The following is a 57,671-nucleotide window of genomic DNA, read 5'->3' as shown; positions in this document are numbered from 1 at the left end:
GTACACGTACACGGTCGGCTGACCCCCTGAGCCGGGCCGGCCCTCTCGGCCGGCCCGGCCCGCTCCCGGGTCTGCGGACCCTCAGGGGGCGTACACGATGTTCGGCCGGGGCGGGGCGCTCATGCCCGCGCCGAGGAAGTAGTCGACGTGATGGGACTGCATGTAGCCCTTGAACGTCATGGCGTTCCGGTAGGCCGGGTTGTGGGCGAGGGTGTACAGACGGGTGGTGGTGGGCTGGTTCGTGGTGAAGACGATCAGCTCGTCGTAGGCGGCGTTCGTGTACACCGCCTCCTCCCGCCAGTCGCCGAGGATGTCGCCGACGAGGAGCGGGTTGATGCCCTGGGAGGCGTCGACGGCTCCGTAGTTCCAGGTGCTGACCAGGCGGGGGAGGCTGCCCGTGGTGGTCGGGGCGAGCGGGTTCCACTTCTCGATCTTGCCGTCGTTGAGGAGTTCGGCGGTGAGGTCGCCGTCCCACCACAGGCCGAGCTGCGGCCAGGGGCGCTTCGATGCATCCGGTTCCGTGAGGGTGTTCGTGCGCGCGTTGTACAGGCCGGAGAAGGACCAGACCTCCATGCCGGGGTGGCGTGAGTCGATGTCGGCGGCCATCCCGCGTCCGACATCGGCGGGTCCGCCGTAGTGCTGCCAGATCAGGGCGCCGGTGGCGGCGTCGTAGTAGTACTCCAGGAGTCCGCTCGGGTTGTCCTGCTGGACGCCGTACCCCTCCAGACCGGGGCGGCCCGGGTCCATGTCGGCGAGGTGGAAGCGGTCGCCGTGGACGATGCCGCGCGGGCCCATCGAGTAGCGCAGGGTGCCGTCGCCGTTCAGGACGAACCCGATCTCGGCGATCTCGTCGGTGCCGTTTCCGTCGACGTCGATCGCCCGGGTGTTGTGGCCGTCCGGGGCGTTCTGGCCGTCACGCTGCCAGGTCCACCGGCGTTCCAGGGAGCCGCCGTCGTACTTCCAGGCGCCGATCATCAGGTTGAACGCGCCGCCGTCCTGCCGGTTCTTCATGAAGGCGACCAGGCTGGGGGTGGTGCCGTCGAGATAGGCGACGCCGAGGCGGGCGGCCATCGGGCCGTCGGCCAGATAGGTGGCCGGGATCGACGAGTAGCGGCTCAGCGCGCCGGTGCGGCCGTCGAGGACCGCCAGCCACTGGCGTGCGTCGTCGGCGTGCGTCCAGGTCGTGCCGTCGCCGAAGGTGACCCCGTCGGCGATCTTCACGGCGACCTCGGCGTCCCCGTCGCTGTCGAGGTCGTAGACCGTGACGCCGTCCCAGTTGCCGACGTCCACGGTCGAGGAGCCCGGCTCGATGTTGTCCTGGTTCAGGCTGTTGGGCCCCAGGTTCACCTGCCAGAGGAAGGTGCCGTCACTCCGGTACGCCTCCAGTGTCTGGGGGGAGGTCTGGCGGTCGATGACGTAGTCGTAGGCGCCGTCCCCGTCGAGATCGCCGACCCAGGCGAACTTCACCGGGCCGCCCGGGCGCAGGGGGATGCGGACGACCGGCTCCGTGGCGTGGTTCGCCGTCAACGTGAAGGCGTCGCTGGGGGGTTGCTCCTGGCCGCCGGTCACGGGGGTCACGCGGTAGCTGTTGGACTTCGTCAAGTCGGCCGTGGTGTCGGTGTAGTTGGTGCCCGCCGTGAGGGGGTTCGCGGTGAGCCTCGTGTACGCGCCGCCCGCCGTGGAGCGGTACACGTGGAAGCCGATGCCGGCCGGGTCGAGGCCCAGCAGCCGCCAGGACACGAGGACTTGGGCCGGGCCGCTGCGGACCGCGACGACTCCCCGGCCGAGGTTCTCCATCACCCGTGCGGCCCGGAGCGTCGTGCCGGCGGCGGAGGGTTCTGTGGGGCCGACGATCCCGGCGGCGAGCAGTGCCGAGACGGCGACGGCCCCTCCGCGAAGCTTTAGTGACCAGTGCATGACAACCCCTCCTCGGGGGTGAAGGGTGTCGGGCGGTTAAAACGTTTTCATGGGGGATGGAAGCACCGGGGTGAAGGCCCGTCAAGGCTGACGGGGCTTACGGGAGAAGGCGGTTCACGGGAGCGGGACGGACACCGTCCGCGTCTGTCCGGCGTGGATGTTCGGCCATTGCTGGAAACGCTTGCAGCCGATACCGCCCCGTCGGTCAGAGCAGCGGCTGCGGCAGGGTGGCGGCGAGCGCGGCGCGTGAGCGGACCCCGGCCTTGCGGAAGATGCGCGTGAGGTGGGCCTCGATCGTCTTGGGGGAGACGACGAGGGTGCGGGCGATGTCGTTGTTGGACAGACCGAGGGCGACCATGCGGGTGATCTCCAGCTCGCGTTCGGACATGTCCGGCAGCGGAGTCCGCGCGGCCGTGCGGGGGCGGCGCGCGCCCAGCCGGCGCTGCACGTCGACCGCCTCCCGGTAGAGGTGGTGCGCCCCGAAGGCGTCCGCGAGGGACTTCGCCCGGTTGACGTGCTCCAGCGCCTGCTCCCACGCGAGCCCCGATGCTTGTTCCCGCGCGGGCCCCCACACCTGTTCCCGCGCGGGCTCCCGCGTCCGCCCCCGCCCCTGTCGCCCCGCCGGCCCACCCCGCCCGGGCAGGGTCAGCGCGTCCGCGAGGAGCAGTCTCGCCCGGCACTCCATGAGGACCAGCCCGGCGGTACGGAACCCGGCCACCGCCTCCTCCAGCGGGCCGACCGGGTCCGGGACGCTGTGCGCGCGGGCCAGCGCGGCGTGCCCGCGCTGACCCGGCAGATCCAGCGACTCCGCGTCCCGCGCCGCCTTCCGCGCCCACTCGGCCGCCTCCGCGCGGTCCCCCAGAGCCGCCGCGGCCCGCGCCCCCAGCGCCCACCACATCGGCCGCACGCACCGCGCCGTCCCGGGATGCCGGTCGTGCTCCATCGCCGACCGCGTCAGCGCCAGACACTCCACGGCCCGCCCCTGCCCCAGCCGCACCCCCGCCAGCACCCCGGCGGTCACGCCCCACAGCCTGCCGCCCGCCCCCACCTCCTGCACCGCCCGCTCCGCGACCGCCGCCGCCGCGTCGGGCCCGTCCACCGGCGAGGCCGCCCATGCCCGTAGCGCCAGCGCGAACCCCAGGAGCGCCGGCCGCTCCATCCGCCGCGCGTCCTCCTCCGCCTCCTCGGCCGACCGCGCCGCGTCGGTGAGCCGCCCGACACTCACACTCGCGTAGGCGTGCGCGAGCCGCAGATACGGCAGGACGAACAACTGCCCCGACCCCTGCGCGAGCCGGATACCGCGCGCCGTGTGCCGCAGCGCGTCGTGATGCCGCTCGGCGAGCGTCTCCGCCCACCCGAGCTGCGCGACCGTGTCCAACTGCGCGAGGAGGTCGGTGTCCCGCGTCGAGTCCACCAGCGCGCCCGCCTCCCGCCCCCGGCCCAGCAGCGGGGTGACGTCCCCCGCGAAGGCCCCGCAGTGCGTGAGCCGGACGGCGGCAGCCGTCCGCAGCGCCCGGTGCCGTCCGGCCCGCGCCTCCCGCAACACCCCCTCGGCCAGCTCCCGCGCACGGGAGAACTCCGTGCGCAGAAGACTCACCGTGGCCAGTTCCAGCCGCAGCGGGCCGCTCGACTCCAGGCGGTCGGCGGTGCCCTGGGGGATACGCCCGAGGCCACTCGTCAACAGGGCCTGCGCGCCCGCGTAGTTCCCGAGATGGCGCTCCACCACGGCCCGGAACACGACGAGTTCGACGTCCGCCCGCGTCACCACCCCCTCGGCCGGCTCCGGAACCCGCCGCAGCAGCTCCCGGCACTCCGTCAGCCGCCCGAGCGCCCCCAGCGCACGGGCCAGCGACGCCGTCAGCCGCACCCGCAGCCCGTCCCCGTCCTCCTCCCGGTTCAGGCTCAGCGCCGTCCGCAGCCAGGACACCGCCGCCTCCGGAGCGCTCGCCCGCACCTCGTCGGCGGCCTCCGCGAGGAGCCGCACGGCGTCCTGGTCGCCCGGCTCCGCGTACCGCGAGACGTGCGGCGCCCGTTGGGCCGCGGGCGCTCCCGACGCCCGCAGGACCAGGTCGGCCCGCAGATGCGCGGTCCGCCGCCGGCCGTGCGGGGCGTGGTGGTACACGACCGTGCGCAGGACGGGATGGCGGAGCCGGCACGTCCGGCCGTCCGCGTGGTCGGCGCGGACCAGGTCCAGGGCGATCAGCCGGTCCAGGGCGCGGGCGGTCACCGCCGGGTCGTGGCCGGTCAGCGCGGGGAGGTGGACGGGGTCGAACGTCTCGCCCAGGACGGCGGCGGCGCGCAGCACCTCGTGTTCCCCGTCGTCCAGGGCGCCGAGTTCGGCGGCCAGCGCGGAGGCCGCCGTCATGAGCGCGTCGTCGGGGAGGACCCAGGGGGTGACACCGCCCGGGGGAGCGAACGGGGCGGGGGCCTGGGAGAGGACGCGCAGGTGGAAGGGGTTGCCCTCGGCGGCGTCGTGCAGGAGGCGCCGGTGCGCGGGGGCGAGCGCGCGGCCGACGAGGTCGTCGACGCCGCCGCGCGGGAGGGGGCCGAGGCGGAGGCGGTCCACGCGGTAGCCCGCGTCGGCGTCCGCGAGGCTCGCGGTGAGCGCGGCGGGGGCCGACCGGGGGCGGTAGGCGCAGACGAGGATCAGCGGGGTGCGGGGGCGGGGGCGGCGCAGGAGGTGGGCCAGCAGGGCGAGGGAGTCGGTGTCGGCCCGGTGGACGTCGTCCAGGCAGAGCGTCAGACGGGTGGCGCTCGCGGCGGCCCACAGGAGGGTGATGATGCTCCGGGACAGGGCGTCCTGGTCGCCTTCGGTGGTCTCGCCGTCCGTGAAGTGCCGCAGGAGGAGGGCGCGTTCCTCCGGTGGGAGGGCCCTCGCCGTGCCCGGGAGATCCAGGGCACGGACGACGGGGGCGCGGAACAGGGCGAAGGGCTGGGCGCCGGGTGCCGTGGGCGCCCGGCCCGAGAGGACGGCCCGTCCGGCGTGCCCGGCCAGGGCGGTCCACTCGGCCAGCAGGCGGGTCTTGCCGATACCGGGGTCTCCCGAGACCTCCACCAGCCAGGGCCCCGGGTGCGTCCCGTCCGTGAGGATCTGCCGCAGCCGCCCGGTCTCCCCCTCCCTCCCGACGAGGGGATCACCGGGGCCGGCTGCCCGTGCGCGGTCCAACGGCGTGCTCCCTCGCGACAGTGGTCGACTGTGACACCGAGGCTTTCATCCGGGTCGGGCCCGGATCTGTCCGGTAAACCACGTAAGCGCGGTACGTAACCGCTTGCCGCCTGTCCCGGCGGACCGGCTGCCCCTCATGGCGCTGCTCGGCGCCGAGGCCGACGGCGGACTCCGGCAGATCATCGACGAGTGGGACATTCCCTGACCTACCTCGGCGAATCGGGGAGCGTGGTGATCTTCTGTATGGTTGCTGTGACAGGGGGGCGATCATGAGCGCTGTGTCCGTACCGGCCGCCGAAGGGGGCCCTTTCGGGCGCGAGGCCGAACTCGCCCTGCTCACCCACGCCGTGGAGGCACTGCGCGAAGGCCGGGGCTCCGTCGTGGAGATCACCGGCGCCCCGGGCATCGGCAAGACCCGGCTGACGACGGCACTCGTCGAACTCGCCGCCCGCCGGGGAGTCCCCGCCGTCCGCGCCCACGCCGTCCGGGGGAACACCCGCCCGCTCCAGGTCCTCCACGACGCCTGGGAGGAACGGCGGCTGTCCCAGCCGTCCGCCGAACTCCCCGACCGGCCCGACCGGTGGGCGGCGGGATGCGTACTGATCCTCGACGACCTCCACTGGTGCGACCCCCGGTCGACGGCGGCCGTCGTCCGCCTCGTCCGCTCCGTGACCCCCGGCCCCTTCCTCCTCGCCCTCGCCCACCGCCCCGCACAGACCCCGTCCGTCCTCCTGGAAGCCCTGGAGGACGGCGTACGGGCCGGCCGCGTCACCCGCCTCGAACCCGGCCCCCTCGACGCCCGGGCCGCAGCCGCCCTCCTCGCCCGCCACGACGCCACCCCGCGCGAACCGGACGACGCCGCCCGCCTGTGCGCCGCCGCCGACGGCAACCCCTTCCACCTGCGCCTCCTCGCCGCCTCCGGCTGGCACCCCGACCACGGACCGGACACCCCCGGCCCCGACACCGCAGCCCTCCTGCGCGAGGCGAAACCGCTCATCGCCGAAGTGGAGGCGCTCACCCCGGCCGCCGTCCTCACCGCCTCGTCGGCCGCCGTCATCGGCAGCCCCTTCCGCCCCGAGGACCTCGCCCACGTCTGCGAACGCGACCTCGACGACACCCTCGACACCCTCGCCGAACTGGAGCGCGCCGACCTCGTCCGCCCCGCCGACCGCAAAGGCGGCCTCGCCTTCCGCCACCCCGTGGTCGGCCACGTCGTCCACGAACGAGCCGGCGTCTCCTTCCGGCTGCGCGCCCACCGCCGCGCCCTGGACCTCCTCACCGCCCGAGGCGGCCGGGCCCGTCAACGCGCCCGGCACGCCGAACACCTCCTCGGCGCTGACGCCGCCCGCGCCGTCCGCGCCCTCGCCGACGGCGCCGCCGACATCGTCGCCCAGGAACCCGGGACCGCCGCGAACTGGCTCAGGCTCGCCCTGGAGGCCCTGCCCGACGCCGCCGCCCGCACCGGCCTGGAACTGGCCCGCTGCCGCGCGCTGATCGCCGCCGGCCGGCTCGACGAGGCCCGCACCCTCGCCCACGACCTGCTGGGCCGCCCCGACACCGCGCTCAGTGCGGGGGAGGCGCTCCAGGCACGGACCGTCTGCGCCCACGCCGAACGGCAGCTCGGCCGCTACCCGGAGGCCGCCGCCATCATCGGCGGCGCCCGCGACCTCCTGCCCAGCCCCCTGCCCAGCCCGCTGCCCGCGGAGGTCGCCGAGGCGATCGTCGAGTACGGGCTCGTCCACGTCCTGCGCGGCACCCACGAACAGGCCCGCGCCCTCATCCGCGAGGCGGTCCGCGCCCAGGACGGCACCGAGGGCGCCGAAGCCGTGCTGCGGGTCCTCGACGTCCTGTGCGCCACCCACGCCGGCGACCTCGACCGGGCGAGCGCCGACGCGGCCCGCTGCGCCGCCCTCGTCGACGCCCTCCCCGACCCGCTCGCCGGGCGCACCCCCGAGACGCTGGCCCTCCTCGGCAGCGCCGAGCTCTACCTCGAACGGTTCACGGACGCCGCCCGCCACCTCAGCCGGGGACTGACCGCCACCCCCTCCGGCGCCCAACGGCCCGTCCTGCTGCACCGGTTGCTCGGCCTCGCCGTCGCCGAACAGTGGACCGGCCGCCTCGACGCCTCCCAGCGGCACGCCCGGCAGGTCGAGGACGTCGCCCACTCCCTGGGTGTCCAGCCCGCCGTCGTCCTCGCCCGCGCCGTCCGCGCCACCACCCTCGTCTGGTCCCGGGGCGCCCGCCGCGCCGAGGAGGCGCTCGCGCTCGCCGAGGAGACGACCGGCACCGCCCCGCTCGACCACAGCTGGTGGACCGCCTCGGCGGCCGGACTCCTCGCCCAGGCCCGCCTCCTCGCCGGGGACCCGGCGGGCTGCCGGCGCACCCTCCTCGCCCACGGCACCGGCGAACGGCTGCCCCGCGTGCGGCCCTTCTCCCGGCCCTTCCTGCTCTCCCTGCTCGTCACCGCCACCCTGGAGTGCGGGGACCGCGAGGAGGCGGGCCGGCTGGTGGCCGACGCCGAGACCGAGGCCGGACGGCTCGGGCTGCCCGTCCAGGAGGCCCACGTCCGCTGCGCCCGCGCCCGGCTCCACGCGGCCGACGGCGAACACGACGCGGCGGCCAAGCTGTTCGCCCTCGCCGCCGACGCGTTCCGGCAGGCCGACATGCCCGTCCAGTACGCCTGGACACTCGTCACCGGCGCCCCCTCCTGCCACGAGGCACACGGCCCCGCCGCCGCCCTCGGCCACCTCGACACCGCCGACACCGTCGCCCGCCGCTGCTCCGCCCTCCTCGTCCAGGAACGGTCGGCGCAGGTCCGCGCCGCGCTCCCCGCCCCCTCCGCCGGCCCCCTCCACCTCCTCAGCGACCGCGAACGCGAGATCGCCGGACTCGCGGCCTCGGGCCTGCGCACCCGGCAGATCGCCGAACGCCTCTTCCTGAGCCCCCGCACGGTCGAGACCCACCTCGCCCGCATCTACCGCAAGCTGGAGGTGTCCTCCCGGATCGCCCTCTCGGACCTGCTGCGGGCCGCGAAGTAGCGGCCGGCGAGGGCACGCCGAACGGGATGCCGGGAGGCGCACCGGGATGCCGTCGCGTGTCCGGATCTGACAGGACACCGTCATTGCCGCCACCGGTCCCGCTCGCCAGGATGGACCCATGCCCACCACCCGCCGCGTCGTCGTCGCGGTCTTCCCCGGCGTCGACCTCCTCGACGTCACCGGCCCCGCCGAGGTCTTCGCGCTGGCCGACCGGGAGACCGGGGGAGCGGCGGGCTACCGGGTCGAACTCGCGGGACGCACCCGGGGTGAGGTGCGGACGTCGGCGGGGCCACGGCTTGTTGCGGACCTGGCCTTCGACGAGGTGGACGGCGTCCTGGACACGCTGCTGATCCCCGGCGCCGTCGAACCGGCCCCCGGGGAGCGGGACGTGAGAGGGAACGACCACGTCGTCGCCTGGATCGCGAAGACCGCCCCGCAGGCCGGCCGGGTCGTGTCGGTGTGCACCGGCGCGCATCTGCTGGCCGCCGCCGGACTCCTCGACGGCAGGACGGTGACGACGCACTGGTCGGCGGCGGAGCGGCTCGCCGCCGACCACCCTGAGGTGACCGTCGACCCGGACCCCGTCTTCGTGCGCTGCGGCAGCGTGTGGACCGGCGCCGGGATCGGCTCCGGCATGGACCTCGCGCTCGCGCTGGTCGCCGAGGACCTGGGCGAGGAGACCGCGCTGACGGTGGCCCGGCAACTGGTCGTGTACGTCAGGCGGCAGGGCGGCCAGAGCCAGGTCTCGGTCCCGCTGAGCCGCCCGCCCGCGGCCCGCCGCGACATCGACGCCCTGCGGATGTTCATCGTCGACCACCTCGACGGCGACCTCTCCGCCGCCGCCCTCGCGTCCCGCATGTGCCTGAGCGAACGGCACTTCGCGCGGGTCTTCCGCCAGGAGACCGGCACCACCGCCGGCGCGTACGTCGAGGCCGTGCGGGTGGAGGCGGCCCGCCGGCTCCTGGAGACCACCGACCAGCCCCTCGACCGGATCGCCGCCGCCTGCGGACTCGGCTCCGTGGAGACCCTCCACCGCGCCCTGCGCAGACAGCTCGGCACGACCCCGGCGGCCTACCGGCGCCGGTTCCGCACGACCGTCTGACCCACCCCTCCCGCTGGCGGCTTCCGGGCGCGGCGGCGCTGACCCCTGCCCGGAAACCCCGTCACCCTCCCCGTACAGAAAGCCCGACCATGCCCTCGTACCCCTCGCTCGCCACCCTGCGGGACCGTCCCTACCGGCTCCTGTGGATCGCGCGCGGCGTCTCCGCCCTGGGCAGCGCCCTGATCCCGGTGACCGTGGTGTTCGCCGTCCTGCGCTCGGGCGGCGGCGCCGGGGACGTCGGCACGGTGCTCACCTGCCACGCGATCGGTCAGGTGGTGACGCTGCCGGTGGGCGGGGTCTGGGCGGACCGGCTGTCCCGCAGGTTCGTGCTGATGGCGACGGACGCCGTCCAGGCGGTCTGCTACGGGCTGCTCGCCGTGATGATCCTCGCGGACCGGGTGTCGGTCCCGGAGTTCGCCGCCGTCTACACGGTCGCCGGCATCGCCTTCGCCTTCTTCACCCCGGCGTCCCGGGCGGTCGTGCCCGAACTCGTCGACGCCGGACGGCTGCAACCCGCCAACGCCCTCCTCGGTCTCACCGACAGCACCGCCAAGGTCCTCGGCCCCGCGCTGGCCGCCCTGCTGCTCGCGGTCTCCGGACCCGGTGCCGCGATGGCCGTCAACGCCGCGAGTTTCCTGCTGAGTCTCGCGCTGGTCTCCCGTATGGAACTGCGCGGGCAGGCACGACGGCCGGGGAAGCAGCGTTTCTTCGCCGATCTGCGGGACGGCTGGCGGGCGGTGGCCGGGCGCCGCTGGTACCTGGCCAACCTGCTGTGCTGGGGGGTGTGGAACTTCTGCCTCGCGTTCTTCTTCGTCCTGGGACCGGTCGTGCTGGACCGGGGCCACGGCGGGGCCATCGCCTGGAGCGCCGTCATGGTCGCCGGCTCGGCCGGCTCGATCGCCGGTGGGCTGGCCGCGCTGCGCTACCGCCCGCGCCGCCCCCTGGTCACCACCAACGCGGCGGCCCTCGCCGGCGTCGCCCCCCTGTCCCTCCTCGCCCCGCCCGCCCCGCTGTACGCCCTCGCGCTCGGTGTCGCCGTCGCCTTCGCGATGACCGCGCTCGTCGGCGAGGTCCTCGCGACGACCCAGCAGCAGCTCTTCCCCGCGGCACTGCTGGCCCGCGTCAGCTCCCTCGACTGGACGATCTCCCTGATCGCCATGCCCGCCGGGTACGCCGCAGCCGCGCCGGCCGCCGAACTCCTCGGCACCCGCACGACGTTGCTGCTGGCGGCGGCCCTCATCGGCACCCCCTGCGCCCTGCTCAACCTGCTCCCCGGCGTCCGCTCAGTCCAGCGCCTCCCCGACGGCACGATCGGCGTCGTGGACAAGGCACCCGGCACGCACGAGCCTGCGGCGGCGGGGGAGCGCGCCGGGTGATCGCCCCCTGGCACGCGCCGACCGGGCCCGCTCCACGCCGACCCACCGCGCGAAGTCCCCGTCAGCCCGCCGACAGCACCCGCACCCCCCGCGCCGTCAACTCGCCCAGCACCGGCCCCTCGGCCGGACAGTCGGTGATCACCCCGCTGACCGCCTCCCAGGGCAGCACCCGGAACCGGGAGGCGGTGCCGATCTTCTCCGAGGAGGCGAGGACGTACGTGTCGGCGGCCCGCGAGGCGAGGGCCCGTTTCATCGCGGCCTCCTCCGCGTCACCGGTGGTCAGGCCCGCCTCGGGGTGGACGCCGGTGACGCCGAGGAGACACACGTCGGCCGAGACGTTCTGGGCGGCCTCCACGGCGGCGGCCCCGCAGGCGACCGCCGAGTGCTTGAAGAGCCGCCCGCCGAGCAGGAACACCTCGGCCAGTGGATGGCCGAGCAGCGCCGACGCGACGGTCGGGCTGTGGGTGATCACCGTGCACCCCAGATCCGCCGGGAGCGCGCGGGCGACGGCGAGCGCGGTGGTCCCGCCGTCCAGGATCAGCGCGCTCCCCGGCCGCACCAGCCCGGCGGCCACCCGGGCGACCTTCCGCTTGCCGTCCGCCGCCACGCTCTGCCGCGCCGCGTAGTCCACGACGGCCGGAGAGACCGGCAGCGCCCCGCCGTAGACCCGCTGGCACAGCCCCTCCGCCGCGAGATCGCGCAGGTCGCGCCGGACGCTGTCCTCGGAGATCCCCAGGCCGGCGGCGACGTCCTTCGCGACGATCTTGCCGTCGCGGGCGAGCAGCCCCAGCAGGTGGTCACGCCGTTCGGCAGCCAGCATCCGCACTCTCTCCTGTTCTTGCACGTTTCTGCATGTATCGTAGCGCGTCATGAACGACAGCCCGACACACCTCCCCGCGACCGGCCCCGGCGTCGACACCCCCGACCACCGAGGGCGCACCGGCCTCGACCGGGCGGGCCACGGCCTCGACCGCAACCCCGACGTCGTCGTCCAGCGGGTCGAACTCACCTCCCAGGGCTGGCACGTCCTGCGCCGCACGACCTTCGACTACCGCCGCCGCGACGGCCGCTGGACCACCCAGCAGCGGGAGACGTACGACCGGGGCAACGGCGCCGTCGTCCTGCCCCACGACACCGGACGCGGCCGGGTCCTGCTCACCCGCCAGTTCCGCTACCCCGCCTACGTCAACGACCACCCGGACGGCATGCTCATCGAGGCCGCCGCCGGACTCCTCGACGACGACACCCCTCTCACCGCCGTCCGCCGCGAGGCCGCCGAGGAACTCGGCGTCACCCTCGGCCCCCTCACGCACGTCCTCGACGCCTACATGAGCCCCGGCTCCGTCACCGAACGCCTCCACTTCTACGCGGCCCCCTACACCGCCGCCGACCTCACCGAGGCGGGCGGCGGACTGGAGGAGGAGGGCGAGGACATCGAGGTCCTCGACCTTCCCTTCACCGAGGCCCTCGCCATGGCCCACGACGGCCGCATCACCGACGGCAAGACCATCCTGCTGCTCCAGTGGGCCGCCCTGAACGGCCCGTTCGCCCGCTAGGCGTCGCGCACCAGGGCCAGCCGGGGTGCGGGGACCGCGTCCCCCAGGGCCAGGAGACGGGTGCGCAGCTCGGCGGCGGCCGTCGGGTCGGTGCGCACCAGGAAGTGCGCGGAGCGCTCCCACACCGTGCGGGCGGCGCCCGGGTCACCGGTCGTCAGATACGTGTCGCCCAGGCGGCACAGGGTGCCCGCCTCCCCGGACCGGTCCCCGGCCTCGCGGTACAGGCGCAGCGCGCACTGGTACGCGGTGATCGCCCGCGCGTGCTCGCCCAGGTGATGCCGGGCCACCCCCAGGCTGTCCCAGGCGCCCGCCTCGGCGTACCGGGTGACCACGGGGAGGCGGGTGAGACCGACCAGGGACTCCTCGAAACAGGCGGCGGCCCTGCGGTGTTCGCCCCGCCGGACGTGCGTGCGGCCCAGCGCGTGCAGGGCGCCCGTCTGCGCCGCCCGGTCGTCCACCTCGCGGTACAGGGCGAGGGCGCGGCCCACCGCGTCGAGCGCCGCGTCGTAGGCGCCGAGCCGGTCCAGGAGCCAGCCGTGACAGCGGTGCGCGTGCGCGAGGCCCAGACGGTCGCCCAGCTCCGTGAACAGGGCGAGGGAGCGCCGGATGTGGGCGCGCGCGTCGTCGTACCGCTCCAGGCGGGCCGAGGCGCGGGCCAGGGCGCGGTGGAGGTGGGCCTGTGCGACGCGGTGGCCGCAGCGGACGGCCGCGTCGAGGCCGGCGCGCTGGAGCGCGGCCCCGTCGTGCCAGTGGCCCCGCCGGTCCATGAACCGCTCCAACGCCCACGCGAGCCCCCACACATGAGCGTGGTCCCCGCGCGCCAGCGCCCGCCGCGCGACGGCCGCCAGCACCCGCGCCTCCGCCGCGTACCAGCGCAGCGCCCCCGCGTCGTCCGTGAACGACTCGGGTCGTGCCCCCGGCACGGCGGCCGGCGGCGGGCACAGCCGCCAGAACGGCGCGTGGACGGCGCCCGCCGCGTGCGCGCTGTGCAGACAGTGGTCCAGGAGCCGCCGTACGGCCGCCTCCCGCACCTCCGGCGAGTCGTCTCGCGCGGTGCGCTCGGCCGCGTACGCGCCGAGCAGGTCGTGGCAGACATACCGGCCCGGCGTGTGCTCGGTGAGGAGGTGGGCGCGCGTCAGCTCGGCGAGGTGGGCGCGGACTTCGCCGGGTTCGTCGCCCGCGAGGGCCGTCGCGGCGGGCAGCGTGACGTCCGGGCCCGGGTGCAGGGACAGCAGCCGCAGCAGCCGGGCCGCCCCCGGGCTCAGCGCCCGGTACGACCAGGACAGCACCGCGCGTACGTCCCCGGCGGGGTCGGCGTCGGTGAACGCGTCCAGTCCGCCCTGGGCCGTGCGCAGGTCGGCGGCGATCGCGGCGAGCGGGAAGTGCGGGCGGGCGGCGGCCCGCGTCGCGACGACGGCCAGGGCCAGCGGCAGCCCCGCACACCGGGCGACGATCTCCTCGACGGCCCCCGGCTCGGCCCGCACCCGGTCCTCGCCCAGCCTGCGGGCCAGCACCTCACGTGCCTCGCCGGCCGGCAGCCGGTCCAGCACCAGCGGGCGGGCGCCCTCGGCCGTCACCAGCCCGGTGAGCCGGTCCCGGCTGGTGACGACGACCAGACAGCCGGGGCTGCCCGGCAGCAGCGGGCGCACCTGCTCGGCGTCCCGCGCGTTGTCCAGCACCAGCAGCACCCTGCGCCGCGCCAGCACGCTCCGGTACAGCCCCGCCTGCGCCTCCACCCGGTCCGGTATGCGCCCCGCGGGCACACCGAGCGCCTCCAGGAAACCGCGCAGCACCTGCCCCGGGTCCGCCGGCTCCCCGCCCGGGTCGAAACCGCGCAGGTCCGTGTACAACTGCCCGTCCGGGAAGCGGTCGGCGACGCCGTGCGCCCACCGCACGGCCAGCGCCGACTTCCCGATCCCGCCCATCCCGCTCACCACCGCGATCCGGGTCGCCGCCGTCTCCTGCGCCGACAGCGCCGCACCGCGCAGGACGTCCAGCTCGGCCCGCCGGCCCGCGAACGCGGCGAGATCCGCCGGGAGCTGGGCGGGACGGACGTACGCGGAGCCGTCGGCCGCCGACGGGCCGTCGTCCGGTGGGTCGGGCACGAGCGTCGGGCGCTCCGGCAGCGCCCGCTCCTCGCCACCCGCCCGGACCGCCTCGCGCAGCACCTCCCGCCGCGCCGCCCGCAGTTCGCTCCCCGGCCCCACGCCCAGCTCCGCCACGAGCCGCTCCCGCACCCGCTGCCAGGTGCCCAGCGCCGCCGCCCGCTGGCCCGTCGCCGCGAGCGCCCGCACGAGCCGCGCCTGCAACGGCTCGTCCAGCGGATGCTCGCCCGCCGCCAGGTGCAGCACGGCCAGCAGCCGCCCGCCCGCACCCACCGACAGCGCCACGTCCGCCGCCTCCTTCAGCACCGCCAGATACTCCCGCTCCAGCGCGTCGAACGCGGGATGCGCCCGCGCCTCCACCGGCACCCCGGTGGCCACCGGCCCCGTCCGCAGCCCCAGCGCCTCCACCAGGAGCGGCACGGCCCCCGCCGTCCCCCGCACCCCCTCCTCGCGGGCCCGCCGCACCAGCTCCCGGAACCGCAGCAGGTCCAGGGAGTCCGGGCAGGCGTTCAGCCGGTAGCCGCCCGCGTCCCGCACCAGCCACCGCCCCGGCGCCCGCAGCGGCAGACGCGGTTCCAGGAGCCGGCGCAGCACACCGATGTGCCGGTACACCGCGTTGGCCGGCGAGGCGGGCGGGGACTCGCCCCACAGCGCGTACTGGAGCTCCTCCATCGGCACCGGCCGCCCCGCGTGCGCCATCAACTGCGCCAGCAGCAGCCGCTGTTGCGCCGCGCCGAGCTCCGCCTCGACGCCGTCGCGCCGTACGCGTACCGCTCCCAGGACCTCGAACCGCATCGTCACGTCGTCATCCCCGTGTGTCCGTCTTCCGCTCCGGTCGGGGGGCCGGCAGACCGTGCAGCCAACCCAGTACCAGTGCGTTGATCTCCGAGGGGCGTTCCTGATGCATCCAATGGCCGACTCCGTCGAGAACGACCGACACGCTGTACGGATGGAGGCTGAGCGACTCCTCCCAGTCACCGTCGATGCCCTTCGCCTTGAGGGAGTCGCCCGCCGACAGCGACAGCACCGGGCAGGAGCGGCGCGCGAGGTACGACTCGACGCCCGGCCGGACGGTGAGCGCGGCGGCGGCCTCGTCGAACAGTCCGTGGAAGACGTCCCGCACGGTCATCGGGTCCATGCCGAGGACCCGCCGCCGGTGCCACACCCGCAGCGCGTCCGCGCCCGGCTCCGCCCCCGTGCCCTCCAGACCGCCCAGCACCGCCGCCGCGACCTCCACCGGGTCCGGCACCCGGAACGCGGCGGCGAGCGGCGGCGCGAACTCCGCCGCGAAGCCGTACGCGGGCTCCACCGCGATCACCGCCCGCACCAGCTCCGGGTGTTCGACCGCGAGGACCGACGCGACCACCGCGCCCAGCGAATGCCCGACCACCGTCACCGGGCCGGTGTCCAGGACGTGCAGCAGCTCCACGAGATCCGACACGAAGTCACGCGGACGCATCCCGCCCGACAGCCCCGTGGACCGGCCGTGCCCGCGCAGATCCGGCACGATCACCCGGTGGCGGGCCGCGAACGCCCCCGTCTGCGCCGACCAGTCGTGCGAGTCGCACGCCTCACCGTGCACGAGGAGCAGCGTCCCGTCCCCTCCCCCGGCCGGACCCTCGTCGGTGTGGAACAGCCGGTTGCCGTCGATCGTCGTGAACGTCATGAACGCGCTCCCTGCGCTTGGGCGTCGGACAAGAGGCGGGAGCGTAGACAGCGGACAGTGGACGAAGTGTGCGTGCCGGGCGGGGGGCCGTGCGGCTCAGTGGCCGCCGCGCTCGTAGGGGATCTTGTGGCCCGCCTCGACGGGCAGCGGGAGCCGGTTCTCCGCCGGGGGCAGCGGGCAGGTCGCCAGGTCCGTGTACGCGCAGGGCAGGTTCGCGGCGCGGTTGAAGTCGAGGGTCAGGGTGCCGTCGGCGGCCGGCGCGTCGAGGGACAGCACGCGGTTCGCCGCGTACGTCGTGACGCCGGACGTCCCGTCGGTGAACAGGACCGTGAGGCGGCCGGGGCCGTGTCCGGGGAACGCGGTGAGGGCCAGGGGCCGTCCGTCCAGCTCGAACTCGACGCGGCCCGGCGCCTCGTACACGTGCTCAAGGCCCTCGACCGCCGCGCCGACCGTGGTCGGGCGGGGCTCCGGGAAGGGCACGTAGCGGGCCGGGACCGACCAGCGCGGGTCGGGGACGTAGGCGGGGGTGCCGGTGAAGGCCGTGCGCAGGGGCGCGTCCGGGTGGCGGGGGCGGACGATGTCGCTGCCGCCGCGCTTGGCGATCTCGATGACGGCGTCGCCCCAGACCGCGTCCACCCCGCCCCGCTCCGGCAGCACCCCGAACCGGTGCTCGCCGCGCACCGGTTCACCGTCCACGACGAGCTCCTCGCCGTCGTCGAGGGTGACGACGACGCCGTCCGGGCCGGTCCGCCAGGCGCCCGGGGCGTCGGGGAAGCGCTGCGGGGTGTCGTCGAGCCAGTGCAGGCCGGTGATCGCGAGGAAGCCGTGCGGGTGGGCGAGCCGGGCCTCCTGGGCGCGGTGCCACTCCTGCCAGTCCTCGGTGAAGGCGTCGAGGCCGGTCGTGGGCGCTTCGATGGTCATGCGGGCTCCTTCTGCGAGGGCTGAGGGGTGGCTCCCCTCCGATCCGACGTCAGTGAGAACGAGCCTTCGCCGGGACGGCATTCCGGCCGGGTGTGACAGCTTCTTGTCAGGTTTGTGAACGGGGTTCCGGCAGTGGCGGGAGCCGCCGGTCGTACAGCCAGCTCCGCAGGAGGGGTTCGACGGTCGCGGGGCGGGAGCGGGCGGCGTGGGCGACGAACGCGGCCGTGTCGGCGGCGCCTCCGCGACGGGTGTCGTGCCAGGAGCGCAGCACGGCGAAGAAGGCGGCGTCGCCCAGGGTGAGGCGCAGCGCGTGCAGGGTGCAGGCGCCCCGGTCGTAGACCCGCTCGTCGAAGATCCGGTCCTGGCCGGGCGCGGCCAGACGCAGCCCCGCCGGACGGGCGGCCAGCGAACGCCGGGCGGCGCGCGCGAGGCTGTCCGCGGACTCCTCGCCGAGATGCTCCGACCACAGCCACTCCCCGTAGGTCGCGAAACCCTCGTTCAGCCAGATGTCCCGCCAGTCCCGCAGGCTCACGCTGTTGCCGAACCACTGGTGGACCAGTTCGTGCGCGACGAGCGTCTCCCAGGTGCGCCGGCCGTCGACGTGGTTGCGGCCGAACACGGACGCGGTCTGGTTCTCCACCGGCTGGTCGAGATCGGCGTCCACGACGACCGCCCCGTACGTCTCGAACGGGTACGGGCCGAACCAGCGGGTGAACGCCTCGACCATCTCCGGCTGCCGGCCCAGATCGTGCCGGGCCGCGTCCGCCAGCCGGGCCGGGTAGGCGTCCCGGCCGGCGATCGTGCGGCCGGTCGCGCTGTCGCGGGCCCGCCAGGTGCCGTGCGCGAACCGGCCCGTGTACAGGGCGGCCAGGTAGGGCGCCATCGGCCCCGGATGGTGGTACGTCCAGCGGTCGCCGTCCCGGTCCACGAGCGTGCCGTTCGCGACCGCCTGATGACCGTGCGGCACCCGCACCCGGAACGTGAACTCCGCCTTGTCGTCCGGCCGGTCGTTGCACGGGAACCAGGACGGCGCCCCCAGCGGCTGAGCCGCCACCAGCGTCCCGCCGTGCGCGTCCCCCGTCCGGTCCCAGCCGATCTGCCCGAACGGCGTCCGCACCGGCCCCGGCCGCCCCCCGTACCCGACCTCCACGACGAACGACGCCCCCGCCGGGACGGTCCGCCCCACCGGCAGCACCAGCTTGTGCCCGGACCGCCGGGGCCGTACGTCCCGCCCGTCGACCAGCGCCTCCCGCACCGTGAGGCCCGCGAGGTCCAGCCGCACCTCGCGCAGCGCCCGTTCGGCGACCACCCGCAGACGGGCCCGCCCCTCCAGCGTCCCGGCGTCCGGGTCGTAGTCGAGGTCCAGACCGTAGGCGAGCGTGCGGTGCTCGTCCGAGCCGTGGCCCGCGAAGTACCGGCCCGGGCGCCCCGGGAACCGGTCCGCCGCCACCAGCGCCAGCGGCGCGAGCAGCGCCCCGCGCACCAGGGCCCGCCTCCCGCACCACGTCACGCGACCACCCCCGCGATCGGGTTGCCCGCCCAGCGGGTGCCCTCGGGCACCGACTCGCCGCGCATGACGAGCGACGCGCCCCCGACCGACGCCCCCGCGCCGATCGTCGTCGCGGGCAGGGCGATGCTGTGCGGACCGAGCGAGGCCCCGGCACCGACCGTCACCGTGTCCATGCGCATGATCCGGTCGTGGAAGAGATGTGTCTGGAGGACACACCCCCGGTTGACGCTCGCCCCGTCGCCCACACTCACCAGATCCGTCTCCGGCAGCCAGTACGAGTCCAGCCACACCCCCCGCCCGATCCGCGCCCCCATGCTCCGCAGCCACCAGTTCAGCACCGGCGTCCCGAGCTGCCCGCCCATGCCCCACGGCACGGCCAGCGTCTCCACGAACGTGTCGAACAGCTCGTTGCGCCACACGAACGACGACCACAACGGCCGCTCCACCACCCGGAACCGCCCCACCAGCAGCCACTTCGCGCCGGTCGTGACCAGACACGCCGCGAGCGTCGCCACCGGGAGCGAGACGACGCCGGTGAGCGCGGCCAGCGGCAACCCGCCCACGTCCAGGGCCCGTTGCCCGGCCAGGAGCAGCAGCTCCGCCAGCACCGTCCCGATCACCAGCGGCAGCACCCGGCACGCCTCGACCGCCGCACGGGCCGCCACCAGCCGGCGCGGCGGCGCGAACGTCCGCGCCTGGTCGCCCGCCTGCGCCACCCGGGGCAGCTCCATCGCGGGCCGGCCGATCCACGACGTCCCCGGCGCGCTCGACACGGGAGCGTCGGACAGCACACCCACCAGGCCGTGGTCGGGGACGTCGTGGCTCGCGATCCCGGAGTTCCCGACGAAGGCCCGCTCCCCGATCCGCACCGCCCCCAGCCGCAGCCAGCCGGCCCGCAGTTCGTACGGCGCGACGAGCGTGTCGTCCGCGAGGAACGCCCCGTCGTCGACGCGCAGGAGGGACGGCAGCGGCAGGACCGTCGAGATCTCCGTCCGGCGGCCGACCCGGGCGCCCAGCAGCCGCAGCCAGTACGGGGTGGCGAGGCTCGCGTACAGCGGGAAGTACCCGACGCGGGACCCGTCGAGGATGCGGGTCACCAGCCACGCCCGCCAGGCGACCCCGCCGTCCGCGCGGTGCACGCCGGGAGTGATCCCGCGGCCCAGGAGACGGACGGTCAGCGCGGTGAGCAGCATGCCGCACACGGCCGTCAGGACCGCCAGCAGCGGGGCGGCGGCCAGGAGGTGGACGGCCGCGCCGGACAGGGTGGGGGTCGTGCGGACCAGCAGCCAGGTGACGGCGAGGGCGGGGGCGGCGGCCACGAGGGAGAGCAGGGGCAGGACGGTCAGGGAGAGGGCGTAGGCGAGGTGCCAGAGACGGCCGCTCCGGGTGCGGGCGGGGCGGGCGGGCCAGCCGGTGCCCGCAGGGGAGTGCGGGCGGGCCGGGGAGCCGGCCCATGACTCGCCGGCCGGGACCGGGCCGTCCAGGCAGCCCCCGGCGGCCAGTTCGGCGCCGGGACCGAGGGCCGCGCCCGGCAGCAGGGTGGCGCGGTGACCGACCCGGGCGCCCGAGCCGACGCTCACCCGGCCGACGTGCAGCGTGTCGCCGTCCAGCCACCAGCCCGCGAGATCCGCCTCGGGCTCGACGCCGCACCGGTCGCCCAGCTCCGCCAGCCCGGTCACCGGAGGCAGCGCGTGGAGCTGGACGTCCCGGCCGGTCCGGCAGCCCAGCAGCCGGGCGTACACCCCCGCCCACGGCGTCCCCGCCAGCGACGGCACCCCGAACGCGGCGACCGCCCGCTCCGCGCTCCACAGCCGCAGATGCGTGCCCCCGCCGCGCGGATACGACCCCGGAGCGATCGGCCCGGCCAGCGCCCGCGCCAGCCCAGCCCCGATCAGACAGCGCGCCGGCGCGCTGAACAGCACCACCCACCCCGCCAGCACCAGCCACCACGACGTGTGCGGAGCCCACCTGTGCGGCGCGATCCACCCCAGCACGTTGTCCGCGACCGCCAGCCCGACCAGCCCCCGCAGCGCGGTCACCCCGTACCCGGCCAGCGACACCCCGCACTGGACGACGGCCGCACGCCGGGGCACCGGACGCGCCGGCCGCACCTCCCGCACCGTCCCGGCCAGCGAGTCGAGGTGATCGGCCATGTCCTGGAGCACCGGCCGGCGGTACAGGTCCGCGACGGAGAGCCCCGGATGGTCCACGCGCAGCTCCGACGCCATCCGCGCGGCGGTCAGACTGGTGCCGCCGAGCAGCACGAAGTCGCTGCACGGGCCGGGCCGCAGCCCGAGCAGCCGCTCCCAGACGTCCGCCAGCCGGGCGGCCGTCCCGTGCAGCTCGGCCGCCTCCTCCGCGCCGGAGAGGGGGACCGGCCAGGGGAGGGCCCCGCGGTCGACCTTCCCGGACGGCTTGGTGGGCAGGCCGGTCACCTCCGTGAGCACGGGGACGAGAGGCGCGGGCAGCCGCCCGGTCAGCAGCGCCCGCGCCGCCCCGGCGTCGAAGTCCGCCCCCGGGACGACGTACCCGACGAGGACCTGCGCCCCCGACCCCGTCTCCTGGACGGCCGCCGCGCCGCCGCGCACCCCCGGCAGCGCGAGCAGCGCCGCGTCGATCTCGCCGAGTTCGACGCGCCGCCCGCCCAGTTTGACCTGGTCGTCCACCCGTCCCAGGAACACCAGCCCCTCGGGGTCGGCCCGCACCAGATCCCCCGACAGGTAGGCGCGCGGCGACCCCAGCGCCGGGCACGGCCGGAACCGGTCCGCGTCCTTGACGGGGTCCAGATAGCGCGCGGTCCCCGCACCGGCGATCACCAGCTCGCCCTCCGCGCCGTACCCGACGGGCGCACCGGCCTCGTCGACGACCGCCAGCTCCCAGCCCGCGAGCGGCAGCCCGATCCGGACCGGCGCCCCGGGCTCCAGCAGCGCGGCGCACGCCACGACCGTCGTCTCCGTCGGCCCGTAGGTGTTCCACAGCTCCCGCCCCGGCCGCGCGAACCGGTCCACCAGACCCGGCGGGCACGCCTCACCGCCCAGGATCAGCAGCCGCACCCGCCGCAGCGCCTCCTGCGGCCACATCGCCAGCAGCGTCGGGACCGTGGAGACGGCGGTGATGCCCCGGACGTCCAGCCAGGGCCCCAGCTCGTGCCCCGCCCGCACCAACTCCCGCGCGGCAGGCACCAGACAGGCCCCGGAGCGCCAGGCGAGCCACATCTCCTCGCAGGACGCGTCGAACGCCACCGACAGACCCGCGAGGACCCGGTCACCGGGACCGAGCGGCCGGCCGCGCAGGAACAGTCCCGCCTCCGCGTCGACGAACGCCGCCGCCGACCGGTGCGTCACGGCGACCCCCTTCGGGGCGCCGGTGGACCCGGACGTGAAGATCACCCACGCGTCGTCGCCCGGCCCCGCCGTCCGCCCCGCCCCGGCCGGCGCCCGAAGCCCCGCGCCCTTCCCGCCCGACCCCAGCACATGACACACCCCGCCCTCCCGGAACACGGTCGCCGCGCGCTCCTCGGGGTCGTCCGCGTCCACCGGGAGATAGGCGGCTCCGCAGTACAGGACGGCCAGGACCGACAGGTACAGCTCCGCCGTCCCCGACGCCACCCGCACCCCCACCCGGTCCCCGGCCCCGATCCCGAGCCCCGCGAGCCCGCCGGCCCGTCTGCGCGCCTCCTCGCACAGCTCCCGGTACGACAGGACCTCCTCACCGGTGTCCAGCGCCGGGGCGTTCGGATGGCGGGCGGCGGTCGACTCCAGCACGTCCACGAGGGTGCGGGGAGGAGCCGCCGCCGACGAGCGGAAAAGGGCCCTGTTCTCGGGGAACTCAGGGAACGGGATTGACTCGTCGAGTGCGGTCGAGGTCAAGGTCGTGCCTCTGGATCTCTGTGCCCACGGGCCGCGAAGCCCATTACGGACTGTCAGAGAGGCATTCACGGAAGAGAGTTCACCAACTCCGTGCAATTGATTCACGACCTGCGGATGGGGCGAAATTGAGAAACCGAAGACTTTTATCCCGCCCAATTCGAACGCATTCACAACAGGTGGACACGAATTCCCGTGTCCCTGACTAAAGTGGCGGGCGGGTACCGGCGTGAGGGGGAGAAGTGACCGGTCGGGTGGTGCCTTCCGCACCGCGTGCGTGGCTCGGGCCGGTCTCGGTCCTCGCGGCCCTCGCCGTGGTCGTGCTGGGGATGCTGTACGGGGGCGGGAGCGAGCCCGGGAAGGCGGACGCGCGGATCTCGTCCGCGCTGGAGGGGCCTGGTCCGGGGTGGCGGCACCTCGCGCTGGCGGTGGACTTCCTCGGGGAGCCCGGGGGAGCGGTGCCGCTGGTCCTCGCCGCCGTGGCGGGCTGCCTGCTGCTGCGGCGGCCCCGGGGGGCGGTCCTCGTCGTGGTGGCGGCCGGGACGGCGGTCGTGGCGGCGACGCTGCTGAAACACGTGGTGGGGCGGACCATCCACGGCGACAACCTGTCCTATCCGAGCGGCCACACCGCCTTCCTCACGTCCCTCGCCCTGGTGGCGGGCCTGCTCACGGCCGGGCGGCCGGGGCTCGGAAAGGGCGCCGGGACGGCCGTCGTCCTCGGGGCGGCGCTGGTCGCGGGCGCCGTCATGGGATGGGCGCAGATCGCGCTGGGGGCCCACTACCCGACGGACGTCCTCGGCGGCTGGTGCCTCGCGGTGGCGCTGACACCGGGAGCGGCGTGGGTGGTCGACCGGACGGCCGACCACCTGAGCGATGCCTCGGACGAGCCGGAGCGCGAGCCGCAGCGGCCTCACTGACGGCCGGTCACCCTCACGACAGCCGCCGGAACACCGGCTTCACCGCCCGTCCCCCCATCCACGGCGTCGGGTCCCCGGCGTCCAGCGCCTTCCGGTACACCGCGCACGCCTGCGCCACCACGTCCACCGTGTGGTCCACGTCCGCCTCGTCGAGCGCGGCGCTCACCACGAACGACGGCGCCAGCACCCCGCCCGCGAGGAGCCGGCGCAGGAACAGCGTGCGGTACGCCTGGGACGGCTGCCGGTTCTCGTCCAGGGTGCCGAAGACCAGGTTGCTGGCCCGCCCCCGGACCACGACGTGGTCACCGACGCCCATCCCGGCCGCCGCCTCCCGCACCCCGGCGGCGAGCCGCTCACCGAGCGCGTGCAGGCGCGCGGTGACGCCCTCCTCGACGTAGGTGGCCTGGACGGCCATCGCGGCGGCCAGGGAGTGGGTCTCCGCGCCGTGCGTCGTGGACAGCAGGAACACCCGGTCGCCGGGGTGGCGCAGCCCGCCGCGCTCCATCAGTGCCCGGCGCCCGGCGAGCGCGGCCACGGCGAAGCCGTTCCCGAGGGCCTTGCCGAACGTGGAGAGGTCGGGGACGACGCCGTACAGGCCCTGGGCGCCCGCCTCGGACCAGCGGAAACCGGTGATCATCTCGTCGAAGACCAGGACGCAGCCGTGCCGGTCGGCCAGCTCCCGCAGGCCCGCGAGGTAGCCCGGCGGCGGCTCGCAGTGGGTGGCGGGTTCGAGGATCAGACAGGCGATCTCGCCCTCGTGACGGTCGAGCAGCTCCTGCGTGGCGGCCAGATCGCCGTACGGGAACGTCACCGTCAGGTCGTTCGTCTCCGCCGGGATGCCGGCCGGCATCGGGGTGGTGCCGATGAACCAGTCGTCCACGGAGAAGAACGGCTGGTCGGCGCAGAGGGCGACCCGGGGCCGGCCGGTGACGGCGCGGGCGAGGCGTACGGCGGCGGTCGTGGCGTCGGAACCGTTCTTCGCGAACTTCACCATCTCGGCGGTCGGCACCGTCGCGAGGAAGCGTTCCGCCGCCTCGACCTCGACGACGGACGGCCGCACGAAGTTGCCGCCCCGCTCCAGCTCCCGCCGTACCGCCTCCGTCACGCGCGGGTGGGCGTGCCCGAGGCTGACCGACCGCAGCCCGGAGCCGTACTCGACGTAGCGGTTCCCGTCGACGTCCCACACGTGGGCGCCCCGGCCGTGGCTGATCACCGGGGCGAGGTTCTCGGGGTACTGGTCGTCTCCCTTGGCGTAGGTGTGCGCGCCTCCGGGGATCAGGGCGTGCAGCCGCTCGTTCGCGGCGCGCGACCGGGGCAGGTGAAGTTCGTCCACGTCAGTTCTCCTCGTGCTTCAGTACCTCGGCGAGGCTCGGAGCCTTCCGGTCCCTCCCCGACACCGCCGCGACGGGCAGCGGCCAGGGAATGGCGAGTTCCGGGTCGTCGAAGGCGATCGTCACGTCCTGTGAGGGATCGTGCGCGCGGTCGATCCGGTACGACACGTCGGCGGGGTCGGTGAGCGCCTGGAAGCCGTGCGCGCACCCCGCCGGGATGTAGAGGGTGACCTGCGTGTCGTCGGACAGCTCGAAGAACGCCCGGTTCAGAAAGGTCGGCGACGCGGGCCGCAGATCCACGACCACGTCGAAGATCCGCCCGTACGAACACCGGACGAGCTTCGCCTCCCCGTCCCCGGACCGCAGATGCATCCCGCGCAGCACGCCCCGCACCGAACGCGACAGGCTGTCCTGGACGAACGCGTCCGGGTCGAGGCCCACCGAGCGCAGCACCTCGGCGTCGAACGTGCGGGAGAAGAAGCCGCGTTCGTCCGCGAACGGCGTCGGCGTGAACAGGAACGCGCCGTCGATCTCCGGAACGCCGGTCGCTTTCATCGAGCCTCCCGCAGGGCCAGGGACATCGTCAGAAGGGTGAAGTGGTCGTCGAGCTGACGCGTGGCGAGGCGATTTCGCTCGACGAGTGTCCGCCGCAGTTCCGGCGCCCGTTTCTCCAGTTCCCGGAACTGTTCGAGCAGCCGGTCGGCGTCGACCTCGCGCGCCGGATGGCAGAACGCGTCCAGCCCCATACGGGCCATCAGCGCCTCCGTCTTCGCCGCGTAGCTGAGCGCGAGCGTCGGTGTGCCGACCCGCAGCGCGCAGATCAGGTTGTGGTAGCGGGTCGCGACGACGGTCTCGGCCGCCGCCGTCTCCCTCATCAGGTCGGCCAGCGAGTCCGTCCGTGCGGCCGTGACCCGTGGTGAGTCCACCGCTTCGAGGATCGCGTCGACCACCGCGGCGTCCACCCCGTCCCCGGTGAGCAGCCGCACCCGCCGCCCCTCCTCGACGAGCGCCCGCACGAACCGGATCGTCCCGTCGAGATAACGCCGGTGGATCTCCTCGGCCCGCGCCCGGTCGTCGTTGCCGCCGTGGAACGCCATGACACCGACACAGACGAGCCCGGGGGAGGGGGCGTCGACCTGCGGGACCGGCAGGGCGAACGCCAGGTCCGGGTGGACCTCGTCGCGCGAGGTGTCCACGCCCATCGCCCGCATCGCGTCCCGCGACGGCGCGTCCCGGTACGACCGGTGCGCGGCCAGGCGCGCCGACCAGCGCACCAGGGCCCGCACCGGCCTGCTCCCGATCGGCGCGGCACCTACTCCGACCAGCGCCACCGGCGTCCGGGTCAGCCGCCCCGACGCGCACAGCAGGAACAGCGCGTACGGGAACCCCCACGGCCGCAGCGGCAGCGTCGCCTCAAGGACGCCCATCCCCGGCACGATCACCACGTCGTGCCGCCGCACCCACGCGAAGGTGCGGAAGGCGTCGACGGCCTTCCCCGCGCCCTTCGTCACGACCGCGCCCGCACGCGACGCCGTCCGGTACTCGCCCCGGTTCCAGTGCATGCGCGTCGCGGGAATCCCGAACCGCGCCGACACCGCCTCGGGCCCTCCGCACAGCGCGTCCACGACCACGTCCGGATGCGCGCCCCGCAGATACCCGAGGAGCGCCTCCAGCGAGCCGTCGTTGCCGAGGTTCCCGGAGCCGAGCAGGCCGAACACCCCCACCCGTACCGTCACGTCCGCCGCCCCTCACGGCCCGCGACCAGCGCGTCCACCGAGACCGTGAGCAGCGAGGCGTCGACCGGAGCCCGGTCCTCGACCCGCTCCCCGGCGCCCGGCCGGACCCGGCTGCTCATCCACGCCGACAGATGCCGGTAGCAGGCCCGCCGGTCCGCCGAGGACAGCGGCGCCCGCCGGATCGCCGCGACGAACCCCCACACGTACTCGGCGAGCAGCCGGGGCGTCGGATGCAGGAGACCCGAGCGGCGCGGGTCCAGGTTGACGCACCGGGACCGCTTCGAGGGGTTCGCCCGCTCCGCGCGCGTGGGATGGTCGCGGCGGAAGTACAGCAGCTCCGGCACCTGGTGGAACGGGCCGTGCAGGGCGATCTCCGCGACGAACGTCCGGTCCGCGTGGTGGTAGCTGTCCAGGGGCTTCACCCGGCGCAGCACATCGGCCCGCAGCACCCCGTAGAAGTCGTCGCCCCCGGGCTCGAAGAGCAGACTCCGGAACCGTTCCGGAGCGGACGGCGAGTCGGTCGCGAGCGTGTACTCGTAGGGCACCTTCACCTTGCCGTCGCCGTCGACGACCGCCTGCGCGGAGTGCGCGAGGATCATCTCCGGGCGTTCGTCCAGCGCGTCCACGCAGAGCCGTAACAGGTCGCGGCCGTACAGGTCGTCGTGCGACGCCCACTTGAACAGCTCGCCGCGCGACTCGGTGAACACCAGGTTGTGGTTCGGGGTGGCGCCGATGTTCCGGGGCAGCCGCAGATAGCGGATACGGGAGTCCTTCGCGGCGTACCGGCGGCAGATCTCCTCCGTCCCGTCGGACGAGGCGTTGTCGGAGACGACCAGCTCGAAGTCCTCGTACGTCTGCCCGAGCAGCGCGTCGAACGACTCGGCCAGGTACTCCTCGCCGTTGTACACGGGCAGGCCGATGCTCAGCCTGGGTCGGTCGGTCATCAGGTCCTCACTTCGGGAACGTCAGGAGCTTCGGGAAAGCCGGAAGGCGTGGGGACGGCGGCGGCGCGGTGCTCGCGCAGGGCGGAGCGCAGCTGGAGCCACCACACGGCCGAGCCGCTCAGCGTCGCGGCGGCCACGCCCCAGGCCGAGCCGACCGTGCCGCCCAGGGCCGCGCCGCCGAGCCCGCCGCCGACGTAGCCGCAGGACGCGAAGAGCTGGCAGCGCAGACTGCGGCGGGCCGCGCCGAGCGCGCGCAGTCCGGCCGCCGCCCCCGTGCCGAGCCCGGCGCCCGCGACACCGAGGGTGATGGGCACGATGAGCTGGGCGGCCGAGGGCCAGACCCCGCCGAGCGCCAGCTCGCCCAGCCGGTCCGGCATCAGCAGCAGCGCCCCGCCCCACAGCAGCGCCCCGGCCGCCTGCCCGCCGCCCAGCAGGAGACAGAACGTGCCGAGCCGGTGCGGGGCCTGCCGCAGCACCCGCGCCGCCTCCGGAACCGTCACCAGCGACAGCCCCATCAGCACCGCGAGGAACGGCCCGAGCAGCAACTCGGCACCCCGCACGGCGCCCACCGCGCCGACCCCGATGAGCACGCCGAGCCCGTACGCCCGCAGCTGGCTCGCGCCGCTCAGGCTCACGTTCTCGACGAGATACCGGTAGCCGAGGTCGCGCTGCTCCCGCAGCCAGCCGCGCGCCTTCGCGGTACGGGGCCGGATGCCGGACTGGAGGCAGCCGTAGCCGGCGGCGACCGTCGCCGACGCCCCCCAGGCGAGGACGAACCCGGCGACCGTGCCCACCTGGGCCGCGACGACCATCGCCGGGACCAGCGCGATCCCCCACACGACGTCGTTGACGAACGCCTTGCGGCCGACGCCCGCCGCGAAGAACGAGAACCGCCACGCGTCCTGGAGGAGCAGCCCCGGCAGCATGACGCCGAGACAGGCGAACGCGGGCCCCACCCGGCCGCCGAGCGCGAGTCCGGCGACCAGGCACACCGCGCCCAGCACCGTCCCGATCCCGAGCGCGGTCCCCGTGGCGCGCGCCACCGCCCCGCGCCACGACTCCTCCGGCACCCCGCTGAAGCGCACCACGAGCGGGTCGGTCGCAAGGCCCCGGGAGACGTTCAGGACGACGCCGTAGGTCACCCAGGCCAGGCTGAACACGCCGAACGCGGTCACCCCGAGGGAGCGGGCGACGTAGATGCCCACCACGAAGTTGGACATGCTGGACGCCGCCTGGTCGGCCAGCCCCCAGGACAGCCGGCCGACGAGGGCCCGCTTCGCCGATCCGGCCGTCGCCGTGGCGGTCACCGGCGTCACGCCTTGATCAGCCCGGCGCCGCACAGGGCGTCGGCCGCCGCGGCGACGGTGTCGAACGCCAGCCCGGACCGCTCGGCGACGTCCAGCAGACCGTGCTCGCCGTCGGAGAGGCTCAGCACCCAGAGCATCGCCATCTGGGCCTCCTTCGCGTCACTGCGCCCGCCGAGCGACTCGTACAGCCCCCGCCGCCCCAACTGCGGTTCGCCGTACGGGCTGAGGTTGACGTACCGGCGGTTGCGGTCCAGGACGGCGAACGCCTCCCGGCAGACCGCGAGGGTGTCCGCCAGCGCCTCGGGCGAGACGAACTCCGGGTTGTCCGCCGACGTGTGGTACTCGGGGTACCCGGCGTACGGGGTCCGGCTCAGCGAGCCCACGCCCAGGTCGAACCCGGGGGAGCAGTACTGCCGCTCGTCGTAGCCGTACGGCGTGAACTCCTTGATCTCGTGCGGGCGTTCCGAGGCGGTCAGGACGTGCCGCAGCACCCGGTCGATCTCCGCGTCACCGCGCCGGCTCCGCTTGTAAGTGAGGTGCCCGGAGTCGCCCGCGCAGGCCAGCACCAGACCGTGCTTCACCTGATCGATGCGCTCCGCGTTGCGGGCGAGCCAGGTGATCGCGCCGACCGTGCCGGGGGCGTAGATGAACCGGTAGGTGTAGTAGGGGCGTTGCTCCGCCAGCGCGCGGGCGAGGAACGTCGCGACCGCGATGCCGGCGAGGTTGTCGTTGGCCAGCGACGGGTGGCAGACGTGGCAGGAGACGATGACCTCGTCGGCGACCTGCCCGGGGACCACGTGCTCGGCGTAGGTGAGGTGGCCGTCGGCGAGCGTCGAGTCGATCCGCACCTCGTAGTCGCCGTCCGGAAGCGCGTCCAGGGTGTCCTGGGCGAGACAGAAACCCCACGTCGGCTGGTAGTAGCTGGTGCGGTACGGCACCCACGACGGCTGGTCCGGCAGCGTGTACAGGTGCGGGCGCAGCTCGTCGAGCGGCATCGTCGCCGACACCGGCACGCTGTACCCGAGGACGTGCAGGCTCGACTCCGCGAAGTCGATCACCCTGTTCCCGGCCGCGTCCGCGACGTACGCGTCCCGGATGTTCCACTCCTGCGGCACCGTCCAGTCCAGGACCTGCGTCCCCGTCGGCACCTCGTGGACCGTCAGCGGGACGTACTCGCCGACGATGTCCAGGGTGGCCCGCACCCCGTCGCCGGTGATGCTCCGGCACAGCGGGTACAGCCGCTCCACCAGCGCGTGCATCTCCTCGCCGGGCGTACTCACCCGCGCCACCGCAGGGTGCCGTCCACCGTGCCCGCCTCGGACGCCGCGCGCAGCACGGCCAGCCGGGTGAACCGGTCCTCGAAGTCCTCCCGGGTCAGCCCGAACTTCCGGTAGGCGTCCGCGAGTTCGAGCGCGCCCCGGGCGACCGTCCACGCGCAGTCGAAGCCCGGTATCGCCGCCCGGAACCGGGAGAAGTCCACCCGGTACGAGCGCGGATCGGCCCCGTTCTCCCCGGTGATCCGCACCTTCGCGCCGGCCACCGCCTCCGCGACCTGCCCGGCGATCTGAGCGACCGTGACGTTGTTGACCTCGCTGCCGATGTTGAACGCCCGGTCGTGCACCGCCTCCCGGGGCGCCTCCAGCGCCGCCGTGAACGCCCGCGCGATGTCCGCGGCGTGCACCAGCGGACGCCACGGCGTGCCGTCCGACAGCACCAGCACCTCACCCGACAGCAGCGCGTGCCCCACCAGGTTGTTCAGCACGATGTCGGCCCGCAGCCGGGGCGAGTAGCCGAACGCGGTCGCGTTGCGCATGTACACGGGGCTGAAGTCGCCGTCGGAGAGGGCGTGCAGGTCGTCCTCGACGCGCACCTTCGACTCCGCGTACGGCGTCACCGGGCGCAGCGGGGCGTCCTCCGCCACCAGGTCGTCGCCCCCGGCGGCGCCGTACACCGAGCACGTCGACGCGTACAGGAAGCGGCTCACCCCGGCCTCGCGGGCGAGGCGGGCGAGGCGGACGGACGCGTGGTGGTTGATGTCGTAGGTCAGATCGGGCGCCAGCGAGCCCAGGGGGTCGTTGGAGAGGGCGGCCAGGTGGATCACCGCGTCCACGCCGGAGACGTGCTCGGCGGTGACGTCCCGCAGGTCCACGCGGGTGCCCGGCGGGTCGGCGGGGCGCGGGCCGAGGACGCAGTCGGCGAACAGGCCGGAGTCGAGGCCGACGACCTCGTGCCCGGCGGCCGTGAGGACCGGGGCCATCACGGTGCCCAGATAGCCCTGGTGTCCGGTCAGCAGTACACGCAACGGTCAGTCCCCCAGGTCGAGAGTGAGTTTGGTGACGGCGAACGCCTCCGCGTAGCGGGCGTGGCATTCGATCCCGCGGATACGGGCCAGCCCGAGGAACGCCTCCCGGTCGTACCAGGGCCGGTGCCGCTGCGAGGGGTAGTGCTCCTGGAGCAGGCCCACCTTGTCCTCGGCGGTCTCCGGGGACAGCGGCTGGTACACGGAGGGGCGGCCGAGGTCGCCGTCCCACTTGACGATCTCGTAGCCGAGGACGAGATGGTCGCGGAACGCCGTGGACATCAGCTTCGCGAGGCCCCGGTGGTCCTGGTGGGCGTCGTCGGTGCGCGGCGCCAGCACGAGATCCGGGTCCGCCGCCGCGCGCAGTTCCTCGACGGCGTCCTTCGCCTCGTCCCAGTGCGCGGGCAGCCGCCCGTCCGGCAGCTTGTGCACCGTCAGCCGCAGATCGGCGCCCGGACAGAACGCGGCGAGCGCTGCCCGCTCCTCCTGCTCCCGCTCGGTGCCCGCGCCGGACAGCACCAGCGCGTCGACCCGGACACCGGGACGCGCCCGGCACAGCGTCAGCAGCGTGCCGCCCGCCCCGATCGCGATGTCGTCGCAGTGCGCGCCCACCGCGACGACCCGGTCGAGGCGCCCGGCGCCGAGCCGGATCACACCCGCTCCCACAGGGCCCACGGACGCTCGCCCCGCGCGTACGCCTCGTCCAGCGCGGCCCGCTCCTTCACGGTGTCCGTCGGCTTCCAGAACCCCCGGTGCTGGTGCGCCACCAGCCGCCCCCGCTTGGCGAGTTCGGCACAGCCGTCGGCCACCAGGTCCCCGTCCTGCGGGATGTGGTCGAAGACCTCCTGACGCAGCACGAAGTAGCCGCCGTTCTCCCACAGCGGCAGCTCGCTCACCGCCGTGATCCCGCCGACCAGACCGTCGTCGCCGAGGTCCACGCAGTGGAACGACGACTGCGGCGGCACCACCATCAGCGACGCCCCCGCGTCCCGCGCGGCGAACTTGTCGATCATCTCCGGCAGCGGGGCGTCCGTCAGGACGTCCGCGTAGTTCGCGAGGAACATCTCGTCGCCCTCCAGATACGGGCGCACCCTGCGCAGCCGCTCCCCGATCGGGGACTCGACGCCGGTCTGCACGAACGTGATCGTCCAGTCCGAGATGTCCGTCGACAGCAGCTCGGTCCTTCCGTCGCGCAGCACGAAGTCGTTGGACGTCGTCTCCTCGTAGCTGAGGAAGAACTCCTTGATGTGGTGTGCCCCGTAGCCCAGGCACAGGATGAACTCCGTGTGCCCGAAGTGCGCGTAGTAGCGCATGACGTGCCAGATCAGCGGCCGGGGACCGACCATCGCCATGGGTTTGGGGACGTCGTCGGAGGCGCCGCTGCGCATCCGCATCCCGTAACCGCCGCAGAACAGGACGACCTTCATCGCGCGACCTCGACAATGCTCAGTTCCGGGATGGGGAAGACCAGCCGGCCGCCCCAGTCGTGCACGAAGGAGAGCTGCTCCTCCAGTTCGGCCCGCAGGTTCCACGGCAGGACCAGCACGTAGTCCGGCTCGTCGGCGGCGATCTGCTCGGGCGCCAGGATCGGGATACGGGTGCCGGGGGTGAACCGGCCGTGCTTGTAGGGGTTGCGGTCGACCGTGTAGGCGAGCAGGTCCGGGCGGATGCCGCAGTGGTTGAGGAGGGTGTTGCCCTTGCCCGGGGCGCCGTACCCGACGACCGTCTCGCCGCGCTCGGCGGCCTCGACGAGGAACTTCAGGAGATCCCGGCGGACTTTGGCGACCCGGGCGGAGAACTCCGTGTACCCGGACAGCTCCTGGAGCCCGGCCGCCTTCTCCCGGGCCAGTACGTCGGAGACCCGCGTCGACGGCTCCCCGGCGGCCTCGGCGGGGCGCGCCCACAGCCGGATCGAGCCGCCGTGCGTCGGCAGCAGCTCGACGTCCACCAGCGTGAGACCGCCGCTGGCCAGCGCCCGGATCGCGGCGGCGACCGTGTAGTACTGGAAGTGCTCGTGGTAGATCGTGTCGTACTGGTTCTCCTCGATCAGCGTCAGCAGGTGCTGCACCTCGATCGACACCCAGCCGTCGTCGGCGACCAGCGCCCGCAGCCCCTGGGTGAACCCGACCACGTCCGGGATGTGCGCGTACACGTTGTTGGCGACCACCAGATCCGCCGGACCGTGCTCGGCGCGCACCCCGGCGCCGGTCGCCGGGTCGAGGAACGCGGTCAGTGTGGGCACCCCCGCGTCCCGCGCGGCGCCGCCGACGTTCACCGACGGCTCGACGCCCAGGCAGCGGATGCCCCGGTCCACGACGTGCTTGAGCAGATACCCGTCGTTGCTGGCGACCTCCACCACGAACGCGTCGGAGCCCAGCCCCAGCCGCTCCACCGCCCCGGCGACGAAGGCGCGCGCGTGCTCCACCCACGACGTCGAGTAGGACGAGAAGTACGCGTACTGCGTGAACGTGTCCTCCGGCGTGATCAGCGGCGGGATCTGAGCGAGCCAGCACTCCGTGCACACCCGCAGATGCAGCGGGTACGCCGGTTCCGGCAGGTCGAGCTGGTCCGCCGCGAGGAAGCTCTCGCACGGCGGCGTCGCCCCGAGGTCGACGACGCTCGCGAGCGCCTCCGAACCGCAGAGTCGGCATGCTGTCATTTCTCCTGCCCCCCAAGTGATCCGACCCGCACCGCGATCGCGGTGCGGTACCCCTCCAGCAGGCGCTCCAGCCCGACCTGCGGACTGAAACCCTCCTCATAGCGGCGCCGGGCGGCCCTCCCCAGCTCCCGGCCCAGCTCCGGCCCCGCCGTGATCCGGCGCAGACAGGACGCCAGCGAGTCCGGGTCGCCGGGAGTGTGCAGCAGCCCGCTCACCCCGTCCTCGACGAGTTCGACGAAGGCCCCGTGACCGGCGGCGACCGTCGGCACCCCGGCCGCCATCGCCTCCACGACCACCAGCCCGAACGCCTCCAGCCAGGTCGACGGCGCGACCACGGCGACCGCCCGCAGGGCCGCCTCCCGGCACCGCGCCGGGTCGTACAGGCCGACGTACCGGACGTCGTCGCGGCCCGCCGCCCAGGCGGCCACCTCGCCCTCCAGCGGCCCCGTGCCCGCGATCACCAGCGGCACCCCCACCCCGCCGCCGGCCGAAAGCCGGTCCCAGGCCGCCATCAGCAGCCGGACCCCCTTCGCCTCCGCGAGCCGCCCGAGGAACAGCAGGTGCTCGCCCGCGCCCACCCGGCAGGCGCCCGGGTCGGGCACGAAGTTGTGCTTCACCGCGAGCCGTTCGGCCGGCAGCCCCGATTCCACGAGGACGTCGCGCTGCGCGGCCGAGATACAGAAGAACCGTTCCACCCCGGACCACCAGCGCCGCCGGTTCACCGACAGGCTCACCGCGAGCGGCACCGTCGCCAGCCGCGAGTTCCGGTAGCAGCCGTGCCGCACGGCGGGCAGGGGAGTACCGCCGACGCACTCCGCGCACGGCCTCCCGTCCCGCTGGAGCGTGCCCGGCGGACAGACCTGCGTGTAGTTGTGCAGCGTCGCCACAGCGGGCACGCCCGCGTCGGCGCACGCCGCGAGGACCGCCGGCGACAGGAGCGGGAACACGTTGTGGACGTGCACCACGTCAGGGCGCTCCGCCCGCAGCCGCGCCGCCAACTCGGCGCGCACACGCGGGTTCCATGGCACGAGCAGCGGCAGCGCCGCCTTCCCCAGCAGCGACCGGGACGCGATGTCGTCGCTGCGCCGCTCGAACACCCCGACCCGGTGGCCGGCCCCGCGCAGCAGGGCCACCTCCTGGTCGACGACCTTGTTCTCGCCGCTCGGCTGCGCGGAGCCGTAACGGTTGTGCACCACGAGGACGTGCACGGTCAGATCACCTCCGAGCTGCGTCGAGGGACTTCGGGGACGGGGAGCGCGGGCGCCGCCAGCAGCGAGGCGGCCACCGCCAGGTGCAGCAGGTACGGGGAGGCGTCCCCGAGACCGGCCTCGGTGTACGACGCGATCGCGCAGTAGCTGATCAGGAAGATCGCGCAGGCCCGCTCCAGCGACGGCGGGCGCAGCAGCGCGACCCCGCCGAGGACGATCACGAACGCCGCGACCAGGACCACCCCGGTCATGCCCTGCTCGTTGAAGACGGCCAGCCAGCTGTTGTCGATGGGCAGCCCGCCGAACGACTTGTCGCCCAGGCCCACCCCGAACAGGTACTCCGAGGGCGTCCGGGGCGCCGCGAGGAGCGCGTCCCACACCTTCGCCCGCCCGGTGAGGCTGCTGAAGTTCTCCTGGGTCTGCCCGCGCAGGAACCACGCCTGGAGGAACGAGCCGAGCGCGACCGCCGCGACGGCCGCGCACACCACCGCCCAGGAGAAGAACCGCCGCGCCGCCGCACTGGTCAGCACGAGCGAGCCGATCGCCAGCACCAGCCCGATCAGCAGCCCCAGCGTCGCCGTCCGCGTGTGCGTCAGCGCCAGCAGGACCAGCGAGGGGACGACGACCAGCGCGGCGCTCGAACGGTCGGTGCGCCGGCCCAGCAGGAGCAGCACCGACAGCCCGATGATCACCGCCGCGTACTGCCCGATCTGCGGCGGCGTCAGCGGCCACAGCGCGCCGACCAGCCGCCCCCCGTACAGGTCGGGCAGGGCCGCGCCCGGCGAGACGACCAGACCCACGGCCACCGACGCCAGCACGGCGAAGTACATCCGGATGTGGTGCCGGACGAACGTCTCGTCCCCGTTCCACCAGCGGCTCAGCAGCCACAGCGTCGCGATGAAGAGGGCGAGCCGGGCGCACCGGAACAGCGCCCCGAACCCCGACTCCAGATGCACGCTGGACAGCACGCTCGGCACCAGCAGCAGCGTCATCAGCAGCAGATAGGCGCTGGGCCGCATCCGCAGCCGCAGGTTGAGCAGCAGCGCCAGCGCGAACGCGGCGACCAGCGCGCCCATGGTGGCCATCTGGATGAGCGACCGGGGCAGCGGGACGATCGTCTTCGCCCCGGCGGACCCGAGCGTGTTGAGGATCAGCAGCCCCCAGACCGCCCCGACGAGCCTCGGCGCGCGCTCCTCCTCACCCATCCCCGCCACCCCCCTGCGGACGGAAGGTGCTGCCGGTGTCCTGGCCGTACGGCGCCGCCTGCCACTGCGCGGCGTCCAGCACCCGGCTCGGGTCGTGCGCGACGAACGCCCACGCGCCCACGTACACGTTGTCGTGCCAGTGGTTGTCCTGCGTGCGGGTGATCGCCTCGGCGACCTTGTCGCCCTGGTACGGCGACCAGTCGGGGTAGGTGCCGTAGTTGGCGAGGACGGCCATGCGGTCGCACTTGTCGGTGCAGCCGACGACCGTCTTGTCGAGGGTGAAGCGGTTGTCGTGGATGTCGACGCGCTGCGTCTTCCACCGGCAGTCGTCGTACAGCGGGGCCTTGGCGATCGCCGGCTGCTTGCAGCTCGCGGTGCTCTTCACGAGAAGCGTGCAGTCGCCGGAGGACGTGTTGGCGGGGCTGTTGCAGAACCGGTCGGCGTTCTCCCACAGGGTGATGCCGGACCAGTTGTCCGTCAGGGTGTTGCCGTAGATCTCGATCCTGCTCGTGCGGGCCCGGACCCGGGGTTCGCCGCCGGACTCCGACAGGTAGACCGTCGCGAGCGGGAAGGTGTCGCCCCGGTCCGCGTACCGGCGGCCCTCGACCCAGTTGTTGCGGCGGATCAGGTTCTTGCGGATCACCGCGTTGTAGCTGGTCTCGTAGATCAGCGCGGCACCGTCGTTCGACTCGATCACGTTGTTCTCGATCAGGAAGTCGTTGTTGTTGGTGTCCGCCCACAGCCCGGTGCCCCGGTTGTCGTGCACCCAGTTCCCGCGGACGTCGGCCCCGTCGACCGCCCAGAACTTGACGCCCCCCGTGCACCCGCAGCCGGACCGCTTGCGCTCCCAGTCACCGGTGTTGTTCCCGGTGATCTCGTTGCCCTCGACGACCAGCCCGGTGATCCGGCCCCCGCTCTTGTACGCGTTCATGCCGTACTGCCCGTTCGCGCGCAGGCAGTTGGCGCGCACCCGCTGCCGGGCCCCCGCCATCAGCCCGGCACCGTCGTTGTGCTGGATCGTCATGTGCTCGACGACCCACCCGTCGGCCGAGTCGTGGTTGACGACCCCCTCGTCGTGCGGCGCGACGAACCCCTGCACGGTCAGCGAACGCAGGGTGACCCCGCGCGCGGAGCCGCCGAACGCGTACTGGTTGGTCCTGCGGCCGTCCAGGACCGCGCCGGGCGCCCCGATGTACACGTCCCCGTCCTTCGGGATGACCTGCGCGTACCGGTCCGGTTCGAGGGTGTGCTTCCCCGGGCGGAGCCAGAACGTGGTGCGCGGGGGACTGCTCTTCGTCTTCGCCGCGAGGTCGCCGGTCACCGCCGGGTCGACCGTCACCGCGCCCTTCGGCGCCGACGCCGGCCCGCCCGAGGGCCTGTCGCACACCCGGGCCACGGCCGTGCCCGGCGCCGCGGACGTGCTGGACGGCTCGGGCCGCACGCTCGACGTACCGCTGTCACAGCCGGCCGCCGCCAGCAGGAGCAGCGCCAGCGGTGCGGTCCAGTGCCGCCACTTCATCCGTCCCCCTTCAGCCGTGGAACCTGAGTACGGTCGTGAACTCCCCCGCGCCGCCGGTGAATCCGGTGCCGACGAGCGTGGTCGCGGGCTCCTTGCGCCCGAAGCCGGGGGAGTACCAGCCGAGCGGCGGATCGCTCTCGCCCCGGTGCGCCCGCCAGCTCAGCGCCGCCGGCAGCTCCAGCACCGCCGACCGGTCCTCCCCGTCCCGGCTCCAGGACAGCCGCGCCCGCCCGCCGTCCAGCTCCGCGACGACCTCCGGCCCGAGGTGGAACACCAGCCGCACGGCCCGGCCGGGCCCGCGCACGGTGTCGACGATCCGCAACTCGCCCCCGTCCAGCTGCACTTGGCGCTGGTGTACGGAGGGCTGGTAGCCGTCGTGCTCGGCGCTCCAGCGGTCCGGGCCCGCCTCCAGGACGCGGGTGCGGGCGTGCCGGGTCCACAGGAACGGGCCCCCGGACACGGACTGGTCGGCGCCGTCGAGTTCGAGCGTGTTGTGGCCCAGCGTCGACCGGAAGTACCGGCGCCACGCGGGCTGCCCGTGGTAGCAGTACGTCCCCGGGTCGGCGAGCACGTCCACCCCCTCGCGGCGGACCTCCACGGACAGCGCGTCCGCGTGGGCGTGCGCCGCGATCGACAGGAACCCGTGCGGCCCGCCGTCGCACCGGCACCAGATCCCGCCGGGCCCCCGCAGGACGGTCAGCCCCGCGTCCGCGAAGTGCGCCGGCCGCTCCACGGGCCGGTCGTCACGCCGGTACGGCCTGACGAGCGCGGCCAGCAGCGGGGTGCGGACGTCGGTGGCGGTGACCTCCGGCCACCAGTCGAGGCGCCCGAACACGGCGTCCCCCGTGGCCAGCAGCGACGCCCAGCGGTCCGTGCCGGCGCCGTCCACGACGAGCCCGTACCCGTCGTCCGAGTCGCCCTGGCGCGGGGGCCGCAGGCTGGTGTCGACGACCGCCGCGAGGGCGTCGGTCATGCGCAGCAGCACCAGCCGCACCGAGGCGGGCACCTGGACCCCGGCCGCGTCCGCCTCGGCGAGGGCGGCGAGGCCCAGCTCCAGGACCAGGCCGTGGTACTCGGAGGCCAGCTCGCGGTTGAGGCCGGACAGGAAGGTGTTCGCGCGAAGGTGGCGGTCCAGGGAGCGCAGGGAATCCGCGCGCCAGCGCGCCGAGGTCGGGAACCAGTCGAAGGCGCAGGACGCCGCGAACTGCCCGGCGGCCTCCGCGACGACGTGGTTGTTCGCGGACGAGCCCCGGCTCGGGAACGCGGCCAGCCAGCGCTGGTGGTGCCAGATCTGGCGCACCGCCACCGGGTTCTCCTCGAACAGGGCGCCCGCGCCCGGCCACCCGTCGAGCAGCCGGCGCACCCACACCCACGACAGCAGCCGGATGCCCAGCTCGATGCCGCTCGTCCAGTGCACGCCCCGCAGCGGAGCGTTGGCCGACCACCACGACCGCAGATGCGCGGCGACCCGCTCCGCGTACCGCTCGTCCCCGGTGACCGCGTAGGCCGCGGCGAGGACGGTGAGGTACTGGTGCCGGGACAGCTCCCAGATCTGCTTGACGTCCCCGACGGTGTCCTCGTCGCGGTACGGCACGTCGAACGCGTACCCCCAGGGCGCCCGGCGGCCCGTCTTCGGGTCGAACCACCAGTCCGGGTCGGCCAGGTCGTCACGGACCACGCCGAAGTACTCGGCGTGCCCGGCCATCAGCCGGTCCGCCTGAGCGACGAGCCGCTTCACGGCGTCCGGCGCCGCCCCGGCGAGCACCCCCGGCGGCAGCGTCGCGGTGAACCGGGCGTCGGGCACGTCCGGGCACACGGGCCGCGCCGACCGCCACCGCCGTCTGCGCGCCGTGTCGACCGCCCGTCCGCCGATCTCCCGCGGCCCCATCCGGGACAGCCGCCGCAGGTACCAGCCCGCACCGAGCGTCATCGCACCCCCGCCAGCGTCACCGGCGTCCCGGCGGCCAGCCCGGTGCGCACCGCGAGCGTGGCCGCCGTGGTCGCGGCCAGCGACTCCAGCGGCACCGGCATCGGCCCGCCGGTCCGCACGGCCCGCACGAACGCGGCGAGCTGCGCGTTCTGCCCCTTGTCCCGCGCCTTGGGAAGCCGTGAACTCACCCACTTCTTCGGGCTGTGCACGGTAGCCCGCACGAAGTCGTCCAGGCGCAGCGCCCGGCCGTCCGCGACCAGGTCCAGCGTCTCCTTCGGGAAACCGGACGGGCCGCTCGTGACGTAGCTGATCGTGGCGGTGGACCCGTCCGGGTAGCGCAGCACGACCTGGAGGTCCTCCCCGCCGGGCGCCGCGACCGCGTACACCGAGACCGGGTCGGCGTCCAGGAGCCAGCTCGCCGTGTCGACGAAGTGCCCGCCCTCACCGGCGAACCGCGACCCCTCGGTGTCCTGCCGCAGATACCAGCTCCCGTGGTCCAGCCGCCCGGCGTTGACGAGATAGCGCAGGCTCGCCGGACCGGACCGGGCGCCGAACCGCTCCTTCGCCTCCTGGAGCAGCGGCGCGAACCGGCGGTTGAAGCCGACCTGGAGCCGGTCGTTGCCGGACTCCTCCACCGCCGCCAGCACCCCGGCGAGCTCCTCCTCGGTGAGCGCGAGAGGCTTCTCGACGAACACCGCCTTCCCCGCCAGCAGCGCCCTGCGGGTCAGCTCGGCGTGCGAACTGTGCCGGGTGACGACGAACACCGCGTCGATCGACGTGTCCCCGAGGACCGCGTCCAGATCGGTGGTCGCGCGGGCGAAGCCGAACTTGCGCTGCGCGTTCGCGCCGGACAGGGCGGTCGTGGTGACGACGGCCGCGAGGTCGACGCCGTCGCGCTCGACCAGGTGCGGCAGCAGCATCGACGTCGCGTAGTTGCCCGCGCCGACGAACGCCAGCCGCAGCGACGCCCGCACCGGCCGGGCCGGCCGCTTCGCCTTCACCTCGATGGCCGGCACTGTGACCGTCGCCGCGGGACGGGTCTCGGGCTCGTGTCCGGGGTAGCGGAAGAGGACGGCCACGGCCTTCAACTCGCCGTCTTTCAGGCCCTGGTACGTCTCGACGGCGTCGGCGAAGTCGGCGGTGTGGGAGATCAGCGGCTCCACGTCGACCCGGCCACGGGCGGCCAGGTCGAGGAAGCAGGCCAGGTTGCGGCGCTCCGTCCAGCGGACGTAGCCGATCGGGTAGTCGCGGCCCTCCAGCTCGTACTCCGGGTCGTAGCGGCCGGGGCCGTAGCTGCGGGAGAAGCGGACGTCCAGCTCCTTCTCGTAGTACGCGTTCCACGGCAGGTCCAGCCGGCACTTCCCGATGTCGACGACCCGGCCCCGGTCCCGGCACAGCCGCGCAGCCAGCTCCACCGGCTGATTGCTGGAGCCGCCGGCCGCCAGATACACCTGGTCCACGCCGTGCCCGCCGGTGAGTTCGGAGACCGCCGTCTCCACCGCCGCCGAGGAGGGGTCGCCGCAGGCCGCCGCGCCCAGCCGCCCCGCCAGCTCGCAGCGCGCCGGATCGGGGTCGACGCCGACGACGGTCACCCCGGACGCGGCCAGGAGCTGCACCACCAGCTGGCCGATCAGCCCGAGGCCGATCACCAGCGCCGTGTCACCGAGCTGCGGCTCCCCCCGGCGCACGCCCTGCATCGCGATCGCGCCGACCGTCCCGAACGCCGCGTGCCGCGCGGCCAGTCCGTCCGGGACCGGCGCGTACAGGTTCTTCGGCACCCAGTTCAGCTCGGCGTGCAGCGCGTGCTCGTTGCCCGCGCAGGCCACGAGATCGCCGGTCTTCACGTCGTCGATCCCGGCGCCGACCTGCTCGACGACCCCGCACAGCGAGTAGCCCAGCGGCGTGTAGGAGTCCAGCTTGCCCATCACCTTGCGGTAGGTGGCGGGCACCCCGTTGACGGCGACGCTCTGCACGACCTTGGCGACCTGGTCGGGCCGCGAGCGGGCCTTGCCCAGCATCGACATGCCCGCCTCGGACACCTTCATCAGCTCGGTGCCGGTGGAGATCAGCGAGTAGGCGCTGCGGACCAGCACACCCCCCGGCTTGCACCCCGGCACCGGCACGTCGAGCAGCGCCAGTTCGCCGTTCTTGTAGTTCTGCACAACCTGTTTCACCCGAAACGGTCCTGTCTCTATGCGGTCAGGGAGGAGTGCCGGCCGGTCGCGCCGCGGTACCAGTACTCCAGGGTCAGCACGTGCCACAGATGTTTGGAGAAGTCCCGCTGCCCGGCGGCGTCCTCGGCGGCCATCCGCGCCAGCGCGTCCCGCCGCAGGAACCCGGAGCGCACGAGTTCCCCGTCCTCGATCACCTCGCGCACCAGCGGCGCCAGATCCCGGCTCATCCAGGCCCGCAGCGGGGCGCTGAACAGCCCCTTGGGCCGGTACACGATCTCCCGGGGCAGCACCGACAGCGCCGCCTCCTTCAGGACGGCCTTCCCCTGCCGCCCCACGATCTTGCGGTCCCCGGGCACCGCGAACGCCGCCTTCACCACCTCGACGTCCACGTACGGCACCCGCACCTCCGTCGACGCAGCCATGCTGGAGCGGTCCGTGTAGGCGAGGTTCAGCCCCGGCAGGAACATGCGGGCGTCGCCCAGGCACATGCGGTTGACGAAGTCGTCCAGCTCGTTGTCCCGGTAGACGTCGGCGTGCTCCGTCAGCACGTCGTCGACCGTGCCCGCGAGGTCCGGATCGATCAGGCCGAGCAGCTCGCCCCGGTCGTACAGGGTGTAGCTGCGGCGGAACGCGGTCTCCTCCGGGAGGTCCGCGAAGGACAGGAAGCGTTTCGCGAAGCGCACCGACCGGTAGCCCCGGCGGGCGGACGCGACCGGCAGCCGGTCCACGGCCCGCGACAGACCGCGCCGCAGCGGACGCGGCACGCGCTGGTAGCGCAGCGCGAGGAGGTTCGCGAGGTGCTTGCGGTAGCCGGCGAACAGTTCGTCGGCGCCCATCCCCGAGAGCATCACCTTCACCCCGGCCTCGCGGGCGGCCGAGCAGATCAGGAACGTGTTGATCGCGGCGGGGTCGCCGATCGGCTCGTCCAGGTGGTACGTCATGCGCGGCAGCAGGTCGAGGACGTCCGGGGCGATCTCGATCTCCTTGAGGTCGACCCCGAACTGCGCGGCGACCTGCCGGGCGTAGCGCAGGTCGTCGGGCATCGCCTCGAAGCGGGCGTCCTCGGCGCGGAAACCGATCGTGTAGGCGGAGATCCCGGGCCGCTCCCGGGCCGCGAGCGCGGTCAGGTAGCTGGAGTCGAGGCCGCCGGACAGGAACGTCGCCACCGGTACGTCGGACAGGAGGTGACGCCGTGTCGAGTCCTCGATCACGGCCGCGAGGTCCGGGAGTTCAGCCTCCTGCGCCTCGGCGGCGACGTCCTTCAGGTTCCAGTACCGGCCGCGTTCCACCCGCCCGTCCGCCCGCAACCGCAGCCAGCTCCCCGGGGGCAGCTTCTCGGCCTCCCGGTACGCGCACCGCGCATCGGGCACCCAGTAGTACAGCAGCGACGCCACCAGCGCCGCCGGGTCCACCTCCAGCGTCCGCCCGGTCACGGCGGCGAGCGCCTTCAGCTCGGAGGCGAACACCAGCCCCTCGCCGCGCCGCAGCAGGAACAGCGGCTTGATGCCGAGCTGGTCGCGGGCGAGCACCAGGTCGCCGGTGCGCTCGTCGAAGATCCCGAACGCGAACATGCCGCGCAGCCGGGGCAGACAGTCGGTGCCCCAGCGCCGCCACGCCTCCAGGAGCACCTCGGTGTCGGAGGTCCCCCTGAACCGGACCCCGGCGGCGGCGAGTTCGGTCCGCAGCTCGGGGGCGTTGTACAGCTCGCCGTTGTAGGTGAGGACGAGCCCGTCGGACGCCATCGGCTGGGCGCCGGTCTCCGACAGGTCGATGATCGACAGCCGGCGGTGCCCGAGTTCGACGTCACCGTGGCTGTAGCGGCCCGACCCGTCCGGGCCGCGATGGGCGAGGGTGCCGGTGAGCCGGTCGGTGACGGCCTTCCCGTCCGGCCACCGGTACGTGCCTGCGATGCCACACATGAACTACCGAGCCTCCTGGTCGCTGTCCGGTACCCGGGCCGCCCACTTCGGGAGCCGCTCCGTCCCGCCGTGCAGGACGCGCCGCACACCCCGGGCGCGCGGCGGGGCGGGCGGCCCGTCCCACAGGGTGCCGTCGGTGCGGTCCCGGGGATCGGGGTCGATCAGCACCACCCCGAGCACCTCGACACCGTGCTCCGCGAGCTGCCGGGCCACGGTGTGCAGCCAGGCCGTGCTGCCGTGCCCGGCGCGCACGACGAGGACGGTCCGGGTGCCGAGGTGCGGCAGGTCCGCCCACGCCGTCCCCGGCGCCACCGACCCGACACCGAGCCGCCGTTCCTCCGCCGGCCCCGCCTCGGCCTGCTCGCCCCGGACGATCCGGGGGTCCCCCGGCTTCGGGTGGCGGCGGGCGAGCCGCGAGCCGGGCAGGCCGTCGACGACGACCACCGGCCCGTCCTGCGCGAGCGCCCCGGCGAGGTCCAGGGCGATCAGGCACACCGGGCGCGCGCACCCCAGCTCCAGCAGCGACACCGGCTCCGTGGAGCCGCGCGCGGTGCGGGCCAGCGAGACGGCGAGCCGCTCGCGGGCCTCCCGGGTCCGCCGGCGCCGCCACAACAGGGGCGGACGGCGGGGGAGTTCGCTGAGGACCGAGGCCCCGAGGTGGGCGGCGACGTCCCGGCGCAGCACCGGCCGGTCGGCGACCACCGAGGCGACGGCGGCGACCGCGAGCCCGAGGACCAGCCCGAGGACGCCCCCGATGGCCGCGTCGGTCGCCGCGGCCTTGGGCAGGGAGTGGAGCAGCGCGCGCGGCGCGTCCACGACCTGCGTGCCGGCGATCAGCTGGGGCGTGCCCACCCGGGCCTCGGCGGCACGCTGTCCGAAGTCGGAGATCCGGGAGGTGAGTTCGGCCCGGCGGGCGAACAGCGACTCCAGGTCGGCGGACGCCTTCGGCCCGCTCTGGGACGAACCGGCGTCGATCGCCTTGTCGACGTCGGCCAGCTCGGCCTGCAACCTGCCCTGCTGGTCGAGGAGGGCCTTCGCCTCGGCGTCGGCGGCCTCCTGGAGCCGGCGCACGTGGTCGGCGACGAACGCGTCGGCCAGCGCCTTCGCCCGCGCCACCGCCTGCGCCTCGGTGTCGCCGGTGACCGTGATCTGGAGAAGGTTGTTGGTGAGCCCCACGCTCGTGTACTCCGTCATGAAGTCCTCAGCTTTCTCCGAGGACTTCAGGGACTTGAGAGCGCTGTCCGCGATCCTGGTGGTGTGCAGCAGAGCCACGTCGGTGCGGATCAGCGTCCCGGGGTCGTTGGGCTGGTCCTGCTGGTGGGCGACCAGGACCTTCGTCACCGCGGTCGGCGGCGGGGGCATCAGGACCGCCACGGCCCCGCCGGCGAACAGCCCGAGGAGGGCCGCCGAGGACCACAGACGCCGGCGCCGGCGCACCGCGACCACCAGCGACTGGAGGTCGAGCAGCGGAGCGGGGGGCGGCTGCGACGCCGTGGATGACATGGAGGGTGAGGGTGTCGTCACGGTGCGCCTCCCACGGTGGCGGTCTCGCGGGGGCGGTCGGCGGAGCGGTGGGCGCGGGCGCGCACCCGGTCGGTGAGGACGACGCCGACGACCGGGTGTCCCGCGTCGGCGCACGCCTCGGCGAGGCCGGTCAGCTCCGCGGCCGTCCAGTCGCCGGTGCCGATGACGATCAGGGCGCCCGCCTCGTCGTCGCGGTCCGGGACCGTCGGGCGGGACATCGAGACGTCCACGACGCGCAGCACGGGATCGGTGCCGGCCTCGGCGGCCAGCTGGTCGGCGGCCCGGCGGGCGGTGGCATCGCCCTCCGGGACCAGGACCGACAGGGCGTGGGCGGGCGGGAGTTTGGCACGGACCCGCCGGTAGCGGAGGTGTGTGGCGGCCTCGTCGACGGCTGTCTTCGAGACGGGCACGTCCCACCGGATGTCGGCGCCCACGAGGCGGCGCAGCCGGCCCTGGGAACGGCGCGCGGTGCGGTCGCCGGGGACGTCGACCGTACCGAGGACCGGTGCGGCTAGGGCCGCCGTGATCTCGGGTTCGGTGCGCAGCCGGCGGCTCATCCGGGCGGCGGCGAGATGGCCGAGCACCGAGACGAGGAGGAACAGCAGGGCGCCGCCCACGATCAGCTGGACCCGGGTCGGCGGGGCCTGGCCGTCCGGGCGGGGCGCCGGGCCCATCACGACCATGTTCGCCTTGTCGGCGGCCGGACCCGTCTGGTCGAGCTTGTTGACGGCCTCCTGGAGCGAGGTGCGCAGCTTCGCCAGCTCGGTGCGGGTCTGCACGCTCTCCACGGTCCGCCCCGGGTCGGTCGCGTCCGCCAGCTCGGTGATCCGGCGGCCGATCTGCACCACCAGCCGGCGCAGCTCCTCGGGCTGCGCCGCCGCGTCCGGGTCGGTGCTCTCGCCCGCGACCCGCGCGGCGAACGCCACGAACTGCTGGGCGACCTGGTCGGCGAGCCGCTGCGCCCGCTCCGGGTCCTCGGCCGTCCCCGAGATCTTGACGATGTTCCCGTCGGAGGCCGTCGCGGTCACCCGGTCCCGCAGTTCACGGCCGTCGACCCCGGGCCAGGCGAGGGTGGCGGCGGCCTTGTCGACCACCACCGAACTGGTCGCGATCTCCGTCTGCGTCAGCAGCTCGCGCTGCTCCCACGCCCCCGGCAGCAGCACCGACGCCGACGCCGTGTACTGCGGCGGGAACAGCAGGGAGAGGCCGTAGCCGACGAGCGCGCCCACCACCGTGAGGAGGGTGAGCAGCCGTCGCCGCCGACGGATGATCCGGCCGATCGTGACCAGACGTATCGTGTCATCGCTCAACGGTGCGGCCTCCGCCCCGGTGCATGGGAGGCGGCGGTGTACGCGGCGAGCAGTGACGCCTGCGAGTGCTCCCAGGACAGCGGCCCCCCGACCCGCTCCTGGCCGATCTTCCCCATCCGGGCCCGCCGGTCCGGATCGTCCAGCAGCTCCGCGACCAGCCGGGCGAACACGGACTCGTCGTTCGCGGGCGCGTAGACGGCCGCCTCACCGGCGGACACCCGCGCCTCCTTGAGATCGAAGGAGACGATCGGCCGGCCCATGACCATGTACTCCAGGACCTTGTTCATCGTCGACACGTCGTTGAGCGGGTTGTACGGGTCGGGCGAGAGACACACGTCCGCCGACGACAGCCAGCGCGCCAGGTCGGCGTCCGGGATACGCCCCGTGAACTCCACCTGATCCCTGAGCCCGAGCCGCCCGGACAGCTCCACCATCGCGTCGAACGTGTCGCCGCCGCCGACGAACACGGCGTGCCAGTCGTCGCGCCCGCACTCGTCCCGCAGCTTCGCCAGCGCCCGCAGCGCGTAGTCGACGCCGTCCTGCGGGCCCATCACGCCCAGGTAGCACAGCAGATGGGGCTTGCCGCGCTTCAGCTCCGACTCGGCCGGCACCGGATGGAAGCGGCCGGCGTCGGGCGCGCTGCGCACCACGAACACGTCGTCGGGCCGCCGCCCGCCCCGGCGCACCGCGACGTCCCGGTAGCTCTCGTTGGTCGCGAGCACGACGTCCGCCGCCCGGTACGTCATCCGCTCCAGCGCGCACACCGCCCGGTACAGCAGGTCCTCGCCCCGGTCGAACCGGGACAGGTACAGCTCCGGCACCAGGTCGTGCTGGTCGAAGACGAACCGCGCGCCGCGCCGCTTCAGCCACAGCGCGGGCAGGAACAGCAGGTCGGGCGGGTTGCAGGCGTGCACCACGTCGACCCGGCCGACCTTGCGGGCCAGCCGCAGCGTGTGCCACAGCGCCGACCCGTACTCGCGGAGATAGCCGGACGGCCCGCCGGTCGCCGCCTTGAGCGGGTAGCGGTGGATGCGGACCCCGTCGATCTCGGCCTCCGCCTCCGTGTCCCGCTTCGTGCCCTGCGGGCAGATGACGTGGACCTCCCAGCCCGCGTCGCGCAGTGTCGTGCACTCCTGCCACACCCGGCGGTCGAAGGGCACCGACAGGTTCTCCACCAGGATCAGCGCGCGCCCGGCTCCGCCGGCGCCGCGCCTCGTGTCACCAGGCAAGGCCCACGTACCCCGGTTCGGCCCGCCGCGCCTCGGCGTCGGGGAGGCGGACGAGGTCGACGATCACCGGGTCGTCGCCGTGCGGGAGGGCCGCGAGGACGGCCGGGTCGCGGGTGCCGACGAGCACCACGTCGGCGTGGTCGAGGACCTCCTCGACGGAGTCCGCGAGGAGCTGCGCGAGATGCGGCAGCCGGCCCTCGATGTACTCCCGGTTCGCGCCGAGCAGCCGTGACAGGCTCACGTTCGCGTCATAGATCTTCAAGTCGTACCCCTTGCCGAACAGCCGCTCGGCCAGCTCGACGAGCGGGCTCTCGCGGAGGTCGTCGGTGCCGGGCTTGAACGAGAGCCCGAACAGGCCCGCCCGGCGTCTGCCCGTCCGCTCGACGAGCTCCACCGCCCGCTGGAGGTGGTCGGAGTTGGAGGGCAGGACGTGGGACAGGATGGGCACCGAGACGTCCGCCCGGTGCGCCGCGTGGACCAGGCTGCGCAGGTCCTTCGGCAGGCAGGAGCCGCCGAACGCGAAACCGGGGCGCAGATAGGCCGGGCTGATGTTCAGCTTCCGGTCGGCGAGGAAGACGTCCATCACCTGGTGCGAGTCGACCCCGAGGGCCCGGCACACCGCGCCGAACTCGTTCGCGAACCCGATCTTGAGGCCGTGGAACGCGTTGTCCGCGTACTTGATGGCCTCCGCCGTCGGCACCGGCACCCGGAACACCTCGCCGGGCAGCCCCTTGTACAGCTCCAGGACCGTGTCCCCGCTCGCCGTGTCGAGTTCGCCGATCACCGTCTTGGGCGGGTCGAAGAAGTCCCGCACGCTCGTGCCCTCGCGCAGGAACTCCGGGTTCACCGCGACCCCGACGTCCACCCCGGCCGTCCCCGCGTGCTTCTCCAGGATCGGCACCAGCAGGTTGAGGCAGGTGCCCGGGAGCATCGTCGAGCGGAACACCACCGTGTGCCGTCCGCCCCGCTCGGCGAGCGCCGCCCCGATCTCCTCGGTCACCCGCTCCAAGTACGTCGTGCACAGGCTGCCGTTGGGCTCCGACGGCGTCCCCACGCAGACCAGGGACACCTCGCTCTCCCGGATCGCCTCGGCGACGTCCCGCGTGGCCCGCAGCGCCCCGGTGCGGACGACATCGGCGATCAGCTCGCCGATCCGCTCCTCGACGACGGGCGCCTTGCCGTCGTTGACCAGATCCACCTTGACCTGGTTGACGTCCACCCCGATCACGTCGTGCCCCATGCCGGCCAGGCACGCGGCCGACACGCAGCCCACGTAGCCCAGCCCGAAAACGCTGACTCTCATGACCTGTTCCCCCCGGATTTCCCGCTCATCAGTAGGCCCCCTGTCCATGGACGACGGCCCGCAGCGTCTTCCACAAGATCACCGTGTCCAGTGCCAGCGACCAGTCCTCCACGTACCGCAGGTCCAGCCGGACGGCCTCCTCCCACGACAGGTCGCTGCGCCCGCTGATCTGCCACAGCCCGGTGAGCCCGGGTTTGACCAGCAGCCGGCGCCGGATGTCCGGCCCGTACGCGGCGGACTCCTCCGGCAGCGGGGGACGCGGACCGACCAGGGACATCGACCCGGTGAGGACGTTGAAGAGCTGCGGCAGCTCGTCGATCGAATACCGGCGCAGCACCGCTCCCACCCGGGTCACCCGCGGGTCGTGGCGGACCTTGAACAGCAGTCCGGCGCCTTCGTCGCGGTCGGCCAGCGCGGCACGCGCCCCGTGGGCCCCGACGACCATCGTGCGGAACTTCAGGATCATGAACTCGCGGCCGTCCTTGCCGACCCTGCGCTGCCGGTAGAACGCCCCGCCCGGGCTGTCCAGCAGCACGAGCAGCGCCACGCCCAGCATCAGCGGCGCGAACAGGACCAGCAGGAGCGCCGCGCCCAGCCGGTCGACGACGCCCTTGACGGCCCGCCGGCCCCCGGTGAAGGCCGGCATGCTGACCCGCAGCAGCGGGATGCCGAGCACCGCGTCGATGTGCAGCCGGGGTCCGGCCACCTCCATCAGCACCGGCGCCACGACCATCTCGGCGTCGCTGCCCTCCAGGTTCCACGCCAGCCGCTGGAGCCGGTCCGGCGACCAGTGCGGGTCCGGTGTGACCGCGACGACCCGGTAGCCCCCCTCGTGGACGTGACCGGCGACGTCTGTCAGTCTCCCGACGACCGGTACGCCGTCGAGCTGGTCCCCGTCGAGCCGGGGGCCGTCCGTCGTGCAGACCCCGTCGACCCGCCAGCCCAGATGCGGGAACTTACGGGTGCGGCCGATCAGGTCCCGCATGGTGGCGAGGCTCCCGGCGGCCAGCACGGGTCTCAGACACCGGCCCTCCTTGCGCTGCCGGTGCAGCCACAGGCGCAGCACGTACCGTGCCGTCATGGTGGTGAGGGTGATCGCCGGGATCGCGACGAAGATCCAGAGCTTGATGTTGCGGGAGGTCAGGGCGATCCCGCCGAGCGCCAGGACGACGGTCGCCGCGAAGAGCGAGCGGCCGAGCCGGCGGAACTCCTCGGCGCCCTGGCCGAGGACGGCCGGCGCCCACGATCTGCTCACCGCGAGGGCCCCGAGCACCAGCAGCTCGGTGCCGAACGCGAGAATCCCCCATTTCTCGTGCCAGTTGGCCGCGTCCCGTGCCCCGAAGGTGTTGCCGATCGCCGCCACCACGAAGGCCGTGGCCGCGGTGTCGCCGGCGATGACGGTACGGCGATAGCGCTGTTCCCAGTCGGTACTGGACTGTCTGACCGGCCCGTTCGCCGGACGCCTGCGCGCCGACGGAAAAGGGCTGACTAGTCCCCCTTGCCGCACAGAACCCCCCCAGGTCCCCAGTGGTACGACGTGTTCGCCTCACACTGTTGCTCCCCCTCGGGAGGCCCCCGCCTCCCGTGCGATTCCTCCCCCTCGCCCGTCGTGCGGGCAGCTCTCCGAGACGGCGGACTCGTGTGTCCCGCCGGGCTTTCGAGGTACGCGGAGCCCACCGGAACCCCGGATGCTCCCCGCACCCGCGGCCCCCTGAGGGGCTCCAGAAAAGACGTTCCTGCTGAAGTGCTCCGAACGTCTGAAGCACGGTCAATCTAGACCATCGGGGCCAGTGTGTAGAGAGGGTGTGGGTAATTTGTGTGCAAGTTTTGAGACTGAATCGACCGGTCGGTGACCGATGAGGGTCCATTTACCGGAAAACCCCAAGTGGGGCGGGGTGAAGCATGATCAGATACGGCTCCGCCGCGGCCGGTTGATCAACTCCGCGGGCCTTGGCGGGATCTGTGTGAGGTCACCCCTGACCTCGCGGAACCGTCCGTTCCTGTTCGGGTACGTGAACTCGCCCTGGCTGTAAGCGAGTTGTGCGATCGGACGGCCGCTCGCGAGGTGACATGACCGGCCATCGGCGGGGTGAACGGCTGGTCGCGGGGGCTGCGCCGGGGCTGGTTCGACACCTTTCGACTCCGTGCGACGGGTGGGGGAGGGGAGGTCCGGCAGGGCCGGAATTCGCTCCTGCTCGCCTCGCGGCGAAGCGCGAGACCGGGCGCTCACCCCGGCCGGCCGGCCTCGATGGGCACCGAACGAACAATCGTTCGTTGAAGCATTGATGACGAGGTGAAAGGTGGAACTGAGGGAAACAGCGGATTTCACCGAGTGGGCCAACGGACCATGATCCCGTTGTCAAGGAGCTGAGTCGGAGTTCGCTATTTCCGGGTTCTGATGTTCGGAAACGTGATATCGGCCCGCGGCCGCTATCTCAATATGCCGAACACGCCGCCGGGACACCGCCAGCAGCTCCGCCGCCGGACCGGACAACGCGTGTCCCGGCGCCCACACGGCACGCAGGACCCGCCGCAGCCGGACCCCCTCGACGTCCACCGCCACCAGCCGCCCCTCGGCGAGGTCGGTGCGCACCGCGAGTTCGCTGAGCACCGCGGGCCCCGTCCCGGCGATCACGGCGCCCCGGACGGCCGTCGCCGAGCCCAGCTCCAGCAGCGGCCGGGGCGCGCCCGCCCCCGCGAGGGACAGCGCCTGGTCGAGGGTCTCCCGGGTACCCGAACCACGCTCGCGCAGGACCAGCGGGGCGGACGCCAGCTCGGCGGCGGTCAGGGGGCGCCGGCGGCGCGTCCAAGGGTGGCCCGGCGCGACCACGATGACGAGCCGGTCGTCCGCGACCGGCTGGGCCGACAAGCCGGGCGGGGACTGGGGCGACTCGACGAACCCGAGGTCCACCACCCCGCCGCGCACCAGCTCCGGGACCCGCTCGCTGTTGGCCACCCGCAGGCCGACGTACAACTCGGGGCGGGCGCGGCGCAGTTCGCCGAGCCAGCCCGGCACCAGATGATCGGCGACCGTCATGCTCGCCGCGACCCGCAGCTCCGCATCCCGCTCGGCCCGCAGCGCCTGCGCGCCGGTGACGAGACCCTCCAGCTCCGCGAGGACCTGCCCGGCCCACCCCGCCACCGCCCGCCCCGCGTCGGTGAGCCGGGAACCGCGCCGGGACCGCTCGACGAGGACCAGCCCGAGACGGCGCTCCAGCGCGGAGAGGCGTTTGCTGGCCGACGGCTGCGCCAGCCCGAGCCGCGCCGCCGCCCTCCCGAGACTTCCCGTGTCCCCCACGAGGACGAGCAGACGGAGCGACTCCGGGTCCGGCAACTGGCGCATACCGCCAGGCTATGGCCCCACGCCGGCCGTGAGGCATAGCTCCGGTCTATGACCCCATCACCCGGGTGTGGGACCGGGCCGCCGGGTCATTCCCCAGGGCTATGACGTCCCCGCACACCGACCGCTACCGCGCCCCGCGCACCCCGCCGACGATCAGGGCATGACCACAGCAGGCCACCTCCACCGACGCATCGCCCCGGCGGCCCCGGGACTCCTCGCCACCGTCATCGGCACCGCCGCCGCGTACGGACTCGCCGCCCTCGTCCCCGCGGTGAGCGCCCTCACGGCCGCCGTCGTCCTCGGTGTCGCGGTGGGCGGACTGCTCCCCGAGGAGGCCCGGCCCGGCATGCGGCGGGCGACCAGGGCCTGCCTGCGCCTCGGGGTCGTCCTGCTCGGACTCCAGCTCGCGGTGGGCGAGATCCTCGGACTCGGCGCCGGGATGGTCGCCGCGGTCGTGGCCACCGTCCTCGTGACCTTCCTCGGCACACTCCTGCTGGGCCGGCTGATCGGGGTGCCGCCCGGCCTCTCCCTGCTGGTGGCGACCGGCTTCTCGATCTGCGGGGCCTCCGCGATCGCCGCGATGGACAGCGTCACCGACAGCGACGAGGAGGAGGTCGCCACCGCCGTCACCCTCGTGACCCTCTACGGCAGCGCCGCGATCGCCTTCCTCCCGTTCCTCGGCGGCGCGCTCGGCATGAGCCCCGAACACCTCGGCACCTGGGCGGGACTCTCCGTCCACGAGATCGCCCAGGTCGTCGCCGCCGCCTCCACGGCCGGCCCCGCCGCGGTCGCCGCCGCCGTCGTCGTCAAACTCACCCGGGTCGTCCTCCTCGCCCCGATGGTCGCCGCAGTGGGCGCCGTACGGCGCGGGCGCGCCGAGGGCGGACGGCCCGCGCCCGTCCCGCTGTTCGTGCTGGGGTTCCTCGCGACGATGCTGGTCCGCAGCACCGGCGCCGTACCGGAGCCGGTCCTGTCCTCGGCCAAGGCCGTCACCACGCTCCTGTTCACCGCCGCCCTCTTCGCCCTGGGCAGCGGAGTGCGGCCCGGCGCGCTGCTGCGCACGGGGAAGCGGGGGCTGGTCCTGGGCGCGCTGTCGACCGCCCTCGTCACCGGGGTGGGCTACGGCGCGCTGGCCGTTGTCGGAGCATGAGCGCGAGGCGCCGTCACATCAGGCGAGGAGCGCGGTGATCCGGCGGGCCACCTCGGGGTCGCGCATGATCGGGTACGTGGCCGTGGCGTCGTACCAGGTCATGTCGAGGCGGGGTGCGGCCCTCGGCCAGTGGACCTCCAGGTCCGCGCGGGCGTGGGCGCGGCCGAAGGCGGTGACGGGACCGTCGTAGGGGAGGATCTCGAAGTGTTCCTGGGCGAACATGCCCGCCGCCCACAGGACCTGGAGGCGGGGGAAGTCCTCGGGGGTGACGGCGTCGTCGTACCAGTGCAGGGGCGCGATACGGGCCAGGGTCTCGGCGGGGTCGAGGGGCTGGGGGAGGCCGAACTGGGAGGACAGGGAGGCGAGCCGGTAGGCGAGGAGTTCGTCGAGGCCCCAGCCGGGGTCCACCAGGGAGAGCTGGGAGGGCGGATTGACCAGGACCAGCGCCCGCACCTCCTCGCCGGACGCGCGCAGGCGGCGGGCCATCTCGTAGGCGACGAGACCGCCCTGGCAGAGGCCGCCGAGGAAGTAGGGGCCGTGCGGCTGGAGTTCGCGCAGCTCCAGGAGGTAGCGGTCGGCCATCTCGGTCAGGGAATGCAGGGGGCGGACGTCTCCCCGGTAGCCGGGCGCCTCGAAACCGTAGAAGGGGCGGCCCGCGCGCCAGGCGTCGACGACCGGCTCGGCGAACCGGACGTTTCCGGTGCCGACATGGACGCAGAAGAACGGCTCGCCCCGGCCCTCGGGCGCGAGGGGCAGCAGACAGGTCACGGCGTCCCGGTCCCAGGGGCTCGCCGCCGTGCGCCACACGTCGGCGGTGGTCAGGGCGGGCGCCGGCGGGGGAGCGGCGGGAGCGGTCAGGGCGGCGGCGAGACCCGCGACCGTACGGTGCTCGAAAAGGTCCTCCGCACGCATGGCGAGCCCACTGCGCCGGGCGGCGCCGACGACGTCGACGGCGAGCAGCGAGAAACCGCCGAGCTCGAAGAAGTCGTCGTCCGGCCCGACCTCGGTATCAAGCAGCTCCTCCCAGATCGCGGTGAGGGTCTGTACGGTCTCGGTGCTCATGACGTCTCCTTCGAACGGGATGCACGGGGCGCGGCGAGCGCGCGCCGGTCGGTCTTGCCGGACGGAGTCAGGGGCAGCGCGTCCAGGACCCGGTAGCGGTCGGGCACCATGTGCGCGGGGAGTTCACCGGCCGCGTGCGCCCGCAGCCGCGCCTGGAGACCGTCCGCCCGCCCCGGCGCCGGCACCACGGCGGCCAGCAGGAGACCAGCCCCCGCCGGCGTCGTCGCCACCGTCACCGCGACGTCGCTCAGCAGCCCCGACCCGCGCAGCACCGCCTCGACCTCCCCGGGCTCGATCCGGAACCCCCGCAGCTTGAGCTGCTGATCCGCCCGCCCCACGTACTCCAGCTCCCCGCCCGGCAGTTCACGCGCGAGATCGCCGGTCCGGTAGTGCACGACGGAGTCCAGCGCGACGAACCGCTCCCGCGTCAGCTCCGCCCGGTTCAGATAGCCGGCCGCCACCCCGGCCCCCGCCACCCACATCTCCCCGACCGCCCCCGGCGCCACGGGAGCCCGCCGCTCGTCCAGCAGCCGCACCGACAGATGCGGCAGCGCCCGCCCGATCGGCGAGCGCACCTCCCCGGCCAGCGTCGCCTCGTCCAGCTCCTTGAACGTGACGTGCACGGTCGTCTCCGTGATCCCGTACATGTTCACCACCGTCGGCCGCACCCCGGCCCACCCGGCCAGGAACTCCCGGACGACCGGCAGGTCCACGCTCTCCCCGCCGAACACCAGCCACCGCACGGCCAGCGCCGGACACCCCGCCTCCCGGTGGGCGGTCGCGGTGTAGCGGAACACGGACGGCACCTGGTGGAGCACGCTCACCCGCTCCTCGGCCAGAAACTCCACCAGCCGCTCGGGAGAACGCGCCGCGTCCTGCGGGACGACGACGAGCGTGCCGCCGGTGGCGAACGCGCCCCACATCTCCCAGACGGAGAAGTCGAAGCTCAGGGAGTGGAAGAGCGTCCAGCGCTCCTGGGGGCCGAAGCGGAAGAGGGGGAGGGCGGCGGTGAGGAGGGCGACGACGTTGGCGTGGGTGACGGGACAGCCCTTGGGCCTGCCGGTGGAGCCGGAGGTGTGGATGACGTACGCGATGTCGTCGGAGGAGGGGCCGGTGTACGGACCGGCCGCGTCCTCCCCGGTGTCGACGACCCTGGCCCCGGCCGCCACCCTCCGGGCCCCCGGCCCGGTCACCACCCGCACCCCCGAGTCCGCCACGACGTGCCGCAGCCGCTCCTCGGGATACGCCGGGTCCAGCGGCACGTACGCCGCGCCCGCCTTGAGGATCGCGAGGATCGTCACCACCGACTCCGCGCACCTCTCCACCACGGCCCCGACCAGCTCCCCGGGCACCACCCCGTGCGCGGCCAGCACCCCGGCGGCCCGGTCGGAGCGGGCGTCCAGCTCCGCGTACGTCCACTCCTCGCCGCCGTCCCGCAGCGCCGGCGAGTCGGGCGCCCGCCGGACGCTCTCACGGAACAGATCGGTCAGCGCTGTCATACGGCTTCTCCTTCCACAGGTACGGCCCGCAGCCGTACGGCACCTTCCACGAGGACCTTCGAGGCCAGCCCCGCCGCGAGGAACACACCCGCGAGGACCAGCCAGCCGGCCGTCCCCAGTCCGACGGCCAGGGCGGTGACGAGGGCCGGGCCGAGGAACTGCTGCACGCCGCGCCCCAGCCCGAACACGCCCTGGTACTCGCCCATCCGGTCAGCGGGCGGCAGCCCGAACGAGATGCCCCAGCTTCCCGCCGACTGCGACAGCTCGCCGAACCCCAGGACGACGACCCCGGCCAGCAGCACGGCCGTCGCGACCGGCGCCGGACCGTACGCGCTGAGCGCGAGCACCGGACAGGCCGCCGCCAGCAGCACCCCGGCCCGCCACTGGGCCCGCGCGGCCCCCGGCAGTGTGTCGGCACCCCGGCTGACGGCCACCTGGAACAGCACCACCAGAACCGTGTTCGTGATCGACAGCACCGCGTTCACGGCCGTCGGCGCGGACGTGCTGGTGACGATCCACAGCGGCAGACCGACCGTCAGGACGGGCTGGTACAGCTCCAGCACCCCGCTGCTGAACGTGACCAGCAGGAAGCGGACGTCCCGCAGCGCGGCCCCCGAGGACCCGGCCCCGCCACCGGGCCGGACGGGCGGCGTCGGCGGGAACCGGCGGCCGATCAGCACACAACCGAGCTGCGCCGCCGCGTTCGTGAGGGCGACGGCGTAGAAGGCCCGCCGGCCGCCGACGGCGAGCGCGGGCGCCGCGACCGCCGCACCGAACGCGAGCCCCAGATTGAACAGCCCGCGCGTCTGCGCCCGCACCCTGGTCGCCCGCTCACCGCCGAACAGGGCGTGCGTGAGGGCGCCGCGCAGCGGGCTGCCCGCCGTCTCGCACAGGGAGATCAGACAGGCGACGACGACGAACGAGGCGTAGTCGTCGACGAAGGCGTACAGCGCGAAGAGGACCCCGAGCAGCCCGTACATCGTCAGCAGCGGCCTCTTCGGCCCGATCCGGTCGGCGAGCCGGCCCGCAGGGACCGCCCCGAGGAACCCGCACAGCCCGGCCGCCGACAGACCGAGCGCGACCTGCGTGGCGCTGAACCCGAGGACCTGCGTGAAGAAGACGGCACTCGCGGTGAGGAAGAAACCGGTGCCGCCCGCCTGTACGAGCACGAGGAACGCGAACCGCCGCGCGTCCCCCGGTTCCGGCACGAGGTCGGCCGCCCACCGCACGGGCGTCTTCCGCACGACGGTGTCAGACATGGCTGTCCCGGAGTCCGGCCGCCGTGGCACGCAGGGTGCGGCCGTCGTCCGTGGTGAACGTGTAGGAGAGGAGCCCGACGGCCTTGTCGACCGCCGCCAGCATGCCCGCGTGGTCCGGCGCGTGCCCGAGCCCGATGTCCAGCCGCTCCGTCTGCACCCCGCCGGACAGCCGCTCCCCGCGCCGCACCAGCGGCACCACCCCGCCGACCCCCGGCACACTCCGCACGTCTGCGACGCCGTGCCGCCTCTCCAGCACGCACGCCTCGCGCGGACCCGGCACCGAGAACTGGAAGTACACGCCGTCGAACCGGGGCAGCGGCGCCACCTCCACCGGGAGGCCCAGCGCGACCCGCCCCGCGACCTCGATCAGGTTCACCCCCGCCGCCCGCAGCGCGAGTTCACCGACCCAGCCGCCCAGCCTGCCGTTCACCTCGATCAGCCGGGGCCCGTCCGCCGTGAGCTTGATCTCCGTGTGCGTGATCCCCGACCGGACCCCGAGAGCGCGTACGGCGTCGGCGGCGAGCTTCCCGAGCGCGGTCACCTCCGCCTCGGGCAGGTGACTCGGCCAGAACTGGCCGGCCTCCCGGAACGGCGGGACGAGCGCGGGCTTCCCGGTCACGG

General features: G+C 74.2%; 41 protein-coding genes (2 of these 41 running past the window's edge). 7 read left to right on the top strand and 34 right to left on the bottom strand.

All coding sequences use genetic code 11. The annotated features are described in order from the left end of the window. Positions 1-22: the end of a S8 family serine peptidase gene (locus ABZX85_RS40555; RefSeq protein ID WP_355880886.1), read on the top strand. It extends 3,209 nt beyond the left edge of the window; the window shows 22 of its 3,231 coding nt (coding positions 3,210-3,231); the start codon falls outside the window, past its left edge; the stop codon is at positions 20-22. A 59-nt stretch (positions 23-81) separates the two neighbouring features. Here the strand turns inward: ABZX85_RS40555 and ABZX85_RS40550 are convergent, their stop codons facing one another. Beyond that, positions 82-1,917: a hypothetical protein gene (locus ABZX85_RS40550; RefSeq protein ID WP_355880883.1), complete on the bottom strand. Its 1,836-nt coding sequence runs from the start codon at positions 1,915-1,917 to the stop codon at positions 82-84. A 205-nt stretch (positions 1,918-2,122) separates the two neighbouring features. Beyond that, the gene (locus ABZX85_RS40545) at positions 2,123-5,083 is read right to left on the bottom strand and encodes an AAA family ATPase (RefSeq protein WP_355880880.1); all 2,961 of its coding nucleotides are present in this window, start codon (positions 5,081-5,083) and stop codon (positions 2,123-2,125) included. A gap of 269 nt (positions 5,084-5,352) precedes the next feature. Here ABZX85_RS40545 and ABZX85_RS40540 point away from each other — a divergent pair, with 269 nt between their 5' ends. The 3 genes from ABZX85_RS40540 (at position 5,353) to ABZX85_RS40530 (ending at position 10,599) form a co-directional block, all read left to right on the top strand. Continuing rightward, entirely contained in the window at positions 5,353-8,121 is a 2,769-nt protein-coding gene (locus ABZX85_RS40540) for a LuxR C-terminal-related transcriptional regulator (protein ID WP_355880877.1), read from the top strand. A 118-nt stretch (positions 8,122-8,239) separates the two neighbouring features. Beyond that, positions 8,240-9,223: a DJ-1/PfpI family protein gene (locus tag ABZX85_RS40535; RefSeq protein WP_355880874.1), complete on the top strand. Its 984-nt coding sequence runs from the start codon at positions 8,240-8,242 to the stop codon at positions 9,221-9,223. 89 nt (positions 9,224-9,312) lie between these two features. Further along, positions 9,313-10,599: an MFS transporter gene (locus tag ABZX85_RS40530; protein ID WP_355880871.1), complete on the top strand. Its 1,287-nt coding sequence runs from the start codon at positions 9,313-9,315 to the stop codon at positions 10,597-10,599. A gap of 61 nt (positions 10,600-10,660) precedes the next feature. Here ABZX85_RS40530 and ABZX85_RS40525 read toward each other — a convergent pair whose 3' ends face one another. Next, complete coding sequence (locus ABZX85_RS40525; RefSeq protein ID WP_355880868.1) at positions 10,661-11,419, bottom strand: DeoR/GlpR family DNA-binding transcription regulator; 759 nt, start codon at positions 11,417-11,419, stop codon at positions 10,661-10,663. A gap of 49 nt (positions 11,420-11,468) precedes the next feature. Between ABZX85_RS40525 and ABZX85_RS40520 the strand changes: the two genes are divergently transcribed. Beyond that, positions 11,469-12,155, top strand: a complete 687-nt coding sequence (locus ABZX85_RS40520) for an NUDIX domain-containing protein (protein ID WP_355880865.1) — start codon at positions 11,469-11,471, stop codon at positions 12,153-12,155. Here the strand turns inward: ABZX85_RS40520 and ABZX85_RS40515 are convergent. From ABZX85_RS40515 to ABZX85_RS40495, 5 genes are all read right to left on the bottom strand, one after another. Next, positions 12,152-15,055 (bottom strand): BTAD domain-containing putative transcriptional regulator, encoded by a 2,904-nt coding sequence (locus ABZX85_RS40515; RefSeq protein WP_355880962.1) that lies wholly within the window; start codon positions 15,053-15,055, stop codon positions 12,152-12,154. The two genes, ABZX85_RS40520 and ABZX85_RS40515, sit on opposite strands and share 4 nt — an antisense overlap. 10 nt (positions 15,056-15,065) lie before the next feature. Next, on the bottom strand, positions 15,066-15,926 hold the full coding sequence (locus ABZX85_RS40510) for an alpha/beta hydrolase (RefSeq protein ID WP_355880862.1): 861 nt from the start codon (positions 15,924-15,926) through the stop codon (positions 15,066-15,068). A 96-nt stretch (positions 15,927-16,022) separates the two neighbouring features. Further along, positions 16,023-16,847 carry a DUF1684 domain-containing protein gene (locus tag ABZX85_RS40505; protein WP_355880860.1) on the bottom strand — a complete coding sequence of 275 codons (825 nt, stop codon included), beginning with the start codon at positions 16,845-16,847 and terminating at the stop codon, positions 16,023-16,025. A gap of 106 nt (positions 16,848-16,953) precedes the next feature. Next, positions 16,954-18,357 (bottom strand): M1 family metallopeptidase, encoded by a 1,404-nt coding sequence (locus ABZX85_RS40500; protein ID WP_355880857.1) that lies wholly within the window; start codon positions 18,355-18,357, stop codon positions 16,954-16,956. After that, a complete protein-coding gene (locus tag ABZX85_RS40495; protein ID WP_355880854.1) occupies positions 18,354-22,121 on the bottom strand; it encodes a Pls/PosA family non-ribosomal peptide synthetase in 3,768 nt (1,255 codons plus the stop codon). The genes ABZX85_RS40500 and ABZX85_RS40495 overlap by 4 nt, the downstream gene beginning before the upstream one ends. Positions 22,122-22,465: 344 nt before the next feature. Between ABZX85_RS40495 and ABZX85_RS40490 the strand changes: the two genes are divergently transcribed. Next, positions 22,466-23,140: a phosphatase PAP2 family protein gene (locus ABZX85_RS40490; protein ID WP_355880852.1), complete on the top strand. Its 675-nt coding sequence runs from the start codon at positions 22,466-22,468 to the stop codon at positions 23,138-23,140. A gap of 13 nt (positions 23,141-23,153) precedes the next feature. Here ABZX85_RS40490 and ABZX85_RS40485 read toward each other — a convergent pair whose 3' ends face one another. From ABZX85_RS40485 to ABZX85_RS40380, 22 genes are all read right to left on the bottom strand, one after another. Then, positions 23,154-24,473: a glutamate-1-semialdehyde 2,1-aminomutase gene (locus ABZX85_RS40485; protein WP_355880849.1), complete on the bottom strand. Its 1,320-nt coding sequence runs from the start codon at positions 24,471-24,473 to the stop codon at positions 23,154-23,156. 1 nt (position 24,474) lies between these two features. Then, on the bottom strand, positions 24,475-25,026 hold the full coding sequence (gene rfbC, locus ABZX85_RS40480) for a dTDP-4-dehydrorhamnose 3,5-epimerase (protein ID WP_355880846.1): 552 nt from the start codon (positions 25,024-25,026) through the stop codon (positions 24,475-24,477). Continuing rightward, positions 25,023-26,207, bottom strand: a complete 1,185-nt coding sequence (locus ABZX85_RS40475) for a polysaccharide pyruvyl transferase family protein (RefSeq protein ID WP_355880843.1) — start codon at positions 26,205-26,207, stop codon at positions 25,023-25,025. Before ABZX85_RS40475 ends, rfbC begins: the two co-directional genes overlap by 4 nt. Next, on the bottom strand, positions 26,204-27,151 hold the full coding sequence (locus tag ABZX85_RS40470; protein ID WP_355880840.1) for a glycosyltransferase family 2 protein: 948 nt from the start codon (positions 27,149-27,151) through the stop codon (positions 26,204-26,206). The genes ABZX85_RS40475 and ABZX85_RS40470 overlap by 4 nt, the downstream gene beginning before the upstream one ends. Continuing rightward, positions 27,151-28,458 (bottom strand): hypothetical protein, encoded by a 1,308-nt coding sequence (locus ABZX85_RS40465; protein ID WP_355880839.1) that lies wholly within the window; start codon positions 28,456-28,458, stop codon positions 27,151-27,153. Before ABZX85_RS40465 ends, ABZX85_RS40470 begins: the two co-directional genes overlap by 1 nt. Before the next feature lie 5 nt (positions 28,459-28,463). Next, complete coding sequence (locus ABZX85_RS40460) at positions 28,464-29,747, bottom strand: DUF4910 domain-containing protein (protein WP_355880836.1); 1,284 nt, start codon at positions 29,745-29,747, stop codon at positions 28,464-28,466. After that, complete coding sequence (locus ABZX85_RS40455) at positions 29,735-30,760, bottom strand: SDR family oxidoreductase (protein WP_355880833.1); 1,026 nt, start codon at positions 30,758-30,760, stop codon at positions 29,735-29,737. The genes ABZX85_RS40460 and ABZX85_RS40455 overlap by 13 nt, the downstream gene beginning before the upstream one ends. 3 nt (positions 30,761-30,763) lie before the next feature. Continuing rightward, positions 30,764-31,411, bottom strand: coding sequence for a PIG-L deacetylase family protein (locus tag ABZX85_RS40450; protein ID WP_355880830.1), 648 nt, complete (start codon positions 31,409-31,411; stop codon positions 30,764-30,766). Further along, positions 31,408-32,184: a glucose-1-phosphate cytidylyltransferase gene (locus ABZX85_RS40445; protein WP_355880827.1), complete on the bottom strand. Its 777-nt coding sequence runs from the start codon at positions 32,182-32,184 to the stop codon at positions 31,408-31,410. The genes ABZX85_RS40450 and ABZX85_RS40445 overlap by 4 nt, the downstream gene beginning before the upstream one ends. Beyond that, entirely contained in the window at positions 32,181-33,416 is a 1,236-nt protein-coding gene (locus ABZX85_RS40440) for a class I SAM-dependent methyltransferase (protein WP_355880824.1), read from the bottom strand. Before ABZX85_RS40440 ends, ABZX85_RS40445 begins: the two co-directional genes overlap by 4 nt. Further along, entirely contained in the window at positions 33,413-34,624 is a 1,212-nt protein-coding gene (locus tag ABZX85_RS40435; protein ID WP_355880821.1) for a glycosyltransferase, read from the bottom strand. The genes ABZX85_RS40440 and ABZX85_RS40435 overlap by 4 nt, the downstream gene beginning before the upstream one ends. Positions 34,625-34,626: 2 nt before the next feature. Next, the gene (locus tag ABZX85_RS40430) at positions 34,627-35,829 is read right to left on the bottom strand and encodes an O-antigen ligase domain-containing protein (RefSeq protein WP_355880819.1); all 1,203 of its coding nucleotides are present in this window, start codon (positions 35,827-35,829) and stop codon (positions 34,627-34,629) included. Continuing rightward, on the bottom strand, positions 35,822-37,348 hold the full coding sequence (locus tag ABZX85_RS40425; RefSeq protein ID WP_355880816.1) for a right-handed parallel beta-helix repeat-containing protein: 1,527 nt from the start codon (positions 37,346-37,348) through the stop codon (positions 35,822-35,824). Before ABZX85_RS40425 ends, ABZX85_RS40430 begins: the two co-directional genes overlap by 8 nt. Before the next feature lie 10 nt (positions 37,349-37,358). Then, on the bottom strand, positions 37,359-39,278 hold the full coding sequence (locus tag ABZX85_RS40420; RefSeq protein ID WP_355880814.1) for an alginate lyase family protein: 1,920 nt from the start codon (positions 39,276-39,278) through the stop codon (positions 37,359-37,361). Continuing rightward, positions 39,275-41,452: a bi-domain-containing oxidoreductase gene (locus ABZX85_RS40415; RefSeq protein ID WP_355880811.1), complete on the bottom strand. Its 2,178-nt coding sequence runs from the start codon at positions 41,450-41,452 to the stop codon at positions 39,275-39,277. Before ABZX85_RS40415 ends, ABZX85_RS40420 begins: the two co-directional genes overlap by 4 nt. Before the next feature lie 17 nt (positions 41,453-41,469). Beyond that, complete coding sequence (asnB, locus tag ABZX85_RS40410) at positions 41,470-43,371, bottom strand: asparagine synthase (glutamine-hydrolyzing) (protein WP_355880808.1); 1,902 nt, start codon at positions 43,369-43,371, stop codon at positions 41,470-41,472. Between the two features lie 3 nt (positions 43,372-43,374). Further along, positions 43,375-44,874 (bottom strand): Wzz/FepE/Etk N-terminal domain-containing protein, encoded by a 1,500-nt coding sequence (locus tag ABZX85_RS40405; RefSeq protein ID WP_355880806.1) that lies wholly within the window; start codon positions 44,872-44,874, stop codon positions 43,375-43,377. A gap of 17 nt (positions 44,875-44,891) precedes the next feature. Next, entirely contained in the window at positions 44,892-46,205 is a 1,314-nt protein-coding gene (locus tag ABZX85_RS40400) for a Wzz/FepE/Etk N-terminal domain-containing protein (protein WP_355880803.1), read from the bottom strand. Next, positions 46,202-47,434 carry a glycosyltransferase family 4 protein gene (locus tag ABZX85_RS40395; RefSeq protein WP_355880800.1) on the bottom strand — a complete coding sequence of 411 codons (1,233 nt, stop codon included), beginning with the start codon at positions 47,432-47,434 and terminating at the stop codon, positions 46,202-46,204. Before ABZX85_RS40395 ends, ABZX85_RS40400 begins: the two co-directional genes overlap by 4 nt. After that, complete coding sequence (locus ABZX85_RS40390) at positions 47,424-48,737, bottom strand: nucleotide sugar dehydrogenase (protein ID WP_355880797.1); 1,314 nt, start codon at positions 48,735-48,737, stop codon at positions 47,424-47,426. Before ABZX85_RS40390 ends, ABZX85_RS40395 begins: the two co-directional genes overlap by 11 nt. Before the next feature lie 28 nt (positions 48,738-48,765). Further along, a complete protein-coding gene (locus ABZX85_RS40385; RefSeq protein ID WP_355880794.1) occupies positions 48,766-50,244 on the bottom strand; it encodes a sugar transferase in 1,479 nt (492 codons plus the stop codon). A gap of 852 nt (positions 50,245-51,096) precedes the next feature. Further along, positions 51,097-52,080, bottom strand: a complete 984-nt coding sequence (locus ABZX85_RS40380; RefSeq protein ID WP_355880792.1) for a LysR family transcriptional regulator — start codon at positions 52,078-52,080, stop codon at positions 51,097-51,099. 160 nt (positions 52,081-52,240) lie between these two features. Between ABZX85_RS40380 and ABZX85_RS40375 the strand changes: the two genes are divergently transcribed. Beyond that, a complete protein-coding gene (locus ABZX85_RS40375) occupies positions 52,241-53,230 on the top strand; it encodes a putative sulfate exporter family transporter (RefSeq protein WP_355880789.1) in 990 nt (329 codons plus the stop codon). An 18-nt stretch (positions 53,231-53,248) separates the two neighbouring features. Here the strand turns inward: ABZX85_RS40375 and ABZX85_RS40370 are convergent, their stop codons facing one another. The 4 genes in view from ABZX85_RS40370 to ABZX85_RS40355 are tightly spaced (each overlapping or abutting the next) and all read right to left on the bottom strand, a layout consistent with a single transcriptional unit that may run on beyond the window. Next, positions 53,249-54,292: a thioesterase domain-containing protein gene (locus tag ABZX85_RS40370; RefSeq protein WP_355880787.1), complete on the bottom strand. Its 1,044-nt coding sequence runs from the start codon at positions 54,290-54,292 to the stop codon at positions 53,249-53,251. Continuing rightward, entirely contained in the window at positions 54,289-55,791 is a 1,503-nt protein-coding gene (locus tag ABZX85_RS40365; RefSeq protein ID WP_355880784.1) for an amino acid adenylation domain-containing protein, read from the bottom strand. The genes ABZX85_RS40370 and ABZX85_RS40365 overlap by 4 nt, the downstream gene beginning before the upstream one ends. Beyond that, positions 55,788-57,050, bottom strand: a complete 1,263-nt coding sequence (locus tag ABZX85_RS40360; protein WP_355880782.1) for an MFS transporter — start codon at positions 57,048-57,050, stop codon at positions 55,788-55,790. Before ABZX85_RS40360 ends, ABZX85_RS40365 begins: the two co-directional genes overlap by 4 nt. Beyond that, a protein-coding gene (locus ABZX85_RS40355; RefSeq protein WP_355880779.1) for an ATP-grasp domain-containing protein crosses the window boundary here: on the bottom strand, positions 57,043-57,671 show its 3' end. Its footprint extends 658 nt past the window's final position; 629 of the gene's 1,287 nt are visible here — the last part of the coding sequence; the start codon falls outside the window, past its right edge; the stop codon is at positions 57,043-57,045. The genes ABZX85_RS40360 and ABZX85_RS40355 overlap by 8 nt, the downstream gene beginning before the upstream one ends.

The organism is Streptomyces sp. NPDC004539 (assembly GCF_040610055.1).
GTDB lineage: Bacteria > Actinomycetota > Actinomycetes > Streptomycetales > Streptomycetaceae > Streptomyces.
Note: the sequence above shows the minus strand (reverse complement) of the source record. Positions and strands in the feature narration are given on the sequence as shown.

Bases quoted from the DNA above. Each gene is read 5' to 3' on its own strand.
- ABZX85_RS40420 (WP_355880814.1), bottom strand. From the start codon at position 39,278: ATGACGCTCGGTGCGGGCTGGTACCTGCGGCGGCTGTCCCGGATGGGG.
- ABZX85_RS40530 (WP_355880871.1), top strand. From the start codon at position 9,313: ATGCCCTCGTACCCCTCGCTCGCCACCCTGCGGGACCGTCCCTACCGG.
- ABZX85_RS40380 (WP_355880792.1), bottom strand. From the start codon at position 52,080: ATGCGCCAGTTGCCGGACCCGGAGTCGCTCCGTCTGCTCGTCCTCGTG.
- rfbC (WP_355880846.1), bottom strand. From the start codon at position 25,026: ATGAAAGCGACCGGCGTTCCGGAGATCGACGGCGCGTTCCTGTTCACG.
- ABZX85_RS40445 (WP_355880827.1), bottom strand. From the start codon at position 32,184: ATGAAGGTCGTCCTGTTCTGCGGCGGTTACGGGATGCGGATGCGCAGC.
- ABZX85_RS40535 (WP_355880874.1), top strand. From the start codon at position 8,240: ATGCCCACCACCCGCCGCGTCGTCGTCGCGGTCTTCCCCGGCGTCGAC.
- ABZX85_RS40525 (WP_355880868.1), bottom strand. From the start codon at position 11,419: ATGCTGGCTGCCGAACGGCGTGACCACCTGCTGGGGCTGCTCGCCCGC.
- ABZX85_RS40365 (WP_355880784.1), bottom strand. From the start codon at position 55,791: ATGACAGCGCTGACCGATCTGTTCCGTGAGAGCGTCCGGCGGGCGCCC.
- asnB (WP_355880808.1), bottom strand. From the start codon at position 43,371: ATGTGTGGCATCGCAGGCACGTACCGGTGGCCGGACGGGAAGGCCGTC.
- ABZX85_RS40405 (WP_355880806.1), bottom strand. From the start codon at position 44,874: ATGTCATCCACGGCGTCGCAGCCGCCCCCCGCTCCGCTGCTCGACCTC.
- ABZX85_RS40390 (WP_355880797.1), bottom strand. From the start codon at position 48,737: ATGAGAGTCAGCGTTTTCGGGCTGGGCTACGTGGGCTGCGTGTCGGCC.
- ABZX85_RS40470 (WP_355880840.1), bottom strand. From the start codon at position 27,151: ATGACCGACCGACCCAGGCTGAGCATCGGCCTGCCCGTGTACAACGGC.
- ABZX85_RS40540 (WP_355880877.1), top strand. From the start codon at position 5,353: ATGAGCGCTGTGTCCGTACCGGCCGCCGAAGGGGGCCCTTTCGGGCGC.
- ABZX85_RS40360 (WP_355880782.1), bottom strand. From the start codon at position 57,050: ATGTCTGACACCGTCGTGCGGAAGACGCCCGTGCGGTGGGCGGCCGAC.
- ABZX85_RS40515 (WP_355880962.1), bottom strand. From the start codon at position 15,055: ATGCGGTTCGAGGTCCTGGGAGCGGTACGCGTACGGCGCGACGGCGTC.
- ABZX85_RS40430 (WP_355880819.1), bottom strand. From the start codon at position 35,829: ATGGGTGAGGAGGAGCGCGCGCCGAGGCTCGTCGGGGCGGTCTGGGGG.
- ABZX85_RS40375 (WP_355880789.1), top strand. From the start codon at position 52,241: ATGACCACAGCAGGCCACCTCCACCGACGCATCGCCCCGGCGGCCCCG.
- ABZX85_RS40370 (WP_355880787.1), bottom strand. From the start codon at position 54,292: ATGAGCACCGAGACCGTACAGACCCTCACCGCGATCTGGGAGGAGCTG.
- ABZX85_RS40510 (WP_355880862.1), bottom strand. From the start codon at position 15,926: ATGACGTTCACGACGATCGACGGCAACCGGCTGTTCCACACCGACGAG.
- ABZX85_RS40425 (WP_355880816.1), bottom strand. From the start codon at position 37,348: ATGAAGTGGCGGCACTGGACCGCACCGCTGGCGCTGCTCCTGCTGGCG.
- ABZX85_RS40440 (WP_355880824.1), bottom strand. From the start codon at position 33,416: ATGACAGCATGCCGACTCTGCGGTTCGGAGGCGCTCGCGAGCGTCGTC.
- ABZX85_RS40550 (WP_355880883.1), bottom strand. From the start codon at position 1,917: ATGCACTGGTCACTAAAGCTTCGCGGAGGGGCCGTCGCCGTCTCGGCA.
- ABZX85_RS40505 (WP_355880860.1), bottom strand. From the start codon at position 16,847: ATGACCATCGAAGCGCCCACGACCGGCCTCGACGCCTTCACCGAGGAC.
- ABZX85_RS40520 (WP_355880865.1), top strand. From the start codon at position 11,469: ATGAACGACAGCCCGACACACCTCCCCGCGACCGGCCCCGGCGTCGAC.